The sequence below is a fragment of the Bartonella sp. AA168HLJHH genome (assembly GCF_042197365.1).
GTDB lineage: Bacteria > Pseudomonadota > Alphaproteobacteria > Rhizobiales > Rhizobiaceae > Bartonella.
On sequence record NZ_JBHIRS010000001.1, the window covers coordinates 439,219 to 490,042 of the forward strand.

The following is a 50,824-nucleotide window of genomic DNA, read 5'->3' on the forward strand; positions in this document are numbered from 1 at the left end:
TATAGGCATGTTGATGCACTGATTGATATAGTTTCATGAAAAATAAGATTTCATGCAAGAAAAATTAAAAGAGGAAAATTAAAAAAGAGCGCTTCTAAAAAATAAACTTTTATAATTTCTAATGGTTGCTTGCTGAAAAGACGGTATTCCGTCTGCAGGGTATTTTACGTATTGGTTGGAAGCGTTTTTTTATGTTCTAGAACGTGTTTTAGCCATTGAGTGTCATCATCTTTACGCTTTATGGAGAAACAAGGTGTGGCACTATCATTCACTTTGCCAGCTCGTGGGTGTTGCGGACAGTTCTTGGCACTTGAGACGATTCATAGGAGGAATTTTTAGTCCTTTCTTTCACGGTTTTTTCCATATGGGACTTTCTCCGTTTAGAATGTGCAAGCAAATAGCCTTTGATTGATTCAATATAAACAGGTTGGGAATGAGAGAATCCTGCGGTATGAGGCGCACTCGTCCAACATGCAAAACAATGAACACGCAATATGATGCGTTTTTTAAGCGTGAAGAGAATTGTGCAACACCTAGCACATATGCACTGTTTAGGAGAATTTCACGATCATTTTTATTGTTTTTTTATCCACGTTCAGTTTTGTTTTTTCGTTGCATTTGTGTGTGAAGGGGCTGAGTGTTATGTTCGTGGTGTTGCTTATTATAATTGTTGAGTAAGCCTTGCTTTTAACAATGCCGAAAAGATGCATCATAAAGAGGTTTTTTGTGTAATTTGGAAGGAGACTGTATTGAGAAAGAGTGCAGGATAAAAAATGACAAAGAAAAATATCATATTTATGCATTTAGCATGAGAATACCTCAACAGAAGGAGGTGTTGTGCTTATTCTTCTGCGTTATGAAGCATCTTTTTATATGAGTTAATGAATAAAAATTATTGTTTTAAGATAAAAGCATTTCCCTCTTAAGGTTGCCCATCAAACAGACTTCTTTCCATTCATCTTCTGTCACGGGTTGCACTGATAAGCGGCTGGCTTTGACCAGCGCCATATTTGCTAGTTTGGGATTGGCTTTAATTTGTTTTAATGAAACAGGTGTTGGCATGTCACAAAGTGCACGGATATCCACACATTCCCAGCGTGGATCAGAGCTTGTAGAATCAGGGTGTGCTTCAGCACATATTTCTACAATTCCTACAATTTCTAAACCTTTATTTGAATGATAAAAAAAACCTTTATCACCATATTTCATAGTGCGCATATTATTACGAGCTTGATAATTGCGTACACCATCCCATTGTTCGCCATCAGCTCCTTTTTTCTTTTGCATCTCCCATGACCATTTATGGGGTTCAGATTTAAAAAGCCAATAAGCCATGAGTTCTCCTTTTTCATAGACTGTTATGTATTTATCATACGGATTTTTATAAGTATTTTCGTAATATCCTTAACGATAATTTTAAAAATGGGGTAAAGAATTTCTTATTTCAAAATAACTTGTATATAGAAAAATGCGCTCCATTGATATTTTATGTTGTATAAAGGTATTTTGCTTATCTTGTAGCAGAAAAATATATCAGTGTATCGAAGTAATAGACTTAAAATTGCTCAGCCATGTGGAAGCTTAATCATCTTTTCAGCTGCTGTTTGAAATGTAGTTACTATAGGATCATTGGAGCATTGCGTTGGAGAGAATTTAGCAAGAAAATTGGTTCTAAAAAGCTTTAAAATTACAATGACAATGAAACGAATAAATGGTCAAAGATGATGAGGTCAACGAATGGCATTCATATCTATGCTTTGTGGGATAGAGTGCGTCTTATTATGCTGTAAAATACCGTCATTTGAAGTGTAATGATATAAGGCAGTTTTTTGAAACATGAAGTTTTTAAGAATGTGTGGTGAATATTTAGGTTTACGTATCGATCTTTGGGTTAAGTGAATTGTGTGAGTGGGAAGCAGGTGGAATCTGCTCGATAGAGAATTCGGACTATCTATAGACCGGATTGAGTAGAAATCTTCGTTCTTTAAGATGTGTGTAGGACGTCAATTTTATTATGCTTTTGTTCCACGGCGACCCATCCCGATCAAGGGCGGGGCTTTTTCATCTAATGGCCAGCGTGAGCGAGGGGCAATATCAAGAGGGCTTGTTTCTCCTCGTGCAAGCTTTTGTGCACCGGCAAAAGCAATCATTGCAGCATTATCGGTACACAAGGAAAGAGGAGGGGCTATAAATTCAAAACCATGTTGATGGGCAAGTTCTTGCAACGTAGAGCGAATGGCTTGGTTTGCGGCAACACCGCCTGCAACAACTAAAGCAGGAGAATGCTTTTCTTGATTATCAGAGAGAGGATATTGGTGGGTAAAGTGTTGTAAAGCTAGGTGAACACGATCACGTACCGTATCAGTCACAGCGGCTTGAAAACTTGCGGCAATGTCAGCAATATCATTTTCTGTAAGAGGAGCTATGGCTGTTGCCGCTTGTCGAACAGCAGTTTTGAGTCCTGAAAAAGAAAAGTCTAACCGTTTTTCACCTTTTAAAGGTCGTGGAAGAGGGATGCGATTTTTATCACCAAATAAAGCTGCTTTTTCAAGTGCTGGTCCACCAGGATAAGGAAGACCTAAAAGTTTTGCTGTTTTATCAAAGGCTTCTCCTAATGCATCATCAATAGTGGTTCCTAAACGTTGATAGTTGCCTACTCCATGAACAATGATTGTTTGTGTATGACCTCCTGAAACTAAAAGTAATAAATAAGGAAAGCTGACGTTGTGCGTTAACACGGCTGTTAAAGCATGTCCCTCTAAGTGATTTACCGCAATAAATGGTTTGCCAGTGGCAAGAGAGAGTGCTTTTGCGCTCATAACGCCTACCAACAATCCTCCTATCAAACCAGGCCCACTGGTGGCTGCAATGCCATCAATATCTTTTAATTTTGTGTTTGCTTCTGTTAGTGCTTGCAGAATTAAATGATCAAGAACTTCAACATGGGCACGAGCAGCAATTTCAGGAACAACACCGCCGTAAGGTGCATGGTGATCAATTTGACTCCAAACAACATTGGAAAGAATTCGGCTGTTTGATTCATTGTTATATTCAATGACAGCTGCTGCCGTTTCATCACAACTTGTTTCTATTCCCAGCAGACGCATTTTAAACAAAACCTTATATTGAAGCTTCTTTCCTGCGTGCGTACCATGAACAGAAAAAGATGCAAAGTATTTCTCTTAGAATTGATTTTTCTATGAAAAATATGTGTTTTGGCATTTTCTTTGAATTTTATGATATCGTTGATTAAAAAATAAAGCTGTATTTTCGAGTATAAAATGCAAATGTTTTTTAAAAACTTGTCTATTAAAGGCGATACTTGTAAATATTATTGAGAAAAGCTGCGTTTTTAAAACTTTTTTCATTTTATTATTTTATCATTAAAAAAAAGTGTGCACGAAAAGTGACAGAGATGGTCGATTCTTCAAAACCAAAAGTTAAACCACATTATGCTGGTACGCGCCGTAAGAAACCAGTTATTGAACATGAAGCTGTTCCCCATGATTCAGAGGAAAAAATCCATAATTCTGTAGAATCTCAAGCGCGAGAAGAACAGAATATGCAAGGTCAGGATAAAAGTATCTCTAGTACAACTTGGCTTTTCTTATCCCTTTCTGGGATTTTGGGGGGATTCATTGCTTTGGGAATTTTTATGGGGCTTCAATGGGCTGGTTTTTTTCCTTCTCCTTTTGTGGAAAATTCTGCTAGAGGAGAAAAAGCTTTGCAGATTGCTGAAGCCGCAAAAAGTCAAGGTGAAGACACAAAGGAACAATTGAGGCGGGTCTTTCAAGAAATTGATACGTTAAAAACAGAGTTTTCTTCTTTTTCATCACAACAGTTTAAAACAACGAAAAATGATGAACTATCGAAAGAAGAAAGCAAAAAAGCTTTTGCGATTTTAGAGGAAAAAGTAAAAGCTCTTGAAGAAATTGTACAAACTTTTGTTAGAAAGTCGAAAGAGATAGAGACGGCTTTGTCTGTTGGGCAGAGCAATGCAAATGATCTTGCTGCGTTAAAACAACAGTTAGAAGCACTACAGGAAGAAACTGCTGTTAAAAATAGTGAGAAAAAAGAAATAGATACCGCGCTCTTTACTGCAATTAGTTCATTAAAAAATGCTGTAGAGCGTGGTGGATCTTATAATAATGAATTAAAGCTGTTGCGGCAATTATCGCCTTCGATTAATGGACTTGATGTGTTGCAAAAAACAGCTACTGTGGGTCTTCCAAGTTCAGCACAACTTTCAGTTGATTTTGCTCATGTTGCTGATGCAATTGTTGGTACGCAAAATCTTGTTGCGTCAGATGCTGGTTTTTTTGACCGAATTTTAGCGTGGATAAAAGGGCTCATTGTTTCGCGACCGATTGGAAATGTTGAAGGGACAACGCTGGGGGCTATTGCGGCACGCATGGAAGTTGCCATTCAAGCTGGTGATTACGAAAAGGCTTTGAGCGAATGGCAATCATTGCCTCAAAGTGCAAAAGATGTTTCAATGGATTTTGTTAAGCAGCTTGAAAGACATATTGCTATTCAACAGTTGTTGCAGCAATTGTTATTGTCTGTGCAACAAGGATCTTTTAAAGCAACAAAGATGTAAATAGGCCCAAGATGATACGTGTTTTTATTTATATTTTTGTTGTTTGTATCCTCGGTTTAGCTTTCACGTGGGTTGCTAATCACAATGGTATTTTTGTTCTCACATTTTTGCATTTCAGATTTTCTGCTTCATTTCTTACAGTGTTAAGTGTGCTTATTTTATTTTTTGTAACGCTGGTGCTTTTATGGTGGTTATTGTCTTTCTTTTTTTCCATACCGAATGCTCTTTGCAATTATTTTTATAAACGCCATCAAAAGCGTGGTTACGAAGCTCTTTCAAAGGGGATTCTTGCAACTTTTGCTGGTGATAGTATGGTTGCGCAAAAAATGGAAGAACGGGTTGCTAAATATCTTGCAGGAAAACAAGAGCCATTGGTAAAACTCTTACAAGCGCAAACCTTGTCTTTACAAAATGATTCTGTTCGCGCCATTGGTCTTTATGAAGAGATGAGAAAGGAAGATCCGACAAAACTGGTTGGACTTTATGGTTTGTTTCGTGAAGCAATGAAGAGTAAAGCTTATGAGGCAGCGCAACAATATGCCGAAGAGGCACTGACCTTATCGCCAGCACTTTTATGGGCGCATAAGGCGGTGCTTGATCGATTAAGTACTGAGGGTAAATGGGATAAGGCACTTACTGTTTTTGAAAGAACGCAAAAAGCTCTCCCGCGTTCTGTTCGCGCGACTCCAGAGCGGCAGCATATACAGGTTTTACTACTAAGTGGGCAGGCACTTTCTTTGTTTGATACACATCCTGTACAAGCACGTGAAGCTATTTTGAAAGCCCATAAATTGGCGCCTGATTTTGTTCCAATAATAGTTATTGCTGCTGATATTCTTTATAAGTTAAATGAAACGCGTAAAGCGGATAAAATGATTATAGCGGCTTGGCAAAAGAATCCCCATCCTGATTTGGGGACGCTTTATCTTGAAAGAGAAGAAGGAGCCATTGGGCGATTGAAAAGGGCTAAGACACTTGCTTCTTATAATAAAGATGCATTTGAGTCGGCTTTCCTTATTGCTAAAGCAGCTTTAGATGCTGGTGAAACAGCATTAGCAAGAGAGAAGGCACAAAAAGCATTACAATGTCATCCACGGGAAAGTGTTTATTTATTGTTGGCAGATATTGAAGAGGCACAGGGAAACAATCAAGGTGCTGTGCGTCAATGGCTTTCTTTAGCACTTCGTGCTGAACGTGATCCAGTGTGGATGTGTGATGGGGCCATTTTTTCTTCTTGGTCAGCGGTTTCTCCAATCAGTGGACGTTTGGGCTGTTTTGAATGGAAGGCGCCTCCTTGTATGCCTTCTCTCACATTAGAGGCGGACAATATTGTGCCGAAAAAGCAAGACAAAGAGTATGTTATGGGAAAAAGTGATGATGTTGAAGATAAGAAGCTTGAAAAATTAACACCTATAGATAATTCTCTTTTGCATAATGCGCAGGTGGAGAAACAAGATATAAAAGAACAAGATGTAAAAATGTTCAGTCAAATTCATTTAAATGTTGATGATCCAGGGGTTAAAATAGAAGAAGAAACATCTTTATCGAGGAAAAAGTTTCGTTTATTTTAAATTGCACCAATGTGATAATACGAATGTTTTCTCAGAAGAAACAATTGACCTAGAAGAAAAAATATCGTTAGTCTTTTCCAATAAAATTATTCTCTTATGCTTTAAAAATAAAGTTTTGCTTGGTAGCAGAGGTGATTGGTTAAAAAATGTTTTTAAATCAGAGATGTCTTGATAAAAAACAAAAAAATAACAAACCAAGGATTGCTGTCGTTATTCATCGGCGCTCTACCTATACTGGTCGTTTGGGAAAATTTTTACAACAAAAAGGTTTTGTTCTTGATATTTATCGTCCTATTTTTGGACAAAAACTCCCTGATACATTAGAGCATTATGCCGGTGTTGTTATTTTAGGGGGGCCGATGAGTGTGAATGACAGCGAAGCCTATATTGGTGAGGAAATTGATTGGATTTCGTTATCACTAAAGGAAAATAAGCCTTTTTTGGGTATTTGTCTTGGAGCACAAATGTTAGCGCGAAATCTAGGGGGGCGCGTTGGTACAAGAAGTGATGGGACTGTTGAAGTCGGCTGGTATCCACTAGAAGCAACCCCACAAGGGAAGGAATTGATGAATTGGCCAGAGATGGTCTACCATTTCCATGATGAAGGTATTTATGATTTACCGAAAGAGGCAATGCTTTTGGCAACAGGGAATACATATCCTACACAAGCTTTTCGTTATGGAAACAATGCATGGGGCTTGCAGTTTCATGCTGAATTTACACGCGCTATGATGCGGCGTTTGGTCGTGCGTTCGGCACATAAATTGACTGAAAAAGGTGCTCAACCTGCTTGTGCACATTTGAAAGGTCGTTTAATCTATGATCGAGCTTTGAGCCAATGGTTTGAAAGCGCATTACACCAGATTTTTTGTACACCGCCCGTACTTGTGTGATTGTTGACAACGAATTGATTTATATAGGTAATTCACGGTTTTGTATATTGAATGAGAACCCCGAATATAGTAAGGTTTTTTCATTCCAAACCTGTGTATGTTGACTCAATAAAAACCTCTTGTTTGCATGTCACAAGTAGGGCTGGCGTGTGGGCAAAAACTGTATAAGAAAAGACTAAAAATGCTTCTTATGAACTGTCTTAAGTGCCAAGGGCTGTCGCAACATTTGGGGGCTAGCCAAATATAATGATGGTGTTGGCTTTGGGGTCTCCATAAGCGTAAAGATGGGGGGCTCAATGGCTTTATCGTTAAGAAACACTATTCATTATCATTTTTGTTGTGCTGTAAAACAGTATGGTTTAAGCTAGAGGTAGAAAATCTATGTAAACTTTACACATGAGGTGTTTTTTGTTAAAGGGTGTAATGGGTTTTTTTTAAGAAAATCTTGTTTATTGAGCTTATGAGATACTGTACTTTAGAACGATGTATAGGGACTTCTTGAAGTGATCAGTAGATAAAATCCGGTCGATTAAGAAGTTGGATTGTGTATAAACTGAACGTGGTTGGGAATCTTTATCCTTTTTAGGGTGGGGAGGAAGTTAAGAGATAAAGAAAGTTTGAATATTGTCTAAATCCTTTCAAATACCATCATCACAAAAAAGTTTTTCTTTGAGTTATTTAATTTGTGGGCTCTTTTGTCTTGCTCTGATATTTATTTATAGCGCACTCTGGTTTTTTTTTCGCGTAAAATAGAAGACTATGTTTCTAATATATTCACAAAAGTATCTTCCCATAATATGGCGGCGGTATGTGAGAATGTGCACAAGGATGGTTATCCTTTACGTGTCGGTGTTGTTTGTGACAAGTTTCAATTTTCTTGGCCTTTACATGGGGTTTCTGTATCGACGGGGCGTTTGACAGCTGGTGCACCAATTTACGCACCTCATTTGGTTGAGTTTAATGTTCATTCTCCTGCATTAATTGTTTTTTCCGGAAAAACTCCCATAGTATCGCATTGGCGCAATTTGGTGATTGAAACAGAGCCTTATTGGAAAACGGGTAAAACATTGAAGTTTATAGCTGAAGGGCTTGAGATTTCATCTTTTTCCTCTTCCCCTGAAGATCAAAAGCTTCAAGAAGCATTAAGAGCACCAACGACAGATAAAAAAACGACACAAGAAAATATTGAAGATCCGGCATCTTTGCAAAATACGCATGACGTGATTATTCAGCCGTTAGAGCCACAAGATATGCTTCAAAAAATAACGGCAGAATTTTTGCGTTTTGATCTAAAACATGAAAAGAATAATTTATCGGGACATATAACTTTTGACGGTTTTGATGCTTCTCCCTTTTTAAAATCTTCTTTTGTTGATATTCCTAAAATTGATGGCAATTTGAAATGGATTTTAAATGACATGTCTTTTCTGTCTGAAGATGAAGAAAAAAATTGGCAACAACGACTGTATGGAAAAAGTGGACTTTTAAAGCAAGGTGAATTGACTTTTCATACAGGTGGTGCAGTGCGTATTAGTGGACCTTTTTCTTTTGATGATGAAGGATATTTGACAGCAAAATTTGAACTTGTCCTTATTCAGTCTATGAGGCTTCTTGACACTCTGCAGCGCTTATTTCCTGGGCAAGCCAATAATCTTCAAGCGTTATTTTTTATTTTGGGTGCTTTGCCTAAAAATGCGGATGGCGCTCCCGTTCTTTCCTTGCTCATTAACAATGGGTGGGTAAAATTAGGCTTTTTAAAACTTGGTCGTCTTGCTCCACTTTAGGTATTGTACCGAAGCCTTTTTTCATCTTTACTACCAAATTTCGACTTTTTCTGATTTTCACACTTTTTTGCAATTTTAGAGTGTTAAAAATTTATTTTAACAAAATGCGTATTTAATGGTAAAAAAATAGCTATAAAAATAAAAAATTACTACCTACTCCTAACTCGTCCAACCTCTTTTCACTTAGTACAAAATCTTATGTCAAACTACATATAGCAACAGTGTTTGTATGGAAAAGTGGTATTTTAAAATATGCTGAATTGCCTTTTTATACAGGTGGTGTGGTTCTTTTTAGGAACCTTTGTCTTTATATATGGAATGAGCATATTGCATATATCTGTTTGGGTGTAACCTCTTAAAACAAGTAAATAGCCTAGTTGTAGGAAGATATGAAGTTGTAAAGGGGAAAATCAACATCCATCTTTACTGTCATTTTTTATTCGATTTTACGCATTTCGAAAGCAATTACAGTTATATCTTTTAAATAAACGGATTAAGCTTATCCTTTTATTTCTGATATTTTTTAATGAAGCTATATGTCTTCCACGTAAAACAGAATATATTTGTATTGCATATTTACGCATTTGTTAAAAAAATATTTCTCAGTGCTTCCTATTTCACGATGTCGCCTGTGAATGGTATAAGGATAAAGCCATTAAGCACCATCATCTTTTCGGTTACGGAGTAACAAGCTAGGGGAAAACATCATCATATTATATTTGCTTATATTTGCTAATTCTCAATCTTACTGCAGCTTTTGGCACTTGAGGCGGTTTATGAGGGGCATTTTTAGTCCTTTCTTTACTGTTTTTATCTATTCGGCTTTCCCATTTGCAATATGCAAGGGGAAATGGGGTTAATTAATTGAATATAAATAGATTTTAAATGAGACAAATTTAGAATATCGGATTATCATAAAAATGATAAAATTATGATTGTAAATCAATATATTATATTTTTATGATGAAGGATATTTGACAGTAAAATTTGAATTTATTTTTTATTTTGAGTGCTCTGTCTAAAAATGCGGGATAGGGTTTCCGTTCTTCCCTTGTTGATTAGTCATGGATGGATAGAACGGAGCAAAAGCTTAGCTGTTTTGTACTGCTTTTAAGTCTGAAAGTTTATATTTTTAGGGTGAGAAATCAATCCTGTTGTTTTTTTGAAATTGTTGCAAACAATTCTATTGTGATAAATAGCGAGATTTTATTTTGGGTGTTATGTCTAAAATGCAAACTTCTGTTCTGTCTTAGTTGGTTTGTTATGGTGGTGGGATAGAACGGGAGATTGAGAGGGTCGTTTTGTATTTTCTTTAGGTTTGAAAGCCAATATTTTGAAGTTGAGAAATCAATCCTGCTGCAAAAGTAAAACGAGAAATATTGAGATCATTTTCAATAAGGGCGCTAATGCGGTTTGTAATGTTGTGAATATGATCTTCTTCTGTTTTTTTCCAAGTGTCAAAAGGATCTTTTTTCTTTCCATAATTTTTGAGGATTTTCATAACGATTTGCCGAAAGCTTTCAGAAACATTTTCTTTGGCTTGGCTTAAAGCCATACTATCATAATAATCTACTACAGGAATTATACGACTTGCTTCGTTAATGCGGTTTATACGAATGATTTGCGCAAGTGAAAAGTAGATCTCTGCGGTTTTAATAAGATCACTGTTGCTTTGTTTTGCAATCAAAGAAATATCACAGATTGTTGAAGCAGCTTCCAAGAGAGCTAATTGTTTCGCTAATGCTTTTGGTGCTCCCTCTTCGCTGTAGTGTAATGCTTTTTCTTCAATCTTTTGCTTAATATCGTTGCCGTGAGAATGCATAAGCTCTTTTTCAATAACGCTACGGGCTTGTTTTATTGTTTTTACAATTTCTTCTAATGGACGTGAGAGATCTATGTTGTGCAAACCCCAATTGGTTGTTTCAAAGAGCATTGGGGTCATTGTTGCGTAGAATTTATTTTGGACAAGACCGAGTATTTTATTATCAAGCTTATCAATTTGCTCAGACAATTGAGGAATTTCGAAACCATCGCGGATGGCAATGAAAACGCGAATAATATTTTCAGTCTTTTGTTCTGTTGCATCATGTAGTCTATTAACAAAAGTGGGGCCTCCACGATTTACAATATCGTTGGCAATCAGCGTTGCGATAATATTACGACGCAATTGATGGTTAATAACTTCCTTCTTAAAATTTTCTTGAATTTGGGTTGGAAAATAGTTCAGCAAGGCTGTATTGAAATAGTGATCATCAACAATGGGGCTATTAGCAATTTCTTCTTTTAAGGTCAATTTAGCATAGGCAAAAATAACGGCGAGTTCTGGACGGAGAAGACCTTTGCCTTGGGTTGTTCTTTGTCGTAAAATTTGCTCATCAGGGAGTATTTCAACTCTGCGATCTAGAAGCTTTTTTTGTTCCAAGTCGTGCATAAAGCGTATTTGATAGGGCAAATCAGCAGTGCTCTGGTTTTCCGCCAAAGAAAGCGCAAGAGGTTGTAGATAATTGTTGCGCAAGACGAGTTGCTCGACTTGAGGCGTCATTTTTTTCAAGAGCTTATTGCGTTCTTCGCGAGTTAACGTTTTGGCACGTAGTGCTGATGCAAGAACAATTTTGAGATTGACCTCAATATCAGAACAATTCACACCAGCAGAATTGTCAATGGCATCCGTATTGCATCGACCACCATTTAAGACATATTCAATCCGTCCACGTTGTGTAACACCAAGATTAGCTCCTTCACCAATAATTTTTGCACGCACTTGTTCTCCGGTAATGCGTATTGCATCATTTGCGCGATCACCTACTTGGGCATCATTTTCTGTTGCAGCACGGATATAAGTACCAATGCCACCGAACCATAAAAGATCAACAGGGGCTTTGAGAAGAGCAGAGATAATTTCAAAGGGTGTTCCTGTTTGTTTTTCGAAACCAATGGCTTGTGCTGCTTCAGGTGAGAGGGTAATGGTTTTTTCTTTTCGTGAGAAGATACCACCGCCCTTTGATAATTTGGTTTTATCATAATCCTGCCAGCTTGAGCGAGGTAGTCTGAAGAGACGCGTACGCTCTGCATAGCTTTCGTCTATGTTCGGATCTGGATCAATAAAGATATCGCGGTGATCAAAAGCGGCAATCAATTTTGTTTGTTTGGAAAGCAGCATTCCATTGCCAAAGACATCACCAGACATATCGCCAACACCGACACAGGTGAAGGGCGTTGTTTGAATATCGTGATTAAATGACTCTCTAAAATGTCTTTTGACGGCTTCCCATGCACCTTTAGCTGTAATACCAATGTCTTTGTGGTCGTAACCTGCTGAACCTCCAGAGGCAAAAGCATCATCAAGCCAAAAGTGGTTTGCTTGGCTGATGGCGTTGGCTGTATCAGAAAAAGTTGCTGTTCCTTTGTCCGCTGCAACAACAAAATAGGGATCAGGGTCATCATGACAGATGACATTGTGGGGAGAACTTATTTTGCCGTTAATCAGATTGTCTGTAATGGAGAGCAAAGCTGTTATAAAGTCTGTATAAGCTTGTCGTGCTGCTTCTATGATGACAGCACGGTCATTTGTTTGGGGAAGCCGATGGGGATAGAATCCACCTTTTGCACCTGCAGGAACGATAACCGCATTTTTAACTTGTTGGGCTTTGACTAAGCTAAGCACTTCGGTGCGGTAATCTAATGCACGGTCAGACCAACGAATGCCGCCACGAGCGATAGGTCCAAAACGCAAATGGACCCCTTCAACTTCTGGTCCATAAACAAAAATTTCTCGGTAAGGGCGCGGTTCAGGCAAACCTTCAATCTGGCGTGGATTTAATTTGGTGGCTAAAATACGCCGTGGACTTCCATCAGGAAGAGTCGTAAAGGCATTCGTTCGTAAACTCGCCTCGATAAGGTTACAATAACGGCGTAAAATGAGATCATCGTCTAAACCAGAGACTTTCCGTAATTTTTCTTCAATGCGCTTTTGAATAACTTGTTGGTTTTTTTTCCGTTCTTTTTCTGTATGGCTTTGATGAAATTTTAAATGAAATAAAGCATAAAGATCTTGGGTAATGTCAGGATAAGCATTTAAAGTTTGGGCAACGCGATCTTGCGAATAAGGAATTCCAGCTTGTTGGAGATAGCGCCCATAATGGCGCAAAATAACAATTTCATGCCAATCAAGCTCAGCTGTTTGGGTGAGAGCATTAAAGCCGTCATTATCAGCATTTTGTGCCCAAATGGCTTCAAAGGTTTCGGCGTGTTTTTGACCGTCTTTTTCAAAATCGATACAGCGTTGGAAAGTACTTTCTAGCTGCATATCATGAAGATACACAGAGCGCCCATTGCCATCTGGTAATTCAAGGGTTTGTTCAGCAATAACGCGAAACCCCATATTTTCAAGGAGTGGTACACGTTTGGAAAGGGCAAGTGCTTCATGGCGGTGAAAAAGCCGAAGAGAAATGCACTGTTTTTCTTTGTTTTGTGCGTGATAAAAGATCACGAAAAGGGGCTTTTCATCATGAAGACTTAGAATATGTCCGGCATCGTTAATAGCGTCTTCAGCTGAAAATAAATCACGATAGCTGTTGGGGAATTCACTGGCTAGACGTGTTTGTTGCTCTGTTATTTTCTTGTTAAGAGCGATGGCTTGAACCCTGTCTTCCCAACTTCGTGCAATCGAACGTACATGTTGTTCAAGTGTGGAGCGCTCGTGAAGGGGAACAGTTTCGTTTCCTTTGCGATGGATGATATAATAGACACGTATAAGGGTGCTTTCCAAAAATAGCGGATAAGATTCAAAAAAGTCACCTTTATAAAGCTCTACAAAATGTTCGCCAACTTTTTCACGCAGGCTGCTGCTATATTGGTCACGCGGTACGTAGACAAGGATAGAAACAAAGCGTCCAAAAGAATCAGTGTGGGCAAGAACCCGTAAACGTGGGCGCTCATCTAATTGTAGAATAAGCTTAGTGTTTTCTGTCAATGTATCAACATCAGAGCGAAACATTTCATCTCTTGGATAGGTTTCTAAAGCACTGATGAGTGCTTTTCCTGAATAATCGGCGTGATTGTGTCCAAGACGTTGAATAATAGTTCGGGCTTTTTCTTTTAAGAAAGGAATTTTCAAAATAGAACGTGTATAAGCTGAGGAGGTAAAAAGCCCTACAATGCGTAATTCTCCACAGAGTTGGTTTTCTTTATCAAAGATTTTAAGACCAATATAATCAAGCCAAACAAAACGGTGAATTTTGGAGCGGCTGTTCGCTTTTGTCACGATAAACAGATTATCGCTTTCCATGAAGGATAAAACTTCTTGAGGAGGTTCTTTCATACTTTTATCGTCAACAATATGAATAGAAGCATCCGTGAGTATACCAAGTTCAATATTACTTGCCGTAAAGGATTTTAGGGGTTTTTGGTCTTTAATGAAGTTGTAAGTGCGCATACCAAGGAAAATGAAATTATCGTCCATTAGCCAGTGAAGAAACTCAATGGCCTTTTCGCCTTCTTGTTTGTAGTGCGGGGGAAGACTTATTTGGTAGGCATGAATATGCTTTTCAACTTCTTCAAGCATAGGTTTCCAGTCTTGTACAGCAGCATTAACCTGTTCAAGAACTAAGGTGAGTTCATTTTCAAGTTTTTGTATTTGCTGTTTGTTTAATGACTCGATGTGAATTTGCATCAGACTGATGCGTTTTCCAGAAGCACAATCAATAATGGGGTGTGCAATCAAATAGATATGGTTTTTGTGTTGATTAAAAACATTTAAAATAGAATCCAGAAGGAAGGGTTTGTTATCATTGACAAGCGTGATAACGGTTATAGGTCTGTTACTGCGGGTTAAATTTTGCTCAAAGCAGATGGTATTTTTTCCCGTCTGATGGAGATTAAAAGCTTTTACCGCGATGGCTGTGGCTTTTTGAAGTTCTTCATTTTCATAATAAGCAATATCTTCTTTATCGGTTTGGGCAAAAAGGATTTGTTCTATTTTATCTTGGGTGTTTTTTGTCTCTGTTTTTTTTTGTTGCAACACATTCACTCTCCCTTTTTGCTCTTAAGGGGTCTTTATTAAAAGCAGACCATTATATTTTTTATATACTGTAACACCTTCTTTCTAAAGAAAATAGCTCTTTATTTGGAAAGAATGAGTTTGTTTTTGCTATTTTTTAGTAATATTTTGTACTTTAAAGAAATATTTTGCTTCAAGGAAAGGGCACTTTTAGTATTTTTGTATGTTAATAGTTTGTTTTTTTAAATATATAAAATGAAAGTAAAAAAAGAAGCAAAAGTAAAGAGAGAATGGCGCATTTACCAGAAAGACTTTTAAGTGGTTACCAAAACTTTATAAACAATCATTTTTTATATAAAATAGCAGATTATCAGCAATTGGCGATTGAGGGGCAGAAACCTGAAGTTTTGGTCATTGCTTGTTGTGATTCGCGTGCAGTACCAGAAATGATTTTTGATGCTAAGCCAGGGGAAATTTTCACCCTGCGCAACGTGGCGAATGTGGTTCCTCCTTTTTCTCCTGATGACCAATATCACGCAACATCAGCAGCTCTTGAATATGCTGTGCAATTGCTTGAGGTGAGACATATTGTCGTTTTTGGTCATGCCCATTGTGGAGGCATTCGTACTGCTCTTAATGAGACATATAAATCTTTATTATCAAATGATTTTATCGGTCAATGGATAAGTCTCTTAGCACCAGCAGCAGAAATCGTTTTGAATAATAAGTCGCTGTCTTGGCCAGAAAAACAGACGGCATTAGAGCAGCTTTCTATTCGCCATTCGTTGAGAAATTTAGAGACGTTTCCGTGGATAAAGCTTCGCAAAGATCAAGGTTTTTTGACATTGCATGGTGTTTGGTTTGATATCTCTAGCGGAAAATTATGGAGCATGGAACAGGAAACAGGTTGTTTTATGCGTGTTGAAGTTGAAAGTTTTGAAGTATAGTATTTGTTGTTTTTATTTCTTCGTATAAAAAGATATTTTATGATAAAACTTGACAAAGCTGGGGTTTTATTGTTTGAAGGAGCAAGCTTTCAGTGACAAAATTAACTTGGAGCCACCGACTGAGACCCCAGTTTAAGGGTATAAAGAGATCTCAGAGGTCAACATCCGACGGCGCGATGCGTTCTCGGATGCTATTTTGGTTTGTTTGTTATGCAACGATGAGGTAAATGATGTTTGAATCCTTGCAAGAGCGACTTGGTTCTATCCTGTCTCATTTGACGGGACGTGGCGCTTTATCGGATCAGGATGTTGTAGAGGCGCTGCGTGAAATTCGTCGCGCTTTATTGGAAGCTGATGTTGCTCTTGATGTTGTGCGCTCTTTTACCGATAGAGTTCGGGAAAAAGCTGTTGGGGCCGAAATCGTTAAATCAATTAAACCAGGCCAAATGGTGGTTAAAATTGTTCATGATGAATTGGTTCATATTCTTGGAAGTGAAAGCGTTCTGAGTGATTTAAATGCACCAGCTCCAGTTGTTATCATGATGACTGGTTTGCAAGGTTCGGGAAAAACAACCACAACAGCAAAGCTTGCAAAACGTTTTACTGATAAGCACAATAAAAAAGTTCTCATGGCGTCATTAGATACACGCCGTCCCGCTGCACAGGAGCAATTGCGCCAATTGGGAGAACAGGCAAAACTTGCAAGCTTGCCTATTATTGCGGGTCAGCTGCCCGTTGATATTGCATCACGTGCCGTACAGGCTGCTAAATTGGGTGGTTATGACGTGCTTCTTCTTGACACAGCAGGACGTAATCATATTGATGAAGCTTTGATGCTCGAATTGGCTGAAATTAAAGCATGTTCCCTTCCTCATGAGATTATGTTGGTGGCTGATAGTTTGACGGGGCAAGATGCCGTTCATCTTGCTCGTTCTTTTGATGAGCGTGTAGGGATTACGGGGATTATTTTAACACGGATGGATAGTGATGGGCGTGGTGGCGCTGCTCTTTCTATGCGTGCTGTTACAGGTAAACCAATTAAAGCAATTGGAACTGGTGAAAAAATAGATGCTTTAGAAGAATTTCATCCCAGTCGTATTGCTGATCGTATTCTCGGAATGGGGGATATTGTTTCTTTGGTTGAAAAAGCTGCTGAAACAATGGATCACGAGAAAGCTGCTGCTTTTGCAAAAAAAATGCAAGCTGGAAAATTTGATCTGAATGATCTTGCAGAACAGTTGCAGAAAATGAAAAAACTGGGTGGAATGGGCGGTATTATGGGCATGTTGCCAGGAATGGGGAAGGTCAAAGAGCAGATTGCGGCTGCGGGGTTTGATGATCGTTTGTTTGATCGTCAATTGGCCATTATTTCATCTATGACACCCAAAGAGCGGGCGAATCCAGAGCTTTTAAAACATAGCCGCAAACAACGAATTGCTAAGGGGTCTGGTACGACAGCGGCTGATATTAATAAACTTTTGAAGATGTATCGCCAAATGGCTGATATGATGAAAGCCATGGGTGGTAAAGGAAAAAGTGGTTTTATGGGAAAAATGTTGGGAGGCCTTGGTTCCAAAATGGGTTTTGGTGGTATGGGAAACTTGGGAGGGGATTCTCCAGCTATACCGGATTTGTCGGGATTGGATCCAAAGCAATTCTCAATGCTTCAAAAGCAAATTGAAAATGGTAATGGAGGGAAGCTCTTGCCCGGACTTCCTAAGCGTGGACCTACATTTCCTGGTATTTCCAATGGCATTGTCGATGGGGGAAATTTTCCTCAGCATCCTAAGAAAAAATAAGATGTAAAGAGGGAAAGGAATATAATGCAGGAAACAGTATTAAACGAATTAGCACATTTACGAGCATCCATTGATAATTTTGATGCAACCTTGATTCATATCTTAGCAGAGCGGTTTCGTTGTACGAAAGCTGTTGGGCGCTTAAAAGCCCGTTATGATTTGCCTAAAGTAGATCCTCTGCGTGAGCAATATCAGGTAGCGCGTTTGCGGCAATTGGCTATAGATAGTCATCTTGATCCTGATTTTGCTGAAAGATTTTTAAAATTTATTATTAAAGAAGTTGTGAGTCATCATGAAGTTATTGCTGAAGAGCAAAAAACAAAAAAGTCAATTTAAACGAAAGCCAGAGCTGACAATAGGAGATAAAATATGGCATTGAAAATTCGTTTGTCCCGTGGAGGTTCAAAAAAACGTCCTTACTATCATATCGTCGTTGCAGATGTTCGTAGTCCGCGCGATGGGCGGTTTCTTGAACGTGTTGGTGCATGGGATCCAATGTTGCCTAAAGATGGACCGAGGGTGAAACTTAATGAAGAACGTATCCAATATTGGCTTGGGCAAGGGGCTCAACCAACAGATCGCGTTTTACGGTTTTTAGATGCAGCTGGCTTGAAAAAGCGTCCAACTCGTAATAATCCACATAAAGGTGAACCGGGTAAAAAAGCACAAGAACGTATAGCAGCAGCAAAGCAAGCGGCAGAAGAAGCAGCGGCAGCGGCTGAAGCAGAATCTGCTACAGCATAAGAAGCATGATTGTTTAATCAACGTGTTTTTAAAAGCTTTAGAAAAATAAATATTATCCGTTTTTGTCTATCAAAAACGGATTTTCTTTAAAAAGCTGCTTGTTTAAATCCGCGCTGTTTTTTTTTAATCAATGGTTTTAAAAATCAATGGCGCGGCCTTTAATTTCCCAGTCTCCATAGCGGGAAGGGTCTTTGCCGCCGCGTCCGCCGTTTTCTAAAGGTTGTTCTTTTTTTGTTGCGCGTTTTCGTCTTTCTTCAGCTTCTTTAAGGGCGCGTTGTGCTGCGGGAGAAAGAGATTGCTGTTTAATGACAGTTGCATTTTTTTTGCTTGTTTTCTCATCTTTTTTATTCATTTTACACCTATTCCATTGAAGAAGTAGAAAGAAAACACCATCATATAGTATTGATTGACTTTTATCATGGAGTTTTTGAGTAATGAATATAATGCGTACAGCTATGCTTTTGGCTTTTTTAACTGCTCTCTTTATGGGAGTTGGTTATCTTGTTGGAGGGGGTAGTGGCATGGTCATTGCTCTTTTAATGGCAAGTGGTTTAAACTTTTTTTCTTATTGGAATTCAGATAAAATCGTTTTACGCATGTACGGGGCGCGTGAAGTTGATCAGCATTCAGCACCAGTTTATTATAAGATTGTAAGCGATTTAGCTAAAAAAGCTTCTCTTCCTCAACCAAAAATTTATGTTATTGAGAATGCACAGCCAAATGCTTTTGCAACGGGACGTAATCCGCAAAATGCAGCTGTTGCTGCAAGTACTGGGTTGTTAGAGCGGTTAAGCGCTGAGGAAATTGCCGGCGTTATGGCGCATGAGCTCGCACATATTGAGCATCGCGATACGTTAACAATGACTCTAACCGCAACGATTGCAGGGGCAATTTCAATGCTTGGTAATTTTGCTTTCTTTATGGGAGGACAGCGTAATTCTTCAGAAGATTCTCATGGCGCTGGGGCAATTGGAGGATTTATTGCATTGCTCGTGGCGCCTTTTGCAGCGATGCTGGTGCAAATGGCGATTAGCCGTACACGGGAATATGCTGCGGATCGTAGAGGGGCTGAAATATGTGGTAATCCTTTATGGTTGGCTTCGGCATTGCGTAAGATTGCTGATGGGGGACGTGGGGTATATAATGAAGAAGCAGAGCATAATCCAGCAACCGCGCATCTGTTTATTATTAATCCTTTGAGCGGTGAGGGAGCGGATAGTCTTTTTTCGACACATCCAGCAACTGCAAATCGTATCGCTGCTCTTTATCGGCAAGCAGAAGAGATGAAAGGGGCTCTTGCCAAAAGTGTGGGATGGAATAAAGAAGACGCTATACATGAAAAAAGCAGCGGGATGAACTATGGAGATTTTCATAGTGGTCAGGCTCATGCATTAGGTGAGCAAGAAAACAGTTCTTTTCAGCGTGTTACAAAACGTCCTTCTTGGCTTCGTTATGAAAATTCAAAAAGATCTCGTTCATAGAATTATTGAGAGAGCTCTTGAGAAAACTGTGATATAAAGGTGGTGTTTTGAAACACAAAAAAGCGGGGCATGTGTCTGAAAAAAATGTTCCAGGATTAGCTGTTCGACAGGTGTGTGTGCGTCTTTTGGGGGCGGTAGTTGATAAGTACACGCCTCTGTCTGGTTTGACGGATAATGAACACGGACATCCACAATATTTGAAGCTTTCACAACGAGATCGTTTGTTATGTCGGGCTATTTTAACAGCTTCATTGCGTCATCGAGGGCAGATTATGGCGGCTCTCTCACGCTTTTTGGCGCGTCCTTTGCCTTCACAAGCACTTTCACTTCAGCATCTTTTGCATATCAGTGTTGCACAAATTCTTTATCTTGATATTCCCGATCATGCGGCTATTGATTTAGCTGTGCGTGTGGCGAAACTTGATCCTCGAATGCGCCGTTTTTCAGGGGTGGTGAATGCTCTTTTGCGCAATGTTGCACGTGAGGCAGAGCCTTTACGCCAACAAGTTCCTACCATTGAAGGTGTGCCAGCGTGGTTTGGACAGCTTTTAATATCAGCTTATGGAACAGAAAAGGTACATCAGATTATCGCAATTCAAAGTGTGGAACCTCCTTTCGATTTGACAGTGAAATCTGATAGTGGTGGATGGGCTGAAAGGCTTGGCGGTGTGGTATTGCCCAATGGTTCTGTTCGATTGAAGCGTCTGGAGTGTTCTGTTTCTGATTTACCAGGCTATCGTGAAGGGTCTTGGTGGGTCCAAGATTTTGCAGCAGCTTTGCCTGCTTGTTTACTTGGGAGTATTGAGGGTAAACGCGTTGCTGATCTTTGTGCGAGCCCTGGAGGAAAAACAGCACAATTGGCTTTGCAAGGGGCTGAGGTGACTGCAATTGAGCTTTCTGCTAACCGCATAAAGCGTTTAAAAGAAAATATGGAACGGCTTCATTTTTCAGTTCATATTTGGCAGGGCGATGTGAAAAATTTCCATTCAACACAGCTTTTTGATGCGGTTCTTCTTGATGCTCCTTGTTCTTCTACAGGAACAATCCGTCGTCATCCAGATATTTTATGGACGAAATCGAGGGAAGATATCGTCAAGTTAGTGGCGTTGCAATATGATTTGCTTGTCGCAGCAATTTCTTTGGTGAAGGTGGGGGGGCGGATTGTTTTTTCCAATTGTTCATTGGCAAGAGAAGAAGGTGAAGATCTTATTGAGAAAATTTTATCGACACGCAATGACATTGTTTTAGACCCTATTTATCCAGAGGAAATGGGAGCACTGGAACATTTGCTTTGTGGGGGGATGTTACGGACAACGCCTGCGGATTTTTGTCATAAAAATTTTGATGCTGAGAAAACCGTATTTTTAGGAATGGATGGTTTTTTTGCTGCGCGCTTACGAAAAATTGCTTAATTAACGCTTCATTTACAAAAATGGTCGAAATTGTATTTGATTCAGCATAAATGGAGATGAAATTTTGGCGGTTGCGGTAAAAGCTCCTCAGGTAAAAGTGGCAGCCTGTATCGATACGATACAGAATGTTATGCGGCGTTTATGGGTTGGACCATTGTTTCGTTGGCGATTTTCAGGGTTTCGTCCTCATAAAATTTTAGCGCATCCCATGGATTTGCATGTAGCTGATCCGATGATGGCGCATGAATTTTATCATGGTCGTTTTGCTTTTGCTGGTCACATTGTTCATTCTGGTGCTGTTTCTCCGTTTTCATTGGTTCCACCAACGCTAGAATGGGAAGCGGCTCTACATGATTTTCATTGGTTGCGCCATATGGAGGCAGCAGGAAGTGATTTAGCTTCTGCACATGCACGCTCTCTTTTAGAAGACTGGTTTGATCATGCTGGCAAGAAGGTAAAAGGGCTTGCTTGGAGTGATCCTGTTGTGGCGCGGCGCTTGATTTCATGGATTTGTCATTCGAAAATGTTGTTAGAAGGGGCAAGTGAACGGTTTGAAAAACGCTTTTTACGTGCACTTGGTTTGCAATTTCGTTATTTGCGCGTAACAATTTGTAGTATGGAGCACAATGATCAACGTTTACAAGCAGCAGTGGCTTTGACATTCGCATCTCTTGCTTTGCCTGTTTCTGCGGCAGTGAAAAAAAAGGTACAAACCACACTTATAGAGGAGCTTTCCCGTCAAATCCTAGTTGATGGTGGGCATATTTCCCGTAGTCCTGTTATTTTGCTGAATTTGTTATCGGATTTATTGTCGTTACGGCATCTTTTTATGCGTAGCAATGAAACAGCACCCCGTATTTTGATTGATTCTGTTGAGCGTATGTTGCCAGCTTTACGATTCTTTATCCATGAGGATCAAACGTTGGCCCATTTTAATGGGGTTGGTCCCCTTGTATCGGAACGGTTATCATCACTTTTGGAGCTTGATGAAACAGGAGGACATCCTTTTAGTTATGCCCGTTATTCAGGATTTCAGCGCTTAAAAGCCAATCAAACAACAGTGCTTGCAGATACAGGAAAGTTTCCACCCCGCTCTGTAGCACAGCAGGCTTGTTCGGGGTGTTTGTCTTTTGAAATGTCTTCACAAGGGCACCGTTTTATTATCAATACCGGTGTTAATCCTGATGGACGGGAAGATTATCGACATTTAGGGCGTGTTACTGCAGCACATTCAACAGCTACGCTTAATGATTGTTCAGTGGGTGCTTTTTATCATAAAAAGAAAAATGGCGCGCCATTTTTGTTTGATGGACCAACGGATGTTCAAGTGCGTCGTATAGAGGATTCAGAGAAGACGGGTTTTATTGCGAGTCATAATGGTTATATGCGACCCTTTAATCTTATTCATGAGCGTGGTCTTATTTTGGCGACAAATGGAGATATGATTGAGGGTTTTGATCGCTTTTTTATGCCCAATAAAGGGGGAAAGAGACACAAGAGTGTGCAAAATGAAAAAAATCATGTTGCTGTTCGGTTTCATCTTCATCCACAAGTTGAAGTTAACTATGATGGCGAACGTGTGTGTTTAGCCGTAAAGAATGAGAACGTGAAGAGCGAACAAGTATGGTATTTTATATCGCCTGACGCAGATATTTGTCTTGAAGATTCGATTGATTTTGCAGAATTAACAGGTCCACAACGGACACAACAGATTGTTTTATATTTTCGTCCAGCATTTCAGGAAAAAGTTCGTTGGCGTTTTATCCGTAAAGCGTTTGATAAAAAATTAGAACATTATTCCAACCCATAGTATATTGCGTTTTATCTTGCGTGTCGCAAAACATTATCGTTTATTGTGGTAATATTCTCAAAATTTGAAGATCATATCAATTTTATACATGAAGCATTTGCTAGAGTATAGGTTGGATGTTTTTAGGCAAGGTTTACTCATAGAATCTCATGAGGTGATGCTAAAAGGGATTGGCTCCAGAAAAAAAGTTTTTTGAAAGACCATTGTTGACAGATGAGTACTGGTTAAGGATCTTCATTCTTTAAAGATATGGAGAGAAAATTAAGCCGTTGCTTATCTTCGATAAGTTTTTAAGTGTGCTGTTGGGATCAATATTTATCTCTGAGAGAGTTGCATTAATAGGGCTACACTCCTCACGAAAAACAGAGCGCTATTGTATTGTATATTCACGGACTTATTTTAAAGAAAAATCCCTTAACGCTTCCAAGCTTATTTTGCGACGATGCCCGTGATGGGTATAACGGTAAATCCATTAAGCACCCCCATCTTTACGCTTATGAAGGAGCAGTTCGGCACTATCACACTATTTATCAGTGTCTAATGTAACAGTTCTTGGCACTAGAGATAGCTCATAAGAGGCATTTTTAGCCTTTTCTTAATAGTTTTTATCTACACAGGATTCCTCATGTGTAACGTGCAGGCGAAAGGTTTTGGTTGATTCAACATACACAGATTTGAAATGAGAGAATCTTACGGTACTCGGGGCTCTAATTCAATATGAATAACGCTAAATTGTCGTTACAAATAAAATAATAAATCAAATGTTGTACATCACAAAAGAACTGAGAATTCGAGAAACAATACACAGCAATGGCTGAGAAAAACAACTCTTCTGCTCTTCGTTATTATACTAAAAATGAAGGCATAATAACAAATCACAAAATGCACGCTTTTTCATCGTAAAGCATTCTCTCAAATATCTCAAACAACTTTCATAAAGATTTACGCGAATAACGTCGTGCAATTGAATCAATATCACCTCGACAAATCCCAAGATCGCTGAGTTCGTATGTTGAAAGACGACTTAACGCATTAACGGTTCGACGATAACGGCGCCAATTACTATAAAAACGTAGAATATTCATATCCCCTACTCAAACTTTTCATTACACTCTTTAGTTTAAGAATAGAGTATATTACTAAAAAGAGTTGTGTTATAATATCATAGCAGGTATGCATCTAATACAAGGTAATGTCCCTTTAACATTTTTCTCATGCGAAAGGGTAACCATTAAAAACATCAACAAGAACATCTTATCCCTAACCAATGGCTAAATTATGTGCATTTTCTGCGGTGATAAACTTTTTCACGTGTAGCTTCTTTGGATTGAATAACTGCTTCCATTTCAACATTTATCAATAGTCATACGATAATTATGAAAAATTCCTTGAAACATTTGTCTCATACGAAAAGAAAAGCAGCAAAATTATTAATGGCGGAAGTGACGTGTTCCTGTAAAAACCATCGCTAACCCCTGTGCATCAGCAGCGGCGATAACTTCTTCATCACGCATGGAGCCTCCTGGTTGAATAACTGCTGTTGCCCCTGCTTCAGCTGCTGCTAATAAACCATCTGCAAAAGGAAAAAATGCATCTGATGCAACAACAGATCCTTTTGTGAGAGTTTCTGTTAAGCCTGCTCTTTGCGCACTTTCTGCTGCTTTACTTGCAGCAATTTTGGCTGAATCGATGCGGCTCATTTGTCCAGCTCCAATTCCAACTGTTGCACTATTTTTCGCGTACACAATAGCATTTGATTTAACGTGCTTTGCTACACGAAAAGCAAATTGAAGATCACGCATTTCATCTTGAGTTGGGGCCCGCTTTGTCACTACTTGCAATTTAAGATCATCGACTACCACGTTATCACGTGATTGCACTAAAATGCCTCCTGCAAGTGTTTTCGCAAGAAGTCCTCCACAGCGTGGATCAGGAACTCCACCTGTAATGAGCAAACGAAGATTTTTTTTCTTGGCAATAATTTCACGTGCCGCCATTGTGGCATCAGGAGCAATAATCACTTCTGTAAAAATTTTAACAATCTCTTCAGCACATTCCTCATCAAGGGTTTGATTTAAAGCAACAATTCCACCAAATGCCGATACATTATCACACATAAGAGCTTTCAAATAAGCTTCTTTCAAATTTTCTCCTTCCGCAACACCACAAGGATTGGCATGTTTAATAAGAGCGACAGCAGCGGTTTTTTGCGGATCAAATTCTGCCACAAGTTCAAAGGCTGCATCTGTATCATTCAGATTGTTATAAGAAAGCGCTTTGCCTTGTAAAAGTTTTGCTGTTGCAATACCAAAACGTTTTTCATTATTGCGATAAAATGCTGCCTGTTGATGTGGATTTTCTCCATAGCGCATAACACTTTCAAGATGACCAGAAAAACTCTGCCACGATGGAGTTTCAATTTCTAAATCCCTTGCAAACCACGATGCTATTGCCGTATCATAAGCAGCGGTGTGTGCATAAGCGCGCATTGCTAGCTGATGACGCATAGATAAGCTTAAACATCCATTATGCTGCTTTAATTCAGCTAGAATCGAATCATAATCTTTTATCGCTGTTACAACACCGGTATAAGCATAATTTTTTGCCGCGGCGCGAATCATCGCCGGTCCACCGATATCAATATTTTCAAGAATCGTTTGTCCATCAGCTCCCGAAAGGATCGTCTCTTCAAAAGGGTAAAGATTCACCACCAAAAGATCAATTCCATAAATGCTGTTCTTTTCCATAGCTTCCCTATGGCTAGGATCTTCTCTTACCCCCAACAAAGCACCATGAATCAAAGGATGGAGTGTTTTTACACGCCCATCCATTATCTCAGGAAATCCAGTAACTTCAGCAACATCTTTTACGGGTAAACCAGTCGCTATGAGGGTTTTTGCTGTTCCTCCTGTTGAAATTAATTCAACATTGTAAGTGGCGTTAAGAGCTTGTGCAAAAGCAACCACACCCGTTTTATCAGACACAGAAAAGAGAACACGACGAACCCGATGAAGATCAGGTATGGGAAAATTTTTGGCAACAACACCCATAACAGCAGCCTTAAAAATGAAAGAGTTAAAATTCTAGTAAAACAAGCTTATACATTTATAGCATAAGCCTTTAGCAAAATACACTGAAAGGATAAACTGTCTTTTTAGAATATAGGATGATTCACCTTTTTCTATTATCCTGTAAAAACCTCTCATTTGAGGTGTGGTGATAGGTATAAAAGTCTCATTGAGACATTAAATGTTTTTTGTTGCTTATAACTCAATATCTCATCTTCATAGCAGTTTTGAAACAAAAAATGCATCCGTATGTTCTCTGCTATATTAGCCTTTATACTAGATGAAGGCGAAAGTATTGCGTATATGAATTGGAGTAATCTCTGAAATGGGAACCAATCTAATGAAGCAAGGATATAAAATTATAAAGGCAAAAATGAGTGCTCATCTTTCCTATTATTTTTAAATTTGACTTTATGTTTTTCAAAAGCGTTTATGACAATTCTTTTTAAGAGTGAAGATAATGCATTTCTTCACATTTTAGGGCATTACATCTTTTTTAATGAATCAACCCTATTTTATGATGTTTTTTTTAAGAGTGTCGCGTAAATCTTTTGTGGATGGTATAAAGTTCATTGTATGCCTATGATCTTTAATTTAACAAAGGCGCAAGTTGGTAGATTTTATTCTCTTTATCAGTTTTCAAGATTCTAAAAATTTTTGTTACTTGAGATGGAAGAGGTATTTTTTTAGTTTTTTTGCCGTAGCAGAAAAAGAAAACCTCCTAACACACCAGCAGCTAAAATAAACCACGTGATTGCATAAACGAGATGATTATTTCGAAAATGGATAATCGTAAGACCAACGACGGGAAGTTTTGCTTGTGGAGATGTTTTTCTGGCATCAATGAAATAAGGGGCAACAGTGGACAAACCAAGTTTTTGTGCCATAGCGGGGAGATCGCGCGTGTACCATAAATTTTTGTCAGGATTATTTTTACGCGGGAAAAATCCATTTTTTTCACTCATGCGTAATAAACCTATAATCGTTGTTTGTTCTGTGTCTGTGGTAGAATTTTGCTGAGATAAGGCATTTGTATGCGATTGCTCTGTGTTTTGAAAATTGTTACGTTCATCCATGGGGATAAAGCCACGGTTGATAAAGATCAGTGTATTATCAGCAGTTTGTAAGGGAGTCAAAACCCAATAGCCTGTAGTATTTTGAGCGGCAGCAGTGACTAAAATATTTTTATCTGTTAAAAATTTTCCTGTGATAATAACAGGTTGATATTCATATTTTTCAAAAGTAACATCTGACCATTGATTTTTTGGAGGGGCTTTTATGGGGGGCAAATGAATGCGCTGATTGGTACTGGTGATAAGATTTGTTTTCCAGTTTAACCGTTGTACTTGCCATATACCTAATGCACTGAAGAGAAGAAAAAAACAAATACATAAAGTTCCAAATAAAAAAGAAGAAAAACGGCAAGAATTTCCCTGAAGCTTTGTCATGGGGGGGTCTTTTTTGCTCATGATTTGTGCTTCCTTTCGGGACAATAGGCTTTTATTCTAACATGGTATATATTAAAAGAAACATTTTGTACGCTTTTTGGCAGAATTTGCACGCCTTATTGAGGAAAAAGATGAAAAATGAGCCAACAAGAGATGAAAAAGGTTTTATAAAAGACTTGACCTTTTGTTGTCGACCCCCTATTAGAAAGAAACTTCCCAATGATGCCCGTTCAAGGTTGCATTGCGCGTGTTTTGCGTTCATTGTGTCCTTTGGGTATGGGGATTTGAAAGTTTCTTAGAGTTTAAGGGTGAAGTTTATGTCTCGTGCATGTGAATTGACAGGGAAGACGGTTCTGTATGGTAATAATGTTAGCCATGCGAATAATAAGACTCGGCGTCGTTTTTTACCAAATCTTTGCAATGTGACATTGATTTCAGAGGTGTTACAGCAAAGTTATCGCTTGCGTATTTCAGCAAATGCATTGCGTTCTGTTGAGCACCGCGGTGGTCTTGATGGTTTTTTGATTAAAGCAGACGATAAAGAGTTGTCGCAACGTGCGCGTTTGCTAAAACGCCAAATCATTAAGAAAAAAGCTGAGCAAGAAGGTGAGCAAAAGGCTGAACAGGCAGCATAATTGTTAGCGCCATCCTTTTTGGTTTATCAACGCCGCCATTCTTTTTGGTTTATTAACGCTTTGATTTCGGTTTTCTGTTCTAGAAGTTAAGTTTTTTGCAGGTTGATCGTTTCATTTTATTGGTTCCATATCCCAGGTTAAAAAAAATGTCTTCAAGCGGTCTTTTATTAGAACAGCAAAAGAAAAGGTATGTTGTTTTTTCTATTTTTGCAATGTGCCTTGCTGTCACGGCTTCTAATATTTTAGTTCAATATCCTGTCTATTGGTTTGATTTGAATGCGCTGTTGACTTATGGGGCTTTTACCTATCCATTTGCTTTTCTAATCAATGATTTGACCAATCGTTTTTATGGTCCATTTGCTGCGCGGCGTGTGGTTTATGCTGGTTTTTTTACGGGTGTCTTTGTTTCTTGGATATTGGCGACACCACGGCTTGCACTTGCTTCTAGTTTTGCATTTTTATTTGGGCAACTCCTTGATATTGTGGTTTTTACTCCTTTGCGACGTAAAACATGGTGGAAAGCACCTTTAGCAGCAGCGTTGGTTGGTTCAGCTTTGGATACAGTGCTGTTTTTTGCTCTTGCTTTTTCTAGCTCGTTTGCTGTTTTTGATAAGATAACAGGGTATGCAGATAGTTCACTGGTGGAGAGTACTGTTTTGGGAGGGATAGGCATGCCAGTTTGGCTATCGCTTACTTTTGGTGATTTTTCGGTAAAAATTATTATGAGCCTGTTTATGTTGATTCCTTATGGAACAATTCTTAATATTGTAAAGCTTCCTCTTTATCAAAGTCCTTCAAAGGATGATTCTTCTTTTGTTTGTAACAAATAATGGTCTTTGTTCTTTTGTTTTGCTAAATGAAGAGGGGAGGGGAGTTATGTCCTATAAGGGCAGAATTTAAGCGGATTTATAAGAGGTATTTTGATTCTTTTCTCAAGTTGTATTTATCCATACATCATCTATGCTTACGATGTGTAAGGAAATGGTTTTGACTGATTCAGTATGGGATAAGAGCATCTTATCAGCATTAAAAACAGATAATAAAGCTCTTATAAAGGATCAAAAATGTTTTGTTAAGAGTTGTGATGTCTTACTTATGATTATTTGAGCTATAAGAAACTTGGTTCTTATAAAGGAAAAAACATTTCGATATACATTTGGGTAGTATATAAATAGAAAAATAAATACCAATGGTATCAAGTCTTTTTTGACAGTTTTAAAATTTGGTTATACTGATATTTATCATTATTTTAGTAACAAATGTTTGTGCAGATATGTTAATGAATTTACAATTTGTTATAATGCGATCTCTGTAGAATTTGGCAAACGCTTCGAGTGTTTATTTTAGATAATTGTAGGTTAGAAATGCGATACTTGGAGCTGATAGTATGAATAAAATGATAAATCAAACAGATCATACAGAGGCTTTATTTGATAATTTTGTATTAACTTCCTTGAAAAAACAGAGAGAGACTAGGGAGTTGCCTATTGTAAAATCACCTCTTCGTTATCCGGGAGGGAAAAGTCGTGCTGTTCCTATGATTATTAATAACTATATAAGGAAACAGAAAACTTTATGTTCTCCTTTTGTGGGAGGCGGTTCAATTGAATTAACCTTAGCAAAAAGAGGAACAAGGGTTTATGCTTATGATGCTTTTAAGCCGCTTGTTATTTTTTGGCAGATGCTTTTGAAAGATGCTTCAGCTCTTGCAGAAAAAGTGAGAGAATATGAAGATATGACTCCCGTAATGTTTTATAATCTCCAAAAAACTTTTGGGAATATTAAAAATCAATTAGAGATTGCTGCCGTTTTTTTTGTTCTTAATCGTTCTTCTTTTTCCGGAACGACACTTTCTGGTGGTATGTCTCCAGGACATCCCCGATTCAATTATCGTTCTATTGAACGGCTTAAAGATTTTAAGATTGAAAACTTCATAGTGGAACACAGAGATTTTACAGAAAGTATTCCTAAACACTCTAACGATTTTCTTTATTGTGATCCTCCGTACCTTATTAATCAAAAACTTTACGGTCACAAAGGCGATAAACATAATTCTTTTGATCATCAAGCTCTTGCTGAACTTTTGAGAAAGCGTCAAGGATGGGTTTTATCTTATAATGATTGTGTGGAAGTTAGAGAACTTTATAAAGGACATACAATACTTAATCCTGAATGGACTTACGGTATGGGAAACAATAAAAAATCAAATGAACTCGTAATTTTGAGTAAGGATCTTTAGGAAATTGCATGAATCAGGTAGAAAATGGAAAAGCCTTTGAATATGCTTTGGCTATGGGTTTTAAAAAAGCAACAAAGGCTTCTATAGAGTTTAATTCGTCTTTTCAAATAGCGGAGTCTTTTTATAATTTATTTAATGATACTGAAAAAAGGCTTTTAAATCTTGCTTCTATTGAAGCAGCCGTTTTTTTACAGTTACATGATAAAAATATTAGAAACACGAAAACTATTGTTCTTCAGGAAGATTTTGTTGGGATCAAAGGAGATGTCCGTGATATTATTTTAAAAGTTCCTGAAAATCCTATTGGTATTTCTGCAAAACATAATCATAGCGCTATCAAACATCCTCGCCTTTCCAGTAAAATAGATTTTGGTAAAGAATGGACAGGTTATTCTTGTAGCAGCGTTTATTTCAATGAGGTTAGGCCTATTTTTGATTATTTAGCAGAGCTTAGAGATAAGAAGATGTTCTTTAGAGATATAGAGGATAAAGACAGCAGAGTTTATCTTCCAATCCTAGAAGCTTTTTCTAAAGAACTTCAAAGGCTTTGTTTAGATTATCAAGATAAATTTGTGAAGCTATTGTTTCAGTATGTTATAGGTTCTTATGATTTTTATAAGATTATGATAGATACAAGATCTAAACAAAAACGGGTTATTATTCAGTCTTTTAATTTGAATGGCACTCTAGGATATGGTCGTAAATGGAAAATTCCAAGCAAAATTTTATCCGTTGCACTAAAACCAGAAAGTAAAAACAAACTCATTATAATTTTTGAAGATGGTTGGAGCATTTCTTTTAGGATTCATAATGCATCCAGTAAAGTAGAAGCTTCCTTAAAGTTCGATATTCAATTTGTGGGATTATCTTCTCAGGTTGTTAGTCATCAAATTCCGATGGTTTAATGATAGAGATAATTTTTTAAAATGTAATCGTTGCTGATTCAAGGCAGGTTTATTTCTTATGAATATGAGTTCTTTTATCACTAAAAAGTATTTCTAATTGTTTTGTTATGGCGTCGGCGAGTTCTTCAGCATTCATAATTGTTACAGCACGTTGATAATAACGTGTGACGTCATGACCAATTCCAATGGCAATGAGTTCGATAGGGGAGTGTGTTTGGATTTCTTGAATCACTGCGCGTAAGTGTTTTTCTAAATAATTGCTGGAGTTGACCGATAGTGTCGAATCGTCAACAGGAGCACCATCAGAAATGACCATGAGGATGCGACGTTGTTCACGCCGTGATAAAAGGCGTTGATGAGCCCAAATCAAAGCTTCTCCGTCGATATTTTCTTTTAATAATCCTTCTTGCATCATCAAACCTAAATTGCGTCGTGCGCGACGCCATGGGGTATCAGCACTTTTATAGATGATATGGCATAAATCATTGAGGCGTCCAGGATTATGGAGTTTGTTTTGGGTAAGCCATTGTTCGCGCGATTTTCCCCCTTTCCAAGTTTTGGTGGTAAAACCTAAAATTTCAACTTTGACACCACAACGCTCAAGAGTTTGTGCCAAAATATCAGCACAACTTGCAGCAACGCTAATGGGGCGTCCGCGCATTGAGCCAGAATTATCAATGAGGAGTGAAACAACTGTGTCCCGAAATTGGGTGTTGCTTTCCATTTTAAAAGAAAGGGGTTGCATGGGGTCAATAATTAGACGTGGAAGCCGTGTTGTATCAAGATATCCTTCTTCAAGGTCAAAGTTCCAGTTGCGATTTTGTTGCGCCATCAAGCGGCGCTGGAGACGGTTTGCTAAACGTCCAACGATGTTTTGGAGATGATTGATTTGCTTATCAAGATAACGGCGTAAGTGATCTAACTCGTTTTCAGAACAAAAATCTGTTGCTTCCAAAATTTCATCAAATTGACGGGTGAAGATTTTATAATTGCCAAGTCTTTCCATTTGTTCCGAATCAGAAAAAAGGTGTTTGGGTTTGCTCGGCTTTTCTTGCCAAGGTCCATTTTTTTGTTCGCCGTCAGCTTGATCATTGTTGTTTGATTGTGTCGCTTGTGTTTTTCCATCATCTTGCACATCACTTTCTTGTTCAGTGCTGGTTTTTTCTTCACTTTGAGCGTGTTTTTTGTTTTTACTCTCTTCTTCTGCTTGGTCTTGAGGTTCACACGCATTTTTTAATTTTTTATTGTTTTCACTGTTAGAAGCTTCAGCTTGTTGCACTGTCATTTTGAGTGTAACAAGCATTTGGCGAACAATCTGTGCAAAAGCCTTTTGGTTGTAAATATGTTGTGGGAGTTCATTGAGTTGTGATGCTGCTTTTTGTTCGAGTTCTTTACGCCACAATTCTAAGACAGAACCCGCTTCTCTTGGAGCTGCGCGCTTTGTTATTTTTTCACGCAATAAAAGTGCAATCGCTTCTTGGATGGGGGCTTCACTTTGGTTGCTAATTTTATGATAATGGGCTCTTTTGTATTTATCGGCGAGCATGACATCAAGATTTTTTGCAAGTCCCTCCATGGCTAAAGTACCAATTGCTTCAACACGTGTTTGTTCGAGGACTTCAAAGATAGCACGCGCTTCTGATTCTAGTGGAGCAAATTGCATGTGAATGCGGTTGTCATGCCATGCTTTGCGCAGAGCCATGGAATCACCTAATCCGCGGGTAATGGTGATGTCTTTATTCGTTGCGTATTGAGGTAATTCTGGTAAACGCGCACAACTTTCGCTTAAAGATGGTCGATTATGACTAAAGGAAACTTCAAGGTTGTTTGTGCCTGCAATTGCACGCATACAGGTGGAAAGTGCTTTTTTAAAAGCTTCAGTATTAAGAGTGTTGTTTGAAGAGTCTTTTGCCGGATTTTTGTTGTCGCCAATATCGGTAGCCATGAGTGATAGATTCCTTAAGGCGAAACACCATGAATGAGTGATTCGGGAAGCTCTTGTCCAAAGGCGCGTTGATAAAATTCTGCAACAGTGGCACGTTCGAGTTCATCACATTTATTGAGAAAGGTTAATCGGAAGGCAAAGCCGACATCTTGAAAAATTGTTGTATTTTCTGCCCAAGTAATGACGGTACGTGGACTCATGACAGTTGAAAGATCTCCATTGATAAAAGATTGGCGTACCATATCAGCAACATGAACCATTTGTGAAATTGTCTTTTTTCCCTCAGCCGTTTGAAAAGATTTGACCTTTGAACAAATGATATTAACCTCTTTATCATGGGGTAAATAATTGAGTATCGTAACAATAGACCAGCGGTCCATTTGAGCTTGATTGATCTGTTGGGTACCATGATAGAGACCGGTTGTATCACCAAGACCAATGGTGTTTGCTGTTGCAAAAAGACGAAATGCTGGGTGTGGAGAGATGACACGGCTTTGATCAAGTAAGCTTAGTTTTCCAGAGGTTTCAAGAACGCGTTGGATGACAAACATAACATCGGGACGCCCCGCATCATATTCGTCGAAAACAAGAGCAATATTATTTTGATAAGCCCATGGCAAAATGCCCTCTTTAAATTCAGTGATTTGTAAGCCATCTTTTAAAACGATAGCATCTTTTCCTACAAGATCGATACGACTTACATGACTATCGAGATTAATGCGAAGACAAGGCCAGTTAAGACGTGCAGCAACTTGTTCAATATGCGTTGATTTCCCTGTACCGTGATAGCCAGAAACCATTACACGGCGGTTAAAGGTAAAACCTGCGAGAATCGCTAAAGTTGTTTGCTGATCAAAAAGATAATCAGGATCGATATCAGGAACATGGGGACTTTTTGTGCTAAAAGCAGGGACTTTCAGATCTGTTTCAATATGAAATAGATCGCGAGCACAAAGTGTAATATCGGGCAAATTTTCAACGGTAAGATTTGTCATTATGTTTCTGGAAGGGAGAGGACGCTATTTATTCATTAGAAACGATACAAGAGTTAAAGTATTTATGCAATGCTCTATAATGAGAGCCTTAGATATTGAAGAAAGATTTTTTTACGTATTCTATAATGTTTTGCAAAAAAAGTAACATTTTGCGCAAATAATGATGGTCTAAATGAAAATAGACTCATATAAGCGCATGTTTTCAGCACAAACCAGACTTTTTTAGCAAATTGTAAGCATGTAAAACATCACGAAAGCGCTCTTCTGAAGCACGATTACCACCATTGGAATCAGGATGGTGCTTTTTTACCAACTCTTTATATTTCATTTTGATGTCTTCTGCTGAAGCGTTTGCCTGTAGTCCCAGTGTATCAAAAGCTTTTGCTTCTAAGGGCTTTAATTTTCGTGAGAACTTATTGTTTGAATGCTGCCCAGTAAAAAGCGTGAAGGGATCGCGCATGCGATTTTGATAGGCAGCTGTTCCAGAGCGAATCTTTGCATAATTCGCGGCTGTTTTTTTCGATGTACCATTGCTCAGATCTGTAGGCCATGTCGGACGATGTCCTGTGAGAGCATCCTTTTGAAATTTTGCGATATCTTTATTGCTAAGACCAGAGAAGTAATTAAAATTTTTATTGTAGGCGCGTACGTGTTCAATACAAAAATATAAATATTGTCCTTCGTGATTTCGACCTGCTGGTGCTTTATGGGACCCTGTTTTTTCACAACCTTCCCACTGACACTGTTGTGCTTCTGGCTCAGCTTTTTGTTTTTTATTTGAGCTTATGCGAATTGAATCGAATAATTTAGATGTTATTGTCATATTATTGGTTTATGCAAAATTGATTAATTTTACAAGAATTGACTTTTGAAAAATTTGTTTTCACACTTATTCTATTATGAAAAAGGTTATTTTTGCACGTTCATTTTGTTTGAGGAATGAAAAATGTTTATAGAAACAATAATTCAGAGAAAGCTTCAGGATGCTTTTCATCCGCAAAAGCTTGAAGTGATTAACGAAAGTCATCTTCATGAGGGGCATCCTCATAATGAACATGCTTTTGATGGTAAAGGAGAAACACATTTTCGAGTGAAAATTTTATCTTCTTCTTTTTCTAATATGACACGCGTAGAAATACATCGAGCGATTTATAAAGTTTTACAAGAAGAGTTAGCTACTTGTGTTCATGCTTTGGCACTTGAGGTTGAAACACTCTAATTTTTTGATGAGACGTTTTTAGGAACGGGGATGGGCCTTTTGATAGATTTTTAACAAATGGTCTGTATCGACGTGGGTATAGATTTGTGTGGTGGAAAGACTAGCGTGCCCAAGAAGTTCTTGAATCGTGCGCAAATCTCCCCCCCGTGATAAAAGATGGGTGGCAAAAGAATGGCGCAGTGTATGAGGCGTTGCAGTTTCTGGTAAACCAAGGCTTGTTCGTAAGTTGCGTACAGTTTTCTGAATAATGGCGGGCTGTAGGGGACCGCCTCGCGCCCCACGAAATATGGGTTGGTTATCCAATAAAGGATATGGGCAACATTTGAGATAATTTTGTACAGCTTCGTAAACAATTTTGATGAGAGGAACAAGGCGTGTTTTGCCGCCTTTTCCTGTTATAAATAAACTTGTTTTTTCAGGATCAGAAAATTGTTCTGGTGTGAGGCTTAAGGCTTCTGATATTCGCATTCCACAGCCATAAAGAAGCATGAGGACAGCAGCATTACGCGCGGTAATCCAAGGTTCATTTTCCAGTTGATTTTCTTGTTTGACTATGTGAAGTGCTGATTTTATCGCTAAAGGTTTTGGGAGCAATTTGGGGTGTTTGGGGCTTCGGATAAGTTGAGCTGCGGGAACATTGACGATTCCTTCACGTGATAAGTATTTGAAAAAAGAACGGATGCCTGCTACTCCGCGGCTTAAAGAGCGAGCACTTACATTGTTTGTACGCCGATAAGCAAGATAAGCACGCAAGTCACTGATGCGTAAATGAGCAAGATCTGTAAGGGTTGGTGTATGGCTTAAGTGTTGACAGAGAAAAGACAAAAATTGCCGCGTATCACGTTCATAGGCTTGCACTGTTTGTGCTGACATACGACGTGTTTGGGTAAGACACTCTAACCAATTTTTCCTTGCGTTTAAAATTGCATGGTCTGCTGGAATGAGAGGAATGTTTTCATCTTTTCTCTTGTCGTTTTTGATAGGCATTATCTAGTTGAGAGTTTCTTTCTTTTTAGATTTTTCATCGTTAGAATGACCATTCTTGTTTTGGGGTTGCTCTTCACGATTGATAAGTTGCTTTTCACCTTTGAGAGAGAGTATTTTCACAAGATTGTGTGTTGACATCAAATGCGCAAAAATTAATCCTAAAAAGCCATTTTTATGAAGTTTGGCAAGTTGGCTTGCTGATAATTTATTCAATTTTTCTTCATCAACAACCCAAAAATGTTCCAATTGCGCTGAGAGACCTTTATCGTTTTTCACATTGATGGATTTTTGGCTTAGAAGATCCATTTCTACAAGAGCATCAATAAACTCAGAGGTTTTCTCCATAGCGATTTTAAAACTTTCAAGAAAGCGAATACGTTCTTCCATAAAAGGAGAAATAGAGCCATCGGAATTAAAAAGTTCTGTTCCTGCAACTTCATTAAACATACCGGACTGTTGATCAAAGCAGACAGAAAGTTCTTTTTCATTGCTAATTTGTGCCAAAACAAAAGGATAGCGACGGACAAAAGCTGGAACATAAGTATTGTTTTTCCAACTTTTATCAGAAGCGATATAGTCATTTTCGTCATTAGAAAGACCGACAAGAGCTGCGGATGTGTAGTGCCGTTTTTTTTGTTCATCTTCAGCGCACATAAATAAAATAGGATAGTCTAGTGCTGCTTGAAAATATTCAGTACTTGCTAAAGGAACCCAATGAGTATCCTTGGCAAAAGACATATCACTTGGAGGAGCAAATTTTAGATTTTTATGGGAAATTTTGTTGATTGGTGTGATATCTTTGTAAAATAGCATAATATTTGCCATAAGACTTTCTCCTTTATTAATTTGTTTTTTGTTACCAAGAAAGGTCTTTTAGAAGATTGTCTCATATGGCAACAAGATTGAATAGAAAACTATAAGATTGAAGGGTTCATTTTTGAGAGATAATATTTTTGCATGAAGTATAATAAAGAAAAGCTTAAAAATAAAGTCTATCTTGCCATTATTGGTATGCCTCATGGTATAAAAGGAGATGTTTTTGTTAAAATTCTAAGTGCTGAGCCACAGCGTTTCAAGTGTTACAGCACTCTTTATGATGATATGGGGCGTTCTTATGAAATTGTAACTCTTCGCATACAAAAAAATAAGGCGATTGTACGTTTTAAAGGGGTAGAAAATCGTAATGCGGCTGAGTCTTTAAAAGGTATTCGCCTTTATGTGACGCGTGATCAATTAATTGATGATTTGATGGAGGATGAGTTTTATCAAGTCGATTTAATAGGCTTGTGTGTCCAAGATTGTGGGGGGAAAATCTTAGGTGAAGTGTGTGGTTTTTTTAATTTCGGGGCTGGTGATTTGCTTGAAATACGTTTGAATACAGGTAAAAGAGTTCTTATTCCCTTTAGTAAGGCGGCGGTACCAGAAATTTGTATGGATTCTGGTTTTCTTGTTGTTGATCCCATGGCCGCTGGTTTAATTGATGGGGGAGACAATGATAAAAAGGAAATAGCTTGAATCTAAAAATAAAGATGAAGGTAAAAAACAACAGATGAATTTCGTCAATAAAAAGTGGAATGTGTGAAAATATTAAAAATGCTCTTTTGAGCAGATATTGTAAGCACTTTATCTCGAAATAGTCCTGAATTTTTAGAGTCTTTTTTAGTGCAAGTATTTAGAAGGATCGTATTGAATATGGCGCAGATCAAGAAGACTCAGATTAACGCTATAGCGTTAAAAGTCTTGTTTGTGCTATTTTTGCTATTAAGAGTCTGTTTAAGAAAATAAGGATAAGAAATAAAATGAAATTTCAGGCGCGCGTTTTAACCCTTTATCCTGAAATGTTTCCTGGTTTTTTAGGGTATTCTTTAGCAGGGCAAGCTTTAGAGCGTGGAATTTGGTCACTGGAGACGGTACAGATTAGGGATTTTGCTTTAGACAAACACCATAGCGTTGATGATAAACCTGCTGGTGGGGGAGCTGGTATGGTAATGCGGGCGGATGTATTGGCGGCTGCTCTTGATTGCTGTCCACAGGATTCGCCAAGATTGTTGATGAGTCCACGTGGACGCCCTTTTGACCAAGCTTACGCGCATAGCTTGGCTCGTGATACGGGTGTAACGTTAGTTTGTGGACGTTTTGAAGGGGTTGATGAGCGAGTCATAGAAGCACGAGAATTAGAAGAAGTTTCTATTGGTGATTATATTCTTTCAGGGGGTGAAACAGCTGCATTGGTTATCTTAGATGCTATTATACGTCTTCTGCCTGGAGTGATGGGGAATGCAGCTTCTGCAAGGTGTGAAAGTTTTGAAAATGACTTGCTGGAACATCCGCAATATACCCGCCCTTCTCTTTTCGAAGGGCGGGGTATTCCGCCTGTATTGCTCTCAGGTCATCACAAAGCGATCGCAGATTGGCGTCAAAGCCAAGCCGAATTGTTAACACGTCAACGTCGCCCTGATCTTTATGCACGTTATAATAAAAATCATCAGAAAACTTGATTCATATGATAAGGTGGTGTATTGCATGGCTCTCTTTTTAGAGAGTTTTTTATAAAAGGTTTTCTGTAGTTCCAAAATTAAAATGAAGGAATGGTGTATTCGCTCCTGTGTAAGACATAGCCTAAAGAGCTCCTTATTCTTAATAAAGGCTTTTTTGGTAAGAGTTGAGCGCTCTGACTGTTCGATAAAGAACATGAAGGATAAAAGAAATGAATATTATCGCACAGCTTGAAGCTGAACAATGTGCAAAAATTGAAGAAAAGCGCCAATTTCCAGCATTTCAGCCAGGAGATACAGTCCGTGTTATGGTGCGTGTGACAGAAGGTACACGGACGCGTGTTCAGGCTTATGAAGGTGTCTGTATTGCGCGTTCAGGCGGTGGGTTGAATGAGACCTTTACAGTACGCAAGATTTCTTATGGTGAAGGGGTGGAGAGGGTATTTCCTGTTTATTCTCCTTTGATTGAAGGTGTTGAGCTGGTGCGCCGTGGTAAAGTGCGCCGTGCAAAACTCTATTATCTACGTGGCTTGAGAGGTAAAGCTGCACGTATCGCTGAAAAGAGAGATTATCGGAAAAAAGCTGAAAAGGTTGTTGAGAAAGTAGAAGCAGCATCTGTCAGCACAGATGTTGAAAAGCAAGTTTCTGAGTAAAGATTATATCGGCTAAACTTTATGCAAAAGCGGCTTTTATGCCGCTTATTTGTGTCTTTCTTGATTCGTTTTGCCTTTTAAAAGGCTTGGAGTGGACATAAAAATGTTCAATCTATCAATTTTTCCTCTTTTTATTCTTAATTATGGGTGCAGTTTAAGAGACTATTGCATATATCGTGAATACTCAAAAGGATAAGTTTAATCTGAAAAAATGTCTGTTTATATTTGGAAACGATTTTAGACCTTTGACGTGAAGATAAAAGTGTATTAGATTAAGGCGAGTTTTGCGGATCATATCCAGGGAGTAATCGGTTTTTTTATGCGTGACCTTTAATCCGTTATTTGAGACAACCGACCTGTAATATCGGTATCTTGAGATGCCAAACAAGTAAAAACGAGAGAGTATGTTTAGTCGTTTTGCGCGACTTTCTCGTTCATTGCGGTTGCAAAAACCAGGTCAGGATATTTTATGATAAACCAGGTCAGGATATTTTATGATAGAGACAACTAGGATAAAAGAGCGCCCTCGTTCCCCTCATATAAGTATTTATCGTTGGACAATTACTATGGCCATGTCCATTGCACACCGAATTACGGGTATGGCGCTTTATGTTGGAACGGTTTTTCTTGCTGTTTGGTTAATTGCTATTGCGTGTGGCGAGGAGACATTTAAAACAGTTTACGAAATTTATAGTTCTTGGTTTGGATTGTGTATTTTGTTTCTTTATACTTTGGCAGGGGTTCATCACATGGTTGGTGGTGTTCGCCACATTGTTTGGGATCTGAAGCCTTGCCTTTTGGCAAAAGAAAAGGCAACAGTCACTGCTTGGGCGACAGTGTTTATTTCTCTTATTGTTACTTTTGCGATTTGGATTATTGGATATACCGTTGTTTAGCTGGGGGTGAAAAGAGACATGAAAAAAGATTTTCGAACGGAACTTGGAAAAGTACGGGGGCGTGGCAGTGCTCATGAAGGAACAGAGCATTTTTGGCTAGAACGTTTGACGGGGTTTATCAATCTACCACTTTTGATATTTTTTATTGTTCTTATTCTTTCGCTTGTGGGCAAGGATTATAGTATTGTGCGTGCAAGACTTGCACATCCTATTGTTGCTATTTTGATGGGATTGATGACTTTTTCGGTCCTTTATCATATGAAACTTGGTATGCAGGTGGTGATTGAAGATTATATTCCACGTGAAGGTTTTCGGATATTCTTTTTGACGTTAAATATTTTATTTTGTTTTCTCATAGGTGGTATCATTATTTTTTCTCTTTTGAAAATTGCATTAGGGGGTTAAACAAGTATGGCGGGTACAGGATCATCTCTGGGTGCTAAAGCAGGTAACGCCCCTTATCGCACTGTGGATCATAAATTTGATGTTGTTGTTGTTGGGGCAGGTGGTGCAGGATTACGTGCGACACTGGGTATGGCAGAACAAGGATTAAAGACAGCTTGTATTACGAAGGTTTTTCCAACGCGCTCACATACGGTTGCAGCACAAGGGGGAATTGCTGCATCGCTTTCAAATATGGGACCTGACAATTGGCAGTGGCATTTATATGATACCGTGAAAGGTTCTGATTGGTTGGGCGATACCGATGCAATGGAATATTTGGTGCGTAATGCTCCTGCTGCTGTGTATGAATTAGAACATTATGGCGTTCCTTTTTCGCGAACGCAAGAAGGCAAAATTTATCAGCGTCCTTTTGGTGGACATACGACACAATTTGGTGAAGGTCCACCTGTTCAGCGTACTTGCGCAGCAGCTGACCGTACAGGCCATGCCATTTTGCATACGCTTTATGGACAAAGCTTAAAGCATAATGCGCAATTTTTTATTGAATATTTTGCACTCGATCTCATCATGACGGATGGGGTTTGTACGGGGGTTGTGGCATGGAATCTCGATGATGGTACAATACATCGTTTTTCTGCCAAAATGGTTGTTCTTGCAACCGGTGGTTATGGACGCGCTTATTTTTCTGCGACATCGGCGCATACCTGTACGGGTGATGGTGGTGGAATGATCGCACGTGCTGGATTGCCACTTCAGGATATGGAGTTTGTGCAATTCCATCCGACAGGGATTTACGGTTCTGGCTGCTTAATTACAGAAGGAGCTCGTGGTGAAGGAGGCTATTTAATCAATTCTGAAGGTGAACGCTTTATGGAGCGCTATGCACCTTCCTTTAAGGATTTGGCTTCACGTGATTTGGTTTCACGTTGTATCACACTTGAAATTCGTGAAGGACGTGGCGTTGGACCTAAGAAGGACCATATTCATTTGGTTCTCAATCATATTGATCCTGCAATCTTGCATGAGCGGTTACCAGGGATTTCAGAATCAGCACGGATATTTGCAGGGGTGGATGTAACAAAAGAGCCTATCCCCATCTTGCCAACGGTTCATTATAATATGGGTGGGATTCCTACCAATTACTACGGGGAAGTTCTCAATCCAACGGCTGATTCGCCTGATCGTATTCAACCAGGGCTGATGGCGGTAGGAGAAGCAGGATGTGCTTCTGTTCATGGTGCTAACCGCTTGGGGTCAAATTCATTAATTGATCTTGTGGTGTTTGGTCGTGCTGCTGCCATTCGCGCGGGTGAAGTTATTGATCGGAATGCAGAAATTCCACCCATCAATGAAGAAGCTGTTGACGAAATTATAGCGCGTTTTGATCGTTTACGTTTTGCACAAGGGGCAATACCAACAGCTGTATTGCGTGAAAAAATGCAACGCACGATGCAAGAAGACGCAGCAGTCTTCCGTACAGAAGATTCTTTGAAACAGGGATGTCAACGGATGAATAAAATCTGGGGGGAATTGTCGGATCTCAAAGTCACAGATCGTTCTCTGATATGGAATTCTGATTTGGTTGAAACATTAGAGCTTGAAAATCTTATGGCGAATGCAATCATGACTGTTCATTCTGCCGAAGCACGTTCAGAAAGCCGTGGCGCTCACGCTCGTGAAGATTATCCAGAGCGTGATGATAAAAACTGGCGTAAACATACGATTTCACATTTGTCAAAAGAGGGTAAGGTGACATTATCATATCGACCTGTCCATGTGGACCCGTTAACATCTGAAGCTGATGGTGGGATCGATTTAAAGCGCATTGCACCTAAAAAACGGGTTTATTAAGGGGAGAATAAAATATGGTACAAATTAAGCTTCCCAAAAATTCTCAAGTAAAACCGGGAAAGGTTTGGCCTAAACCTGAAGGTGCTACAAAGCTGACGGAATTTCACGTGTATCGTTGGTCGCCTGATGATGAGGAAAATCCTCATTTAGATACTTATTATGTGGATCGTTCTGCTTGTGGTCCTATGATTCTTGATGGGCTTTTGTTTATTAAAAACCATATTGATCCAACTTTGACACTTCGTCGATCATGCCGTGAAGGCATCTGTGGTTCATGTGCGATGAATATTGATGGAACCAATACATTAGCTTGTACCAAAGGGATGGATGATGTAAAACATCCCATTAAGGTCTATCCGTTGCCTTCCATGCCGGTTGTTAAAGATTTGGTTCCTGATTTAAAGCGTTTTTATGCACAACACCGAGTCATTGAGCCTTGGTTGCAAACAGTTTCTCCTGAACCTGCAAAAGAATGGTTACAAAGTCACTCCGATCGCCAAAAAATCGATGGCCTTTATGAATGTATTTTGTGTGCGTGTTGTCAGACTTCATGTCCAAGTTATTGGTGGAACGGTGATCGTTATTTGGGGCCCGCTGTTTTGCTTCAAGCTTATCGCTGGATTGCGGATTCACGTGATGAGATGTGTGGTGAACGTCTTGATAATTTAGAAGATCCTTTCCGCCTTTATCGTTGCCATACGATTATGAATTGTGCGCAAACTTGTCCAAAGGGATTAAATCCAGCGAAAGCAATTGCTGAAATTAAAAAACTCATGGTTGAACGCCGCCTCTGAAAATTTACTGATTGATCAAAATAAAGCGCAAGGTGGAAAATTGTATCTCCTTTTAGCAATTAAATCTCTAAAAGAAGATCGGCTGCTTATGGGGGCGCAGTAGCTATAATCATTCTAAAAGTGAAGTAATCCCTAAAAATTTAAGCAATCCTTGTAGAAGCAATCCTTGCAATGGCTGAGCAGAAAACTCATAGTTGAATATTATCTTTGAAAATTGACCGATTAACGAACAGTAAAAAGAAAAATAGAAAATTGTGCGTGTTTTTGTGCCTCTTTGAGGTTTAATATCTAAAAATTTATTGGCTTCTATGAGGCGGTTAGTATAGTTATTATTGCCTTTAAAAGGCATTAGTCTTTCGAGTAAACTATACTTTAAATAGCGTTCTATGTAAAAACAATAAAATCAATATGCCATGTGTTTTTATTTTTATTAAATTCGCATCATAATTTATAATTTGATGCAGATTCAAGTAATCATTTTTTATAAAAAATGATTACTCTTTATAAATAGAGCACAAAAAATAAATGCTGATACAAATATTATAACGCATGTAAATTATCTAAATGAAATACAAAGGAGTGATCATTATGACAATTCGTCATTTTACGACACATTTATTGTAATATCGAAAACATTGCTAATATTCAAGGATTAGGAATTTTTGATAATATCATTATATATATATAAAGGTCATATTTTTTGTTTTAAAGATTGGATTGTTAATCGCATTAAAAAGCAAAATTTATAGTTCTTAAAAAATGGAGAACGTAAAATCCCTCTCTATTGTAGAGATAGATATATAGTTAAGGGGGTAGTAATTTAAAAATATTGTAACATCATAGATTTAAATTCACTAAAGAGCAAATAAGACGTTTTTAAAAAATATCAAATTTATAGTTTTTTCTAAAAATTTAGAAAACACTAGTGAGAATTCTAAGAACACGTGTTGCGAATGTGGAATAGGGATGTTTATAGGTTCGTTTGAGTTGAATGAATTCAATCATCAAAGAAAACATGTTGTATTTTTATGAGTTTCGTGGGTTTTTATTTTATATGTTTTTATCTATAAAAAATAGAGATTTCTAGGTTTAGGTCTTATTTATAATGTTAGGGGATTTCATTTTTTCTTGTATATATGCTGAAGAAAGTTATTTAAGCGGTAAAAGTGTTTTTTATTTTATTTTTTAGCATAAAGATATTTCTTAACATGAAAAAGAGGTGTCCAAGTATTAACGGTATAATCAGCCATTGTTTTGGTATTTATTCTGTTGTGCTGTAAAACACTATCTTATTTAGGATGTGGTAATTAGAGTGGTTAGAAGGTGAAATCTGCTAGGTGAGGGGGCGGATTGTTTGCAGATCAGTGGCGTGTTAAGAGGCTTCGTCCTTTGAGGTGTGATAGGTGGAGTCTGTTAGCCAATTACGTAAACTAGAGCGAAATCTACGTGGACAGGTTTTTAACCTAACCTCTCTTATATATTGTGATAGGAAATTCACCTTAATAAGGACTACGACCGGTTACAGAAAACAGAAATCATTGCGAAAAAACAAGCGTGCTTGTTTTAAAATTTTTAATATTTGTGATCATAGTGACATGCGAAATCTCCTGTAGTATCACGCAGACCGTTCGTATTCTCGAGCCAAGAGTTGTCCATATATCCTCTTCAATCTGATCTTCACGAATTGATGCAAGAGATGGGTACGAACACCTGTAAGAATAAGCAGACGCAAAGCCAGTTGTATCATTATTGTTGCTTTGCAGAGTGTTTGATAAAAATCTGGAACATTTCTCCAATTCATTGCCGGTTTATTAATGACTTTATGGCGTTGTTTTTCTAAAAGAGCTTTTGCTGTTGCAGCTTTTACTTATCAAATGGGAGTTAAGAGTATTATGTATCTCTGTTGGCGTAATCTTTGAAAGTTGCTATACAGCCGCCTAATTTGAGGAGAATATGAAGCTGTAAAGGTGCAAACCAGTTTCCATTTTTAGCATCATTTTTTAATTCTGCTTTACGACTTTCAAAAGCATCTAGAGTAATGTCTTTTAAATAATAGAGATTACGCATTGCTTCACGCTTTTGTTTCTCTCGTTCTTTAATAAGATCAAAACCCTTATGTAAAACAGAACGCCCCGAGCCAAATACACTTTGCTTGTCAATTTGCAAGCTTGTTTTTAAGAAACCTTTCTTTAAGGTGCCTAAGCTTATTTCACTACAGAGCTCGTGGATGGTATAATGGTAAAGCCCCGATGAATAATATAAAATTTATAGAGCATCTCCATTTTTACACTTCATAAAAGAGCAAGTTGGGCGCCATTAGACACTTTGCAAACTCCCAATGTTGTGACAATTTTTGGCATTTTGGATGGTTTATAAAAGGCATTTTTAGTGCTTTTTTGTACAGTTTCATTCTATACGGCTTTATTTACTTATAATGTGCAAGAGACATGGTTTTGGTTAATAAACAGCTTTGAAATGAGAGAATCCTACGGTACTAAGATCTCTTATCCAACACGCAAAATAATGAACACTCTTTATAAGACAATGTGATGCATCTTAAGAAGAGTGATTGTAGATCTGTTCTTTTAGGAATTTTTGCTTTTTGTGGTGCAGAGAAGAGAGCAGGAATATTCAAAGTAGAGCTTACCTTATGGAATCTATGGATATCGTCTTTAGGAGAGGGACATAAGCCACGTGATATGGTTAGCAAAGCTTGCTTAAGAGAAATTTGGTTGTTTACGAACAATTGGAGGTTAAGAATCTTTCTTCGTCCGAAGAAGACGTCTATATACCACTATACTTTTTATTACCAAATAGAATGTAGTTTATGGATGCTAAATCGAAATGATAATTTATTTCGTATGAGGTTTTCCGTATTTGGAGATTGTTTGGTTAAAAAACATATTTATTAATCACTTGAAAATAGCGCTTAGAATTTTTAAACGATAAGTTTTGGTCTTGATGACGATAATTATTTGTGATGATCGAAAGTACCTATTTTACGAAGCTTTCATTGATAGGCGAATCAAAATTTATTCTTTTCTTTTGTTTAAATATTTATTTTGCAGCTATTTTTTCTTTTTTGCATCAAAGATACTTTTTCAAAAGGTAAATGGAAAGAATGATCAAAGGCAAGAGAATAAAGAGAGCCTTATGTATAATTTGGTTTTCTCGTAGAGTTGTTGTCTATTAACTTTTTTCTTCATGAAGAGTGTAGAAAATCCATCGGAGAAGCAAAGAGAATAGGAAAAGTTAAATAAATAGCCGTAACAATTAGTTACGACTATTTTTGTTTGCTTCATATTACCGAGAGAGGAAGCTCCCCTTAAGCGATTTTTGATTTAGCAAAAATCGGGTCGTAAAAGACTTCAGAGAGTTTTCTATCTTTAAAGAACAACACTACGTCAACTGTTGTATAGAGAACGATTTTTATCATTTCTAACTCGAGTTGCCGGCCAATTTCTGATCTTTTAATCAAGGTGGCACATCGCTCAAATGTCTGCAAAGCGCTGTTAGCATGCGTTGTTGTAATCGATCCGGGATGACCAGTGTTGAGCGAATTGAGATATTCCCATGCTTCATTGCCTCGCAATTCAGCGAGAAAAATTCTGTCAGGCGACTGACGCATACACGCATCTAGGCATTCTTCAGCTGAAACACGACCTACATTGTTACCATAAATCATATGTACATGATTGGGATGATTGGGTAGAAAAAGCTCATGAACATCTTCAATTGTGATAATACGCTCCTCTACAGGGACCTTTTCAATTAAAGAGCGAGCAAATGTTGTTTTACCAGATCCTGTTTTGCCTGCAATAATAATGTTGCGTTTGTGAAGGACGCATTCTTCCAAAAATTCAAGAATTTTTCCCTCACGTTTACTTTGTAAGAGTTGAACTTCAAATGGTTCCAACCGTGTGAAGTCCTGCCTCGATAACAAGTTATTGGCTTCTTTTGCTGAAGGCTTATTAAAACTTACATCAGAAAAATCGTCAAATGCCCCTTCTTCTTTGAGTTCTTCTAACGTTTTAACTATGAGAGAATGTTTACGAATTACAAAGGAAAGAGCACCATCAACAACAGCTGGTGTTTGTATAATTGTACCACGTTGTCCACCAGGCAAGAGCACATAATTAATACTTCTGGGAGCCATACCGTTATAAACGATAATAGCTGTAATAAGCGTTTGCAAAAAAGTGGTTGTTAACTCTGGTACGCTATGTACTTGCCAACCCTTAAAGCTTTTCGTCCATACTTCACAGGGGCGGCAAATCGATAATTCAGTGATCGTGGGATCTTCTAAAAAACAATCAAGCGGTTGCAGAAGCTGAAAAACTGCTTGATCTTTTTGTATCGGGTTAACGTGTGACGAGACTGTAGACATCGCTGAAATCCAGATCACGAGCAACAAAAATATTTACTCGTTCGCCTTGGTTTTTGTAAAGTGTTGGTGTGATATTGATGGAATTTTGAAGAACATCGATTGCTATAGATTCAGCATTCTGAGCTCCTTTATTTTGTGAGTTATCTTTATTTTCTTTGCTGCTTTTACCAACTTTTCCTCTTACCCATTCTCCTAAATCACCGATAATGCTTACCATAATTGCACTACCAAATCGTTCCCAAAAATGTCTGTCAACCCAGCCACCAATACCCGCTTCACCCAGAGGACCTGTGCCTGGTGAGTCAAGATTGACAACAACACCAGAAGGCGTTTCAATGCGTAACCATTGCACAAACACGCGCGTTTGTCCTTGTTGTATGCCACTTTGGTAAAAACCAACGACTTTAGAACCACGGTCAAGCAAAACAACACGTCCACTCGTGGAATAAATATCGCGTGTTAAATGACACGTCGTCATTCCGGGTTGTGATGTAATGATTTTTGTTTCTAACGTACAATCTATTTGCGTTCCTTGTGTAATCAAAAAGTCACGGTTACGAAGTTGCATCGCATGTGATTGACCTAAACGCACAGGCTGAAGGTTATCAAATAATACGCCATTACCTCTATCATTATTCGATGCTTTATTATTTGTATCTGTAGATCCTTCGCTACCACCGTTGTTAAGGCTAGAACTGAGCATACGTTTGCGTGCTAATTCTTCAGAATCTTGGAGCATATGTGGAGGAATGGCTGTTTGAAGAAGCTTACTCAAGGCCGGTGGAATATCCAAGTTTGAATCTTCTATTTGTGTTGATTTTTCTGCTTCTTCTACAATCTTTGGCTCTTCTATAATCCGAGGGACATAGTTTGGTATAATTTGCTGTACTATTTGTTGTGGTTTTTCTTCCTCAACCTCCACGGTATTACGCATTTTAAAAGCTTTCCAAGTCAAGGCAATTGGTATCGCTACTATGACAATAAGTCCTACCATTAACAATGCACGGGTACCTGGAATTGTCGGACGACGTTCAGAACCTAGTTCGGATCCTCCATAGGCACCTTCAATGTGTTTTTGCTCGACGTTGTCCAGTTTTGTACCTTTTCCCTCTCCTTCCTTATTGTCAAACATCATTTTCCTCCTTTATTGATACGATAAACCACCGAAGATACTGTCCCTGTTGTGTTTGGTACGCCATTGGGGTCATAGGCTTCATTAAAAACAGCTAGAGCGCGTTTACCAAGCCGTATGAGCCATTTAGGATTGACCTTATGAACGGCGATAATATCATTAGAACTGCCGATAACGGTGCGTGGTATTAAGCTTTCATTGCCTTCAGCATCTACGACATAAATCGATGGCATATCCATGTTAGCGGGAAATTTGAAGTAAGTAATACGCCCATTGTCCCAAGCATTTATCGGAGCAATATCTTGGTGACCGCTCATGGTATAACTGAGATTATAACCGTTGACGCTTTGGTGAAAACCACGTTCAATCGCAAGGCGTCGATTGTTTTCTTCTGACTTTTCATCGTTTGAATCGGGATAATGGAAAGCCAATTCATATGTTGATCCCGCACGGTCATTCCGAAATTGTAGTCGGAATTTATAACTCCGTTTGTCGGTTACAACGATGAGATTGGTATTGGCAAGTTCTGCTTTTGGTTTAATAAAAATATGCCGCCCTTTATGAGCAAAGGCATAGGCTTCAGAATCGCCAAAGGCATGAGTTATGTACTGCTCACCTTCTTCAAGAATAATATGTGTTGCCACACCAAGAACTGTTTCAATTTGAACCACATCGGCTTCGTTATATGTTATATAGCGAATGCGGTGATCATATTGTGAATTTGATGGACTTTTGAGCGCCTGCACAGGTACCGTATAAAGAGAAGAAAACGAAGACAATAGAACAACGAACGCAAGTTTTTTCATAACAATCAATTCCTTAATCATTCAACAGTATTTCTGGGTCAGAACGGTAACTTGTTACTTGAAAACCAAGGGGGTTAAGCAATCGATCAGATGATTTCATGGGTGCACCAACATAGGTGTAACCAATTGTTGCAATTTGGTGCTGTTTTGGTCCAGTAGCAGCACCGTTGCTGTCAAGTTGCTGAGTCGTAAAACGTACAGTTGCTTGACCTAGTCCATTAGGCTGGATTGATCGTACTTTAACTGTAATACGTGCTTTGTTGGAAAGCACTTTGTCCCGTGCATTTTCTCCATCATAGATTTTATAATATTCTTGTTGAACAGATGCCGCACTTAAAAGTGCTGTTGTGTCATAGTTCAGTTGAATAGTATCGTAGTCGTAAGTTTCGCGGTTAAGCACATATTGATTTAGCCAATATCTATCTACAACTTCACCATAGCTTTCTTCGTGTTCACGCATGATTGAGATAACATCAACTGCACCCGTCGTATTATCAACGCGCAATACTAAGGGAGTTGGAGCTGGTTGAGAAAATCCAACAACTCCACATATCATACCGAATAAGCCAAAAAGACCCACAGTACTCGCAACACGCCATGCCGTTCTGCGCGACCTTATAAATTCATTGATAAGATCACGTTCTAAGCCACGGCTTTCTTCATAATAACTTCTAAGTTGTTCGGCTTTCACTGGTTTTGCTTGTTTTGTTTTCATCTGTCTCCTCGCTTGATTTCGGCAGGGATTGTTTTATTAATAGGCACGCGGTTCCTATCATTGGGCTGTTTTAGCTTTGGTGCTAATGCACAAGCCGATAAAAGGTTTGCAATCAAAATTATAAGTATGATCGACTTCATTTTAACATGACTCTTTTTACTGTTATACACATTCTGATATTTGTTGTCATTATTATAATTTTGACACCAA

Annotated in this window: 40 protein-coding genes and 1 pseudogene; 23 read left to right on the top strand and 18 right to left on the bottom strand. The window is 38.4% G+C overall.

The genetic code is table 11. The features are described from left to right. Positions 1-900: 900 nt before the first annotated feature. Together ACFINM_RS01715 and tsaD are read right to left on the bottom strand one after the other, a co-directional pair. Positions 901-1,335, bottom strand: coding sequence for an EVE domain-containing protein (locus ACFINM_RS01715; RefSeq protein WP_375612728.1), 435 nt, complete (start codon positions 1,333-1,335; stop codon positions 901-903). A gap of 677 nt (positions 1,336-2,012) precedes the next feature. Beyond that, positions 2,013-3,107, bottom strand: a complete 1,095-nt coding sequence (gene tsaD / locus ACFINM_RS01720) for a tRNA (adenosine(37)-N6)-threonylcarbamoyltransferase complex transferase subunit TsaD (RefSeq protein ID WP_375612727.1) — start codon at positions 3,105-3,107, stop codon at positions 2,013-2,015. Between the two features lie 308 nt (positions 3,108-3,415). Here tsaD and ACFINM_RS01725 point away from each other — a divergent pair, with 308 nt between their 5' ends. From ACFINM_RS01725 to ACFINM_RS01740, 4 genes are all read left to right on the top strand, one after another. Next, complete coding sequence (locus ACFINM_RS01725) at positions 3,416-4,600, top strand: hypothetical protein (RefSeq protein ID WP_375620938.1); 1,185 nt, start codon at positions 3,416-3,418, stop codon at positions 4,598-4,600. An 11-nt stretch (positions 4,601-4,611) separates the two neighbouring features. Further along, positions 4,612-6,171, top strand: a complete 1,560-nt coding sequence (locus ACFINM_RS01730; protein ID WP_375639941.1) for a heme biosynthesis protein HemY — start codon at positions 4,612-4,614, stop codon at positions 6,169-6,171. Between the two features lie 146 nt (positions 6,172-6,317). Next, on the top strand, positions 6,318-7,064 hold the full coding sequence (locus ACFINM_RS01735; protein ID WP_273790078.1) for a glutamine amidotransferase: 747 nt from the start codon (positions 6,318-6,320) through the stop codon (positions 7,062-7,064). A 728-nt stretch (positions 7,065-7,792) separates the two neighbouring features. After that, complete coding sequence (locus ACFINM_RS01740) at positions 7,793-8,848, top strand: DUF2125 domain-containing protein (protein ID WP_375640023.1); 1,056 nt, start codon at positions 7,793-7,795, stop codon at positions 8,846-8,848. Between the two features lie 1,312 nt (positions 8,849-10,160). On the opposite strand, the gene ACFINM_RS01745 is transcribed toward ACFINM_RS01740, so the two are convergent. Further along, positions 10,161-14,870 carry an NAD-glutamate dehydrogenase gene (locus ACFINM_RS01745; protein WP_375639950.1) on the bottom strand — a complete coding sequence of 1,570 codons (4,710 nt, stop codon included), beginning with the start codon at positions 14,868-14,870 and terminating at the stop codon, positions 10,161-10,163. A gap of 266 nt (positions 14,871-15,136) precedes the next feature. On the opposite strand from ACFINM_RS01745, the gene ACFINM_RS01750 reads away from it, so the two are divergent. From ACFINM_RS01750 to rpsP, 4 genes and pseudogenes are all read left to right on the top strand, one after another. Continuing rightward, positions 15,137-15,793, top strand: a complete 657-nt coding sequence (locus tag ACFINM_RS01750; protein WP_375612226.1) for a carbonic anhydrase — start codon at positions 15,137-15,139, stop codon at positions 15,791-15,793. Between the two features lie 230 nt (positions 15,794-16,023). Next, positions 16,024-17,592, top strand: a complete 1,569-nt coding sequence (ffh, locus tag ACFINM_RS01755) for a signal recognition particle protein (protein WP_375640027.1) — start codon at positions 16,024-16,026, stop codon at positions 17,590-17,592. 24 nt (positions 17,593-17,616) lie between these two features. Continuing rightward, positions 17,617-17,945: pseudogene (locus tag ACFINM_RS01760) on the top strand (chorismate mutase). A 16-nt stretch (positions 17,946-17,961) separates the two neighbouring features. Then, on the top strand, positions 17,962-18,336 hold the full coding sequence (rpsP, locus tag ACFINM_RS01765) for a 30S ribosomal protein S16 (RefSeq protein WP_375612227.1): 375 nt from the start codon (positions 17,962-17,964) through the stop codon (positions 18,334-18,336). A gap of 136 nt (positions 18,337-18,472) precedes the next feature. Here the strand turns inward: rpsP and ACFINM_RS01770 are convergent, their stop codons facing one another. Further along, positions 18,473-18,688, bottom strand: a complete 216-nt coding sequence (locus tag ACFINM_RS01770) for a DUF1674 domain-containing protein (RefSeq protein WP_375606032.1) — start codon at positions 18,686-18,688, stop codon at positions 18,473-18,475. Positions 18,689-18,770: 82 nt separating this feature from the next. Here ACFINM_RS01770 and htpX point away from each other — a divergent pair, with 82 nt between their 5' ends. The 3 genes from htpX (at position 18,771) to ACFINM_RS01785 (ending at position 23,039) form a co-directional block, all read left to right on the top strand. Next, entirely contained in the window at positions 18,771-19,817 is a 1,047-nt protein-coding gene (htpX, locus tag ACFINM_RS01775; protein WP_375639955.1) for a zinc metalloprotease HtpX, read from the top strand. A 47-nt stretch (positions 19,818-19,864) separates the two neighbouring features. Next, a complete protein-coding gene (locus ACFINM_RS01780; protein ID WP_375639960.1) occupies positions 19,865-21,229 on the top strand; it encodes an RsmB/NOP family class I SAM-dependent RNA methyltransferase in 1,365 nt (454 codons plus the stop codon). A gap of 64 nt (positions 21,230-21,293) precedes the next feature. Beyond that, positions 21,294-23,039: a heparinase II/III family protein gene (locus ACFINM_RS01785; protein ID WP_375639963.1), complete on the top strand. Its 1,746-nt coding sequence runs from the start codon at positions 21,294-21,296 to the stop codon at positions 23,037-23,039. A 932-nt stretch (positions 23,040-23,971) separates the two neighbouring features. Here the strand turns inward: ACFINM_RS01785 and ACFINM_RS01790 are convergent. The 3 genes from ACFINM_RS01790 to ACFINM_RS01800 all read right to left on the bottom strand — a co-directional run bounded on the left by ACFINM_RS01790 (position 23,972) and on the right by ACFINM_RS01800 (position 27,576). After that, entirely contained in the window at positions 23,972-24,124 is a 153-nt protein-coding gene (locus ACFINM_RS01790) for a DUF1127 domain-containing protein (RefSeq protein WP_273790070.1), read from the bottom strand. A 345-nt stretch (positions 24,125-24,469) separates the two neighbouring features. Then, positions 24,470-26,089: a bifunctional phosphoribosylaminoimidazolecarboxamide formyltransferase/IMP cyclohydrolase gene (purH, locus tag ACFINM_RS01795; protein ID WP_375620946.1), complete on the bottom strand. Its 1,620-nt coding sequence runs from the start codon at positions 26,087-26,089 to the stop codon at positions 24,470-24,472. A gap of 704 nt (positions 26,090-26,793) precedes the next feature. Then, the gene (locus ACFINM_RS01800) at positions 26,794-27,576 is read right to left on the bottom strand and encodes an SURF1 family protein (protein WP_375620947.1); all 783 of its coding nucleotides are present in this window, start codon (positions 27,574-27,576) and stop codon (positions 26,794-26,796) included. Positions 27,577-27,872: 296 nt separating this feature from the next. On the opposite strand from ACFINM_RS01800, the gene rpmB reads away from it, so the two are divergent. The 4 genes from rpmB (at position 27,873) to ACFINM_RS01820 (ending at position 31,334) form a co-directional block, all read left to right on the top strand. After that, complete coding sequence (gene rpmB / locus ACFINM_RS01805; RefSeq protein ID WP_375612235.1) at positions 27,873-28,190, top strand: 50S ribosomal protein L28; 318 nt, start codon at positions 27,873-27,875, stop codon at positions 28,188-28,190. Positions 28,191-28,336: 146 nt separating this feature from the next. Further along, positions 28,337-29,020: a VUT family protein gene (locus tag ACFINM_RS01810; protein ID WP_375620948.1), complete on the top strand. Its 684-nt coding sequence runs from the start codon at positions 28,337-28,339 to the stop codon at positions 29,018-29,020. A 557-nt stretch (positions 29,021-29,577) separates the two neighbouring features. Further along, positions 29,578-30,429 (top strand): DNA adenine methylase, encoded by an 852-nt coding sequence (locus ACFINM_RS01815; protein WP_375620949.1) that lies wholly within the window; start codon positions 29,578-29,580, stop codon positions 30,427-30,429. Positions 30,430-30,437: 8 nt separating this feature from the next. Continuing rightward, on the top strand, positions 30,438-31,334 hold the full coding sequence (locus ACFINM_RS01820; RefSeq protein WP_375620950.1) for a HaeIII family restriction endonuclease: 897 nt from the start codon (positions 30,438-30,440) through the stop codon (positions 31,332-31,334). 49 nt (positions 31,335-31,383) lie between these two features. On the opposite strand, the gene cobT is transcribed toward ACFINM_RS01820, so the two are convergent. The 3 genes from cobT to ACFINM_RS01835 all read right to left on the bottom strand — a co-directional run bounded on the left by cobT (position 31,384) and on the right by ACFINM_RS01835 (position 35,097). Beyond that, positions 31,384-33,279 (bottom strand): cobaltochelatase subunit CobT, encoded by a 1,896-nt coding sequence (gene cobT / locus ACFINM_RS01825; protein WP_375639967.1) that lies wholly within the window; start codon positions 33,277-33,279, stop codon positions 31,384-31,386. 14 nt (positions 33,280-33,293) lie between these two features. After that, on the bottom strand, positions 33,294-34,274 hold the full coding sequence (cobS, locus tag ACFINM_RS01830; protein WP_375612717.1) for a cobaltochelatase subunit CobS: 981 nt from the start codon (positions 34,272-34,274) through the stop codon (positions 33,294-33,296). Positions 34,275-34,476: 202 nt separating this feature from the next. Then, positions 34,477-35,097 carry a J domain-containing protein gene (locus ACFINM_RS01835; RefSeq protein WP_375612239.1) on the bottom strand — a complete coding sequence of 207 codons (621 nt, stop codon included), beginning with the start codon at positions 35,095-35,097 and terminating at the stop codon, positions 34,477-34,479. Between the two features lie 123 nt (positions 35,098-35,220). Here ACFINM_RS01835 and ACFINM_RS01840 point away from each other — a divergent pair, with 123 nt between their 5' ends. Then, positions 35,221-35,493, top strand: coding sequence for a BolA family protein (locus ACFINM_RS01840; RefSeq protein ID WP_375612716.1), 273 nt, complete (start codon positions 35,221-35,223; stop codon positions 35,491-35,493). 18 nt (positions 35,494-35,511) lie between these two features. Here ACFINM_RS01840 and ACFINM_RS01845 read toward each other — a convergent pair whose 3' ends face one another. Both ACFINM_RS01845 and ACFINM_RS01850 read right to left on the bottom strand, forming a co-directional pair. Next, positions 35,512-36,480 carry a tyrosine recombinase XerC gene (locus ACFINM_RS01845; RefSeq protein ID WP_375639971.1) on the bottom strand — a complete coding sequence of 323 codons (969 nt, stop codon included), beginning with the start codon at positions 36,478-36,480 and terminating at the stop codon, positions 35,512-35,514. 3 nt (positions 36,481-36,483) lie between these two features. Next, positions 36,484-37,305 (bottom strand): SapC family protein, encoded by an 822-nt coding sequence (locus tag ACFINM_RS01850; protein ID WP_375620953.1) that lies wholly within the window; start codon positions 37,303-37,305, stop codon positions 36,484-36,486. Between the two features lie 132 nt (positions 37,306-37,437). On the opposite strand from ACFINM_RS01850, the gene rimM reads away from it, so the two are divergent. The 7 genes from rimM to ACFINM_RS01885 all read left to right on the top strand — a co-directional run bounded on the left by rimM (position 37,438) and on the right by ACFINM_RS01885 (position 43,574). Then, the gene (rimM, locus tag ACFINM_RS01855; protein ID WP_375639976.1) at positions 37,438-37,995 is read left to right on the top strand and encodes a ribosome maturation factor RimM; all 558 of its coding nucleotides are present in this window, start codon (positions 37,438-37,440) and stop codon (positions 37,993-37,995) included. Between the two features lie 284 nt (positions 37,996-38,279). Further along, complete coding sequence (trmD, locus tag ACFINM_RS01860; protein WP_375612244.1) at positions 38,280-38,978, top strand: tRNA (guanosine(37)-N1)-methyltransferase TrmD; 699 nt, start codon at positions 38,280-38,282, stop codon at positions 38,976-38,978. A 209-nt stretch (positions 38,979-39,187) separates the two neighbouring features. Continuing rightward, entirely contained in the window at positions 39,188-39,628 is a 441-nt protein-coding gene (gene rplS, locus ACFINM_RS01865) for a 50S ribosomal protein L19 (protein WP_375612245.1), read from the top strand. A 494-nt stretch (positions 39,629-40,122) separates the two neighbouring features. Then, positions 40,123-40,524, top strand: a complete 402-nt coding sequence (sdhC, locus tag ACFINM_RS01870) for a succinate dehydrogenase, cytochrome b556 subunit (protein ID WP_375620954.1) — start codon at positions 40,123-40,125, stop codon at positions 40,522-40,524. Between the two features lie 18 nt (positions 40,525-40,542). After that, positions 40,543-40,929 (top strand): succinate dehydrogenase, hydrophobic membrane anchor protein, encoded by a 387-nt coding sequence (gene sdhD / locus ACFINM_RS01875; protein ID WP_375612246.1) that lies wholly within the window; start codon positions 40,543-40,545, stop codon positions 40,927-40,929. A 6-nt stretch (positions 40,930-40,935) separates the two neighbouring features. After that, entirely contained in the window at positions 40,936-42,780 is a 1,845-nt protein-coding gene (gene sdhA / locus ACFINM_RS01880) for a succinate dehydrogenase flavoprotein subunit (protein ID WP_375620955.1), read from the top strand. A gap of 14 nt (positions 42,781-42,794) precedes the next feature. Beyond that, entirely contained in the window at positions 42,795-43,574 is a 780-nt protein-coding gene (locus ACFINM_RS01885) for a succinate dehydrogenase iron-sulfur subunit (RefSeq protein ID WP_005774220.1), read from the top strand. Between the two features lie 1,890 nt (positions 43,575-45,464). On the opposite strand, the gene ACFINM_RS01890 is transcribed toward ACFINM_RS01885, so the two are convergent. The 6 genes from ACFINM_RS01890 to ACFINM_RS01915 all read right to left on the bottom strand — a co-directional run bounded on the left by ACFINM_RS01890 (position 45,465) and on the right by ACFINM_RS01915 (position 50,754). After that, complete coding sequence (locus ACFINM_RS01890) at positions 45,465-45,740, bottom strand: hypothetical protein (RefSeq protein ID WP_375612248.1); 276 nt, start codon at positions 45,738-45,740, stop codon at positions 45,465-45,467. 1,159 nt (positions 45,741-46,899) lie between these two features. After that, complete coding sequence (gene virB11, locus ACFINM_RS01895; protein ID WP_375618302.1) at positions 46,900-47,961, bottom strand: P-type DNA transfer ATPase VirB11; 1,062 nt, start codon at positions 47,959-47,961, stop codon at positions 46,900-46,902. Next, the gene (virB10, locus tag ACFINM_RS01900) at positions 47,936-49,093 is read right to left on the bottom strand and encodes a type IV secretion system protein VirB10 (protein ID WP_375618344.1); all 1,158 of its coding nucleotides are present in this window, start codon (positions 49,091-49,093) and stop codon (positions 47,936-47,938) included. Before virB10 ends, virB11 begins: the two co-directional genes overlap by 26 nt. Continuing rightward, positions 49,093-49,899: a P-type conjugative transfer protein VirB9 gene (gene virB9, locus ACFINM_RS01905; RefSeq protein WP_375606008.1), complete on the bottom strand. Its 807-nt coding sequence runs from the start codon at positions 49,897-49,899 to the stop codon at positions 49,093-49,095. The genes virB10 and virB9 overlap by 1 nt, the downstream gene beginning before the upstream one ends. Positions 49,900-49,912: 13 nt before the next feature. Then, complete coding sequence (locus ACFINM_RS01910) at positions 49,913-50,614, bottom strand: virB8 family protein (protein ID WP_375606007.1); 702 nt, start codon at positions 50,612-50,614, stop codon at positions 49,913-49,915. Next, entirely contained in the window at positions 50,611-50,754 is a 144-nt protein-coding gene (locus ACFINM_RS01915) for a TrwH protein (protein WP_273790050.1), read from the bottom strand. The genes ACFINM_RS01910 and ACFINM_RS01915 overlap by 4 nt, the downstream gene beginning before the upstream one ends. Positions 50,755-50,824 lie beyond the last annotated feature (70 nt).

Excerpts from the sequence above, each read along its gene's own strand:
- ACFINM_RS01810 (WP_375620948.1), top strand. The coding sequence starts at position 28,337 with ATGTCTTCAAGCGGTCTTTTATTAGAACAGCAAAAGAAAAGGTATGTT.
- trmD (WP_375612244.1), top strand. The coding sequence starts at position 38,280 with ATGAAATTTCAGGCGCGCGTTTTAACCCTTTATCCTGAAATGTTTCCT.
- ACFINM_RS01815 (WP_375620949.1), top strand. The coding sequence starts at position 29,578 with ATGAATAAAATGATAAATCAAACAGATCATACAGAGGCTTTATTTGAT.
- ffh (WP_375640027.1), top strand. The coding sequence starts at position 16,024 with ATGTTTGAATCCTTGCAAGAGCGACTTGGTTCTATCCTGTCTCATTTG.
- rpsP (WP_375612227.1), top strand. The coding sequence starts at position 17,962 with ATGGCATTGAAAATTCGTTTGTCCCGTGGAGGTTCAAAAAAACGTCCT.
- ACFINM_RS01910 (WP_375606007.1), bottom strand. The coding sequence starts at position 50,614 with ATGAAAACAAAACAAGCAAAACCAGTGAAAGCCGAACAACTTAGAAGT.
- ACFINM_RS01885 (WP_005774220.1), top strand. The coding sequence starts at position 42,795 with ATGGTACAAATTAAGCTTCCCAAAAATTCTCAAGTAAAACCGGGAAAG.
- ACFINM_RS01840 (WP_375612716.1), top strand. The coding sequence starts at position 35,221 with ATGTTTATAGAAACAATAATTCAGAGAAAGCTTCAGGATGCTTTTCAT.
- ACFINM_RS01790 (WP_273790070.1), bottom strand. The coding sequence starts at position 24,124 with ATGAATATTCTACGTTTTTATAGTAATTGGCGCCGTTATCGTCGAACC.
- ACFINM_RS01715 (WP_375612728.1), bottom strand. The coding sequence starts at position 1,335 with ATGGCTTATTGGCTTTTTAAATCTGAACCCCATAAATGGTCATGGGAG.
- ACFINM_RS01750 (WP_375612226.1), top strand. The coding sequence starts at position 15,137 with ATGGCGCATTTACCAGAAAGACTTTTAAGTGGTTACCAAAACTTTATA.
- cobS (WP_375612717.1), bottom strand. The coding sequence starts at position 34,274 with ATGACAAATCTTACCGTTGAAAATTTGCCCGATATTACACTTTGTGCT.
- rpmB (WP_375612235.1), top strand. The coding sequence starts at position 27,873 with ATGTCTCGTGCATGTGAATTGACAGGGAAGACGGTTCTGTATGGTAAT.
- purH (WP_375620946.1), bottom strand. The coding sequence starts at position 26,089 with ATGGGTGTTGTTGCCAAAAATTTTCCCATACCTGATCTTCATCGGGTT.
- ACFINM_RS01725 (WP_375620938.1), top strand. The coding sequence starts at position 3,416 with ATGGTCGATTCTTCAAAACCAAAAGTTAAACCACATTATGCTGGTACG.
- ACFINM_RS01730 (WP_375639941.1), top strand. The coding sequence starts at position 4,612 with ATGATACGTGTTTTTATTTATATTTTTGTTGTTTGTATCCTCGGTTTA.
- virB9 (WP_375606008.1), bottom strand. The coding sequence starts at position 49,899 with ATGAAAAAACTTGCGTTCGTTGTTCTATTGTCTTCGTTTTCTTCTCTT.
- ACFINM_RS01800 (WP_375620947.1), bottom strand. The coding sequence starts at position 27,576 with ATGAGCAAAAAAGACCCCCCCATGACAAAGCTTCAGGGAAATTCTTGC.
- ACFINM_RS01915 (WP_273790050.1), bottom strand. The coding sequence starts at position 50,754 with ATGAAGTCGATCATACTTATAATTTTGATTGCAAACCTTTTATCGGCT.
- ACFINM_RS01770 (WP_375606032.1), bottom strand. The coding sequence starts at position 18,688 with ATGAATAAAAAAGATGAGAAAACAAGCAAAAAAAATGCAACTGTCATT.
- ACFINM_RS01835 (WP_375612239.1), bottom strand. The coding sequence starts at position 35,097 with ATGACAATAACATCTAAATTATTCGATTCAATTCGCATAAGCTCAAAT.
- htpX (WP_375639955.1), top strand. The coding sequence starts at position 18,771 with ATGAATATAATGCGTACAGCTATGCTTTTGGCTTTTTTAACTGCTCTC.
- ACFINM_RS01850 (WP_375620953.1), bottom strand. The coding sequence starts at position 37,305 with ATGGCAAATATTATGCTATTTTACAAAGATATCACACCAATCAACAAA.
- rimM (WP_375639976.1), top strand. The coding sequence starts at position 37,438 with ATGAAGTATAATAAAGAAAAGCTTAAAAATAAAGTCTATCTTGCCATT.
- virB11 (WP_375618302.1), bottom strand. The coding sequence starts at position 47,961 with ATGTCTACAGTCTCGTCACACGTTAACCCGATACAAAAAGATCAAGCA.
- ACFINM_RS01735 (WP_273790078.1), top strand. The coding sequence starts at position 6,318 with ATGTTTTTAAATCAGAGATGTCTTGATAAAAAACAAAAAAATAACAAA.
- virB10 (WP_375618344.1), bottom strand. The coding sequence starts at position 49,093 with ATGTTTGACAATAAGGAAGGAGAGGGAAAAGGTACAAAACTGGACAAC.
- sdhD (WP_375612246.1), top strand. The coding sequence starts at position 40,543 with ATGAAAAAAGATTTTCGAACGGAACTTGGAAAAGTACGGGGGCGTGGC.
- ACFINM_RS01845 (WP_375639971.1), bottom strand. The coding sequence starts at position 36,480 with ATGCCTATCAAAAACGACAAGAGAAAAGATGAAAACATTCCTCTCATT.
- ACFINM_RS01820 (WP_375620950.1), top strand. The coding sequence starts at position 30,438 with ATGAATCAGGTAGAAAATGGAAAAGCCTTTGAATATGCTTTGGCTATG.
- cobT (WP_375639967.1), bottom strand. The coding sequence starts at position 33,279 with ATGGCTACCGATATTGGCGACAACAAAAATCCGGCAAAAGACTCTTCA.
- rplS (WP_375612245.1), top strand. The coding sequence starts at position 39,188 with ATGAATATTATCGCACAGCTTGAAGCTGAACAATGTGCAAAAATTGAA.
- sdhA (WP_375620955.1), top strand. The coding sequence starts at position 40,936 with ATGGCGGGTACAGGATCATCTCTGGGTGCTAAAGCAGGTAACGCCCCT.
- tsaD (WP_375612727.1), bottom strand. The coding sequence starts at position 3,107 with ATGCGTCTGCTGGGAATAGAAACAAGTTGTGATGAAACGGCAGCAGCT.
- sdhC (WP_375620954.1), top strand. The coding sequence starts at position 40,123 with ATGATAGAGACAACTAGGATAAAAGAGCGCCCTCGTTCCCCTCATATA.